At 48.2% G+C, this 57,671-nt stretch carries 45 protein-coding genes, 1 tRNA gene and 1 other RNA gene (2 of these 47 only partly in view); 19 read left to right on the top strand and 28 right to left on the bottom strand.

Annotated elements, in window-relative coordinates; translation table 11 throughout:
- Positions 1-58, bottom strand: partial view of a large-conductance mechanosensitive channel protein MscL gene (mscL, locus tag IEV98_RS09380; RefSeq protein WP_188505585.1) — the 5' portion only. Its footprint begins 353 nt before the window's first position; the window shows 58 of its 411 coding nt (coding positions 1-58); it begins with the start codon at positions 56-58; its stop codon lies off the left edge, out of view.
- 286 nt (positions 59-344) lie between these two features.
- Between mscL and IEV98_RS09375 the strand changes: the two genes are divergently transcribed.
- Positions 345-986: a response regulator transcription factor gene (locus tag IEV98_RS09375; RefSeq protein WP_188505584.1), complete on the top strand. Its 642-nt coding sequence runs from the start codon at positions 345-347 to the stop codon at positions 984-986.
- Between the two features lie 5 nt (positions 987-991).
- On the opposite strand, the gene IEV98_RS09370 is transcribed toward IEV98_RS09375, so the two are convergent.
- From IEV98_RS09370 to mraZ, 18 genes are all read right to left on the bottom strand, one after another.
- Positions 992-2,134 (bottom strand): sugar phosphate isomerase/epimerase family protein, encoded by a 1,143-nt coding sequence (locus tag IEV98_RS09370; RefSeq protein ID WP_229738643.1) that lies wholly within the window; start codon positions 2,132-2,134, stop codon positions 992-994.
- Between the two features lie 53 nt (positions 2,135-2,187).
- Positions 2,188-4,203 (bottom strand): T9SS type B sorting domain-containing protein, encoded by a 2,016-nt coding sequence (locus IEV98_RS09365; RefSeq protein WP_188505583.1) that lies wholly within the window; start codon positions 4,201-4,203, stop codon positions 2,188-2,190.
- Positions 4,204-4,244: 41 nt separating this feature from the next.
- Positions 4,245-5,162, bottom strand: a complete 918-nt coding sequence (locus tag IEV98_RS09360; protein WP_262892481.1) for a PorP/SprF family type IX secretion system membrane protein — start codon at positions 5,160-5,162, stop codon at positions 4,245-4,247.
- 124 nt (positions 5,163-5,286) lie between these two features.
- Positions 5,287-5,472: a BF3379 family histone-like protein gene (locus tag IEV98_RS09355; RefSeq protein ID WP_188505581.1), complete on the bottom strand. Its 186-nt coding sequence runs from the start codon at positions 5,470-5,472 to the stop codon at positions 5,287-5,289.
- A 285-nt stretch (positions 5,473-5,757) separates the two neighbouring features.
- The gene (locus IEV98_RS09350) at positions 5,758-7,002 is read right to left on the bottom strand and encodes an aminotransferase class I/II-fold pyridoxal phosphate-dependent enzyme (protein WP_188505580.1); all 1,245 of its coding nucleotides are present in this window, start codon (positions 7,000-7,002) and stop codon (positions 5,758-5,760) included.
- A gap of 222 nt (positions 7,003-7,224) precedes the next feature.
- Complete coding sequence (gene ftsZ, locus IEV98_RS09345; protein ID WP_188505579.1) at positions 7,225-8,922, bottom strand: cell division protein FtsZ; 1,698 nt, start codon at positions 8,920-8,922, stop codon at positions 7,225-7,227.
- Positions 8,923-9,061: 139 nt separating this feature from the next.
- Positions 9,062-10,405 carry a cell division protein FtsA gene (gene ftsA / locus IEV98_RS09340; protein ID WP_188505578.1) on the bottom strand — a complete coding sequence of 448 codons (1,344 nt, stop codon included), beginning with the start codon at positions 10,403-10,405 and terminating at the stop codon, positions 9,062-9,064.
- Between the two features lie 2 nt (positions 10,406-10,407).
- The gene (locus IEV98_RS09335; RefSeq protein WP_188505577.1) at positions 10,408-11,268 is read right to left on the bottom strand and encodes a cell division protein FtsQ/DivIB; all 861 of its coding nucleotides are present in this window, start codon (positions 11,266-11,268) and stop codon (positions 10,408-10,410) included.
- Positions 11,261-12,616 carry a UDP-N-acetylmuramate--L-alanine ligase gene (gene murC, locus IEV98_RS09330; protein WP_188505576.1) on the bottom strand — a complete coding sequence of 452 codons (1,356 nt, stop codon included), beginning with the start codon at positions 12,614-12,616 and terminating at the stop codon, positions 11,261-11,263. Before murC ends, IEV98_RS09335 begins: the two co-directional genes overlap by 8 nt.
- A gap of 43 nt (positions 12,617-12,659) precedes the next feature.
- Positions 12,660-13,766 carry an undecaprenyldiphospho-muramoylpentapeptide beta-N-acetylglucosaminyltransferase gene (gene murG, locus IEV98_RS09325; RefSeq protein WP_188505575.1) on the bottom strand — a complete coding sequence of 369 codons (1,107 nt, stop codon included), beginning with the start codon at positions 13,764-13,766 and terminating at the stop codon, positions 12,660-12,662.
- A gap of 11 nt (positions 13,767-13,777) precedes the next feature.
- Entirely contained in the window at positions 13,778-14,956 is a 1,179-nt protein-coding gene (locus IEV98_RS09320; RefSeq protein WP_188505574.1) for an FtsW/RodA/SpoVE family cell cycle protein, read from the bottom strand.
- A gap of 69 nt (positions 14,957-15,025) precedes the next feature.
- On the bottom strand, positions 15,026-16,399 hold the full coding sequence (gene murD / locus IEV98_RS09315; RefSeq protein ID WP_188505573.1) for a UDP-N-acetylmuramoyl-L-alanine--D-glutamate ligase: 1,374 nt from the start codon (positions 16,397-16,399) through the stop codon (positions 15,026-15,028).
- A 5-nt stretch (positions 16,400-16,404) separates the two neighbouring features.
- Positions 16,405-17,649 carry a phospho-N-acetylmuramoyl-pentapeptide-transferase gene (gene mraY / locus IEV98_RS09310; protein WP_188505572.1) on the bottom strand — a complete coding sequence of 415 codons (1,245 nt, stop codon included), beginning with the start codon at positions 17,647-17,649 and terminating at the stop codon, positions 16,405-16,407.
- 6 nt (positions 17,650-17,655) lie between these two features.
- Positions 17,656-19,113 (bottom strand): UDP-N-acetylmuramoyl-L-alanyl-D-glutamate--2,6-diaminopimelate ligase, encoded by a 1,458-nt coding sequence (locus IEV98_RS09305; protein WP_188505571.1) that lies wholly within the window; start codon positions 19,111-19,113, stop codon positions 17,656-17,658.
- Positions 19,110-21,203 (bottom strand): PASTA domain-containing penicillin-binding protein, encoded by a 2,094-nt coding sequence (locus IEV98_RS09300; RefSeq protein ID WP_188505570.1) that lies wholly within the window; start codon positions 21,201-21,203, stop codon positions 19,110-19,112. The genes IEV98_RS09305 and IEV98_RS09300 overlap by 4 nt, the downstream gene beginning before the upstream one ends.
- A gap of 27 nt (positions 21,204-21,230) precedes the next feature.
- Positions 21,231-21,638, bottom strand: coding sequence for an FtsL-like putative cell division protein (locus tag IEV98_RS09295; RefSeq protein ID WP_188505569.1), 408 nt, complete (start codon positions 21,636-21,638; stop codon positions 21,231-21,233).
- A gap of 10 nt (positions 21,639-21,648) precedes the next feature.
- On the bottom strand, positions 21,649-22,554 hold the full coding sequence (gene rsmH, locus IEV98_RS09290) for a 16S rRNA (cytosine(1402)-N(4))-methyltransferase RsmH (protein ID WP_188506186.1): 906 nt from the start codon (positions 22,552-22,554) through the stop codon (positions 21,649-21,651).
- Complete coding sequence (gene mraZ / locus IEV98_RS09285; protein WP_188505568.1) at positions 22,547-23,020, bottom strand: division/cell wall cluster transcriptional repressor MraZ; 474 nt, start codon at positions 23,018-23,020, stop codon at positions 22,547-22,549. The genes rsmH and mraZ overlap by 8 nt, the downstream gene beginning before the upstream one ends.
- Positions 23,021-23,358: 338 nt before the next feature.
- Here mraZ and IEV98_RS09280 point away from each other — a divergent pair, with 338 nt between their 5' ends.
- The 4 genes from IEV98_RS09280 (at position 23,359) to IEV98_RS09265 (ending at position 27,804) form a co-directional block, all read left to right on the top strand.
- Complete coding sequence (locus IEV98_RS09280) at positions 23,359-23,700, top strand: hypothetical protein (RefSeq protein ID WP_188505567.1); 342 nt, start codon at positions 23,359-23,361, stop codon at positions 23,698-23,700.
- Positions 23,701-23,859: 159 nt separating this feature from the next.
- On the top strand, positions 23,860-24,543 hold the full coding sequence (locus IEV98_RS09275; protein WP_188505566.1) for a response regulator: 684 nt from the start codon (positions 23,860-23,862) through the stop codon (positions 24,541-24,543).
- An 89-nt stretch (positions 24,544-24,632) separates the two neighbouring features.
- Complete coding sequence (gene aspS / locus IEV98_RS09270) at positions 24,633-26,375, top strand: aspartate--tRNA ligase (RefSeq protein WP_188505565.1); 1,743 nt, start codon at positions 24,633-24,635, stop codon at positions 26,373-26,375.
- A gap of 52 nt (positions 26,376-26,427) precedes the next feature.
- Positions 26,428-27,804, top strand: a complete 1,377-nt coding sequence (locus IEV98_RS09265) for a lactate utilization protein B (protein ID WP_188505564.1) — start codon at positions 26,428-26,430, stop codon at positions 27,802-27,804.
- A gap of 4 nt (positions 27,805-27,808) precedes the next feature.
- Here the strand turns inward: IEV98_RS09265 and mgrA are convergent, their stop codons facing one another.
- Entirely contained in the window at positions 27,809-28,840 is a 1,032-nt protein-coding gene (gene mgrA, locus IEV98_RS09260; protein WP_188505563.1) for an L-glyceraldehyde 3-phosphate reductase, read from the bottom strand.
- A gap of 80 nt (positions 28,841-28,920) precedes the next feature.
- The gene (gene tsaD, locus IEV98_RS09255; protein WP_188505562.1) at positions 28,921-29,922 is read right to left on the bottom strand and encodes a tRNA (adenosine(37)-N6)-threonylcarbamoyltransferase complex transferase subunit TsaD; all 1,002 of its coding nucleotides are present in this window, start codon (positions 29,920-29,922) and stop codon (positions 28,921-28,923) included.
- 194 nt (positions 29,923-30,116) lie between these two features.
- Between tsaD and IEV98_RS09250 the strand changes: the two genes are divergently transcribed.
- The 3 genes from IEV98_RS09250 to IEV98_RS09240 all read left to right on the top strand — a co-directional run bounded on the left by IEV98_RS09250 (position 30,117) and on the right by IEV98_RS09240 (position 36,082).
- The gene (locus IEV98_RS09250) at positions 30,117-34,352 is read left to right on the top strand and encodes a translocation/assembly module TamB domain-containing protein (protein WP_188505561.1); all 4,236 of its coding nucleotides are present in this window, start codon (positions 30,117-30,119) and stop codon (positions 34,350-34,352) included.
- Between the two features lie 126 nt (positions 34,353-34,478).
- The gene (locus tag IEV98_RS09245; RefSeq protein ID WP_188505560.1) at positions 34,479-34,760 is read left to right on the top strand and encodes an SPFH domain-containing protein; all 282 of its coding nucleotides are present in this window, start codon (positions 34,479-34,481) and stop codon (positions 34,758-34,760) included.
- 110 nt (positions 34,761-34,870) lie between these two features.
- Complete coding sequence (locus IEV98_RS09240; protein ID WP_188505559.1) at positions 34,871-36,082, top strand: eCIS core domain-containing protein; 1,212 nt, start codon at positions 34,871-34,873, stop codon at positions 36,080-36,082.
- 95 nt (positions 36,083-36,177) lie between these two features.
- Here the strand turns inward: IEV98_RS09240 and mnmE are convergent, their stop codons facing one another.
- The 5 genes from mnmE to IEV98_RS09215 are packed head-to-tail and all read right to left on the bottom strand — an operon-like array spanning position 36,178 to position 44,837.
- Positions 36,178-37,539, bottom strand: a complete 1,362-nt coding sequence (gene mnmE / locus IEV98_RS09235) for a tRNA uridine-5-carboxymethylaminomethyl(34) synthesis GTPase MnmE (protein WP_188505558.1) — start codon at positions 37,537-37,539, stop codon at positions 36,178-36,180.
- Between the two features lie 21 nt (positions 37,540-37,560).
- A complete protein-coding gene (locus IEV98_RS09230) occupies positions 37,561-38,829 on the bottom strand; it encodes a glucose-1-phosphate adenylyltransferase (RefSeq protein WP_188506185.1) in 1,269 nt (422 codons plus the stop codon).
- 6 nt (positions 38,830-38,835) lie between these two features.
- Positions 38,836-40,284 carry a glycogen synthase gene (locus tag IEV98_RS09225; protein ID WP_188505557.1) on the bottom strand — a complete coding sequence of 483 codons (1,449 nt, stop codon included), beginning with the start codon at positions 40,282-40,284 and terminating at the stop codon, positions 38,836-38,838.
- Between the two features lie 4 nt (positions 40,285-40,288).
- The gene (gene glgB, locus IEV98_RS09220; protein WP_188505556.1) at positions 40,289-42,361 is read right to left on the bottom strand and encodes a 1,4-alpha-glucan branching protein GlgB; all 2,073 of its coding nucleotides are present in this window, start codon (positions 42,359-42,361) and stop codon (positions 40,289-40,291) included.
- 19 nt (positions 42,362-42,380) lie between these two features.
- The gene (locus IEV98_RS09215) at positions 42,381-44,837 is read right to left on the bottom strand and encodes a glycoside hydrolase family 31 protein (protein WP_188505555.1); all 2,457 of its coding nucleotides are present in this window, start codon (positions 44,835-44,837) and stop codon (positions 42,381-42,383) included.
- A 431-nt stretch (positions 44,838-45,268) separates the two neighbouring features.
- Here IEV98_RS09215 and hisG point away from each other — a divergent pair, with 431 nt between their 5' ends.
- From hisG to rpsJ, 9 genes are all read left to right on the top strand, one after another.
- Complete coding sequence (hisG, locus tag IEV98_RS09210) at positions 45,269-46,120, top strand: ATP phosphoribosyltransferase (RefSeq protein ID WP_188505554.1); 852 nt, start codon at positions 45,269-45,271, stop codon at positions 46,118-46,120.
- Between the two features lie 6 nt (positions 46,121-46,126).
- Positions 46,127-47,413: a histidinol dehydrogenase gene (hisD, locus tag IEV98_RS09205; protein ID WP_188505553.1), complete on the top strand. Its 1,287-nt coding sequence runs from the start codon at positions 46,127-46,129 to the stop codon at positions 47,411-47,413.
- Between the two features lie 220 nt (positions 47,414-47,633).
- Positions 47,634-48,515: a hypothetical protein gene (locus tag IEV98_RS09200; protein WP_188505552.1), complete on the top strand. Its 882-nt coding sequence runs from the start codon at positions 47,634-47,636 to the stop codon at positions 48,513-48,515.
- 61 nt (positions 48,516-48,576) lie between these two features.
- Positions 48,577-48,944: a transfer-messenger RNA gene (ssrA, locus tag IEV98_RS09195) on the top strand.
- A 226-nt stretch (positions 48,945-49,170) separates the two neighbouring features.
- Positions 49,171-49,869, top strand: a complete 699-nt coding sequence (locus tag IEV98_RS09190) for a hypothetical protein (protein WP_188505551.1) — start codon at positions 49,171-49,173, stop codon at positions 49,867-49,869.
- 153 nt (positions 49,870-50,022) lie between these two features.
- Entirely contained in the window at positions 50,023-50,436 is a 414-nt protein-coding gene (gene rpsL / locus IEV98_RS09185; protein WP_188505550.1) for a 30S ribosomal protein S12, read from the top strand.
- 19 nt (positions 50,437-50,455) lie between these two features.
- A complete protein-coding gene (gene rpsG, locus IEV98_RS09180; protein ID WP_188505549.1) occupies positions 50,456-50,923 on the top strand; it encodes a 30S ribosomal protein S7 in 468 nt (155 codons plus the stop codon).
- A 135-nt stretch (positions 50,924-51,058) separates the two neighbouring features.
- Positions 51,059-53,173, top strand: a complete 2,115-nt coding sequence (gene fusA / locus IEV98_RS09175) for an elongation factor G (protein WP_188505548.1) — start codon at positions 51,059-51,061, stop codon at positions 53,171-53,173.
- 63 nt (positions 53,174-53,236) lie between these two features.
- The gene (rpsJ, locus tag IEV98_RS09170) at positions 53,237-53,542 is read left to right on the top strand and encodes a 30S ribosomal protein S10 (protein WP_002993539.1); all 306 of its coding nucleotides are present in this window, start codon (positions 53,237-53,239) and stop codon (positions 53,540-53,542) included.
- Between the two features lie 75 nt (positions 53,543-53,617).
- Here the strand turns inward: rpsJ and IEV98_RS09165 are convergent, their stop codons facing one another.
- Complete coding sequence (locus IEV98_RS09165) at positions 53,618-54,262, bottom strand: porin family protein (RefSeq protein ID WP_188505547.1); 645 nt, start codon at positions 54,260-54,262, stop codon at positions 53,618-53,620.
- Positions 54,263-54,506: 244 nt separating this feature from the next.
- On the opposite strand from IEV98_RS09165, the gene IEV98_RS09160 reads away from it, so the two are divergent.
- Positions 54,507-54,577 (top strand) — tRNA-Cys (locus tag IEV98_RS09160).
- Between the two features lie 244 nt (positions 54,578-54,821).
- Here the strand turns inward: IEV98_RS09160 and IEV98_RS09155 are convergent.
- On the bottom strand, positions 54,822-55,556 hold the full coding sequence (locus IEV98_RS09155) for a copper homeostasis protein CutC (RefSeq protein WP_188505546.1): 735 nt from the start codon (positions 55,554-55,556) through the stop codon (positions 54,822-54,824).
- A 333-nt stretch (positions 55,557-55,889) separates the two neighbouring features.
- On the opposite strand from IEV98_RS09155, the gene IEV98_RS09150 reads away from it, so the two are divergent.
- Positions 55,890-57,671 carry the 5' portion of a chloride channel protein gene (locus IEV98_RS09150; RefSeq protein WP_188505545.1) on the top strand. It continues 96 nt past the right edge of the window, so 1,782 of the gene's 1,878 nt are visible here — the first part of the coding sequence; it begins with the start codon at positions 55,890-55,892; the stop codon falls past the right edge of the window.

The raw sequence follows: 57,671 nt of genomic DNA, 5'->3' as shown, positions 1-57,671 counted from the left end.
CGAGGTCTACCACACTTCCCCGCATGGCGAACTCTCTAAATTCTTTCAAAAATCCCATAAACAACAAGGTTAATTTATAAATCAATTATTTCTTCTGTCTAAATTGGACATTTTTAGCATGTAAACAAATTTTTTTTTCAACTTGTGCAGTGGCTAGGCTTGCGGGACGGCAAAAATTAACCGCCCGGCATTTATTTTTACTGCGAACCCATTAAATTTAACCCAAAAGGTTATTGCAATTATATTTTAACCTATATTTGCAATAGTATGCCGGTTTGGCATATATACTTATGAATAACCAAGCGCCACGAGTATGGCGCGTCTATGACAAACAGTTATTGTAAATGACAGAGATATTGATAGCAGATGATCACGGAATCGTTAGGCTGGGCACGTCAATCGTGGTAAAGGAAGCATTACCGCTGGCGAAGGTTACCCAGGCTGAGGATTTTGATGAGATGATCAGGTTGTTATCGGAAAAGCCGTACGACCTCGTACTTCTCGACATCAATATGCCGGGGGGGAACAACATCAAAATGGTTGAAAAGGTATTACTGGTACAACCGAATATCAAAATCCTGGTGTTTTCGTCTTATGATGAAACCTTATATGCACTTCGCTATTTACAGGCTGGTGCGGCGGGTTATCTCAACAAGAACACATCCAAAACCGATCTGAAGGAGGCCATCCTTTCGGTCATCCAGCGGGGTAAATACATGAGTCCCGAGGTGCGGGAATTATACTACAATACGCTCACGATGGGTAAATCTATCCTGAAAGCGGATAACCCGTTGAACAAGCTTTCCAACCGTGAAGTGGATGTAGCGAAATACCTCGTACAGGGCATGGGTATCATGGAAGTATCCAAAGCACTTAATTTGAGTACATCTACGGTAAGCACCTATAAAACCCGTATTTTCGAAAAGCTGCAAGTCGAGAATATTGCAGAATTGATCGAAAAGTTCCGCCTACATTCCGGTGCGTGACCGGTTCATAACCGATCCATCGTCATCACCGGCACATCACGCCCGTCGGGTTGCTTCAAAGGGCGACCACCGCGGTGCGCATAACCCGTAATTTCATCCAAATCCCACAGCATGGGCGACAAAAACCTCACTGCCGCTTGGTAACCTTGTATTGTCGCGACCGCGTTGCCGGTATCCTTTGAATTCTTCGCCTCATTCTCAATTTCATAGGGCCCATCGAACCCCCTTTCGGTCAGCAGGTCGACAAATGCCCGCCAATCCATGCTATCGGAACCTCCAAATCCCGGAAGCATGGCCTCATAATGATGGCGATCCCAATCACTGGCAGGTATGGCCACGCCCGCCTGCCCGGCCAAATCCGCATTTACCAGTTGCATAGGATACATACCGCCCCAATCTATCCGTGCCTTAGTTTGTAGATTACGGGTAGCCTTGACATGGACACGGTGAATGCGAGAGATATCGCTCTGTGCGATCACATCCACCGGGTCAGTGTGTTGCCAGACATCGTGCGAGGGGTCATATATTTCGCCGTGGGCTTTGCTGGGAATGAGTGCATACATAAGTTTGCGCGCAGCGAGCACTCCCGGCAGGTTGTTGTATGTGGATGTAAAGGAGGCAGGTCGCCATCCTTCCATCGGACAGTTCTCATATAGTACCGTCACACCCAAATCTTCTGCATATCGGATAATCGGTGCAAATACCCGCTTGTATTCCTCCAGGTTCTTCTGAAAACCGCCCTCCTGAACACCGAGTTCATGATTGTAACCGACAAAAGTACCTACTTTCACATCGTTACCGTCGCCACCAAGCAGATGTGCGATCCGGATCAATTTCAATAAGTGGTTTTGATTTTTTATCCGCTCCGCTGGTTGTCCGCCAATCATGTTTTCGAAAGCACCCAGCGAAAGCCGCAATTGGGCTGCATTGAAATCGTCCACTATCCGTTTTGCCATGTCCGGTGTAAACTGCTCATAGTCCAAATGTGTGGCGGTGTGGTCCTGTCGCGTTCCATCCCGGCGGAAAACACACAAATCGATACCCTGCGCGCCAATATGCTGTGTTACATCGATGAGCTCCGGTAATGCAAGCCTGTCAAACGCAGAACTCATCACCCATATCGGATTATTTCTTTTATCGGTCATCATAACTATGTGTTTGCAGCGATAATACAAAAAATACCTGGATAATACGCTTTCCGCTATCTTAAAATGGATACCGATCCGGAAAGCGGCTGCATCAATATATCGGATGACAGCGTATAATAGTAGGTCCCGACCGGCAATTGTGTGCCATTGAACTGTCCATCCCATGGCGCCGAATATCCTTTGGCCGAGAACACCAATGTGCCCCATCGATTGAATACCTGTATAAAGTTATTGGGATATTCCTCCAGACCGTCGATCTCCCAGACATCATTGACGCCATCGCCGTTGGGTGTAAAACTATTGGGCACAACGAGGTTTTGAAGCACGGTAACGGTTACGGAGACTGGCTTTTCACATCCCGCTGCATTACTTGCGGTAAGCGTATACGTTGTGGTTTCATCCGGTGATGCGATGGTATACTGGCTGCTGTAACTATCAAGACCTGGTTGATTGCTCCAACTGAATTGGGAGGCATTGGTTTGCGGGCGCAACGTAACGCTTTGGCCCGGCAGCATGACCATGGGCAGCATCTGCTCCAGGTATATCGTATCATATACCGTAATGATCGCCTGTGATGATTCAAAGCATAATGTGCCGGATGGGGGCGAAAAAGTAATCATATGCGAACCTATCCCGGCCATATCGGGATAAAAGTAGCCATTTGAAACCCCGTTTCCGCTGTAGACGCCTTGCATACCGGCATCGCCGTTGTCAATAACCCCTCCGGAAAGCAGTAGGGGTTGGTCATCGGCACAGACGGCTTGTTGGGGTAATGCAAACCTGGTATGAACGGTCTCCACCACCTCAACGGCAAAAGTATGGGTGACGAATCGGTCGCCGCACACATTGATAGCCTGCCGTTGCAACCGGGCAATACCCACCATCCCGTTGGCTTGAAATTCATAATTACCTGATGTGGCTCCCGGTATTTCTCTCGGCACATTGCCATCGCCCTCATCGAGCAGCCATTGGTAAGTGATTGGACCAACGCCTGCCCCGGTGTATTCGAGCGGATTTAAGGATTTGGAACCGTCATCGCAAATCGGCCCCGTTTCTTGAATATCAGGGTTATTCACCTGTGGCGCAATTCGGGCGATGCGTATCGGGGCGGACGAAATCCGGCAAAGCAAACTGTCAAGATTGTCGGCAGTTGCTGCTGCGGTAAGCCGGTACCATTGATTATGGACGGGTGTCGAAATGGCTAGTTCATTCTCCTGTTCACCCCGTATATCCACCCACCCGGATTGCCCGTTTTGGCTGATCTGCCATTGGTATGCCGCACCCGCCGCATAGCTATCATCATCAACGATGCTGCCGCTGAGCAAAATGGGCGCCGTGGCGCCGTCACAAAAAAACAAGGTATCCGCCTGCTTCAACGCCTCATCCATCGCCAAGGTAATCAGCGGACCGCAGGGTCTGAACTGGATGTCGTCGATGGCAAGGTCGTTGCCGCAGCCGCCGGGATTGTCGTTAATGAGCACCAGATCGAACTCCGTCTGATTGCCGGTATCGAATTCAAAACCGTATTCCCGCCATTGAGGTGACGTAGTAGCGTATATATTGCCCGTGGAATAGGGATCGCTTACCAAATTCCCATCCAAATCTTCAATTACGAAACGTACATTCGGAGGTATGGGATTTCCCCCGCATTCTTCTGCACGATTAGCGTTTGCGATCCACGCACTAAAACGGAAACGCGTGTTTTGACACAATCCTGACACCCGGATGCGATAAAATTCGCCCGGATAATCGTCGGCATTGAAAACAACCATCATACCGCCAGTATCACCAGTATGGTCTCGCAGATTATGCCAAGAGGCGAGCGCCAAATTAACGTTGGTGACGAGTGTATACCATCCCTCTCCCTGCGGGCTCTGTCCGGGCAAAACAGGCCTGTAGGTAGTAGTTCCTTCACCAAAATCCGCTTCGTCCTGCCCAAAGGTAATGTTCACAATCGGGTCACCTAACGATCCGCATTGGGCCAGACTATCACCGACTGTCAGCAAAGCTAATGACAGCGCACCTAGCCAGCTAAGGTAATTCGACAATTTGTATCGCACTCGTGTCATTGAACGTATTCTTGGTCTTCATTATCCATGTTGTTATCGGCCTACCATATAATGGTTGGGCATTTCGGCCCCTTTTCGTTATTGAGGTTGATACCGAGTATGATTTCGTGCGAGCCCAATGAATGCCGACGGAGATCGGAATTGATGAAATCATAAGCATATGCTACATTGAGGGTCGGACTAATGAAAAAGCCCGCCATTGCGGCTACACCGTCGCGATGCCGCCAAGTAAAACCTGTCCAAAACGTGTCGGAAACCTGCCCCTTCAGGTTAATGTCGAAAGCCACGGGTGCCGGATGTACGAATTTGAGCATCGCCGATGGCGTAAGATAAAAATCACCGAATCTGAACCGATAACCAGCGGTCGCAAAATAATGCCGTTGCAGCGTCATCGCCAGTTCGCCATCCGCCGGAAAGCCGCGATTACTTTCCAGCAGGTTCTGAGCCGATGCACCCACATATACCGCATCTGCATAAAACCACAACCCGGCGCTTACGGTCGGTGTCACACGTGTAAAATCATTCCTGGCGTAGATGGGATCGTTCGGATCCCTTAGCTGAACCTTGTTCAGATCAAGGCGATGATAATTCATACCAGCCCCCACCCCGAATGCCAGGCGATAGGTGTCATTCAGTGGCAGGTGATAGGCACCGTTCAACTCAGCCGACGACATCAAAATCGGCCCAGTCTGATCCACGAAAACCTTACCACCGATCCCGACCCTGCTTTTTCGTCCATCTCTCCTATTCACAGGGGAATTTAAGGTAGCATATAACGTCTTGGGTGCATCGGTAATACCTGTCCACTGTGAACGTGCCGCAAGCTTTAGGTCAATGTAAGGTTCGATTCCCGCCAGCGCGGGGTTAAGCACAAAGTTATTGGCCATGTACATGGTATAGTGCGGTTGCTGTTGGGCTACCGCCACCGCGGGTAAGCACGCCATATAGAGCAATAACACTTTACCATAATTCGTCACGGCATTAACTAATTGGGACCCCAAGTTAAGTAATTTACCGGCAAAAAAAAAGCCCTGAACTCCTCAGGGCTTCACAGCTGTTTGACTTTTCTGTCAATCAGTATGCCTATTTTGCATTTTTCGATTCTTGTATCTCCAAGCGGATTGCTTGAGCCAAGTTCTTAACGTCTTGCAGACCTTTTCTTACGCGTGTTCCGGCCGCATTGTTACCCTTATTGAAGAATTTGTCCGCATCACCATCTAATCCTTCGATCAAGCTCTTAAGCTCATTAAATTTTTGAATACTTGCCATAATAAATACTCTTTTAGTTTTTAATTTAATTAAGTTAATAATCTACAGTGGGTTAAAAGTAGAATCTTTTTTCGGAAAAAAAAACTTTAAAACACCCAAAACAGGCTATAAACGCGCTTTTTTTTCCACATTTGACTGCGAGCTCAAACAGTCACCACTTACATTCGAAACGTACTCACCTAGTAATCAGTGCTATAATCAGAAACCAACCCGCCTAAATTCCTACACCTTTGATGTGCTGGCGGTTGCTTTTTTTTTGCCCTTTGGATATAAAAATCGCGCTAATTACTCCGATTGTAAAGAAACCGCCTGCTTATATGCGCCCGCCTGCAGCTTTTCACTGATTACGGTGAATGCATCCAGCGTATATTCCACGTCTTCTTCAGTATGTACCGCGGTGGGGATTAGCCGCAATTCAATCAGCCCTTTCGGAATGACGGGATATACCACGATGGAACAGAATATGCCATGTGTTTCCCGAAGATCGCGGGTCAGTGCCGTAGCCTCATTTAAATCACCCTTAAGGAATACGGGAGTTACCATGGTATTGGTCGATCCGATATCAAATCCACGTGCCCTCAACCCATACTGTAGCGTCCTCGCGATGTTCCACAACCGTTCCCGAAGTTCAGGACTATTTCGGAGCAGTTCAAAACGCTTTTTCAATCCCAATACCATGGGCATGGGCAGGGATTTGGCAAACGTCTGCGAACGCATATTATAACGCAAATAGGTAATCATCTCCTTGGTTGAAGCAACAAATGCACCTATCCCAGCCATCGATTTAGCGAATGTTCCAAAGTAAATATCGACATCAGCGATGCAATCTTGCGCCTCGTGCGTACCCGCCCCGGTAGGCCCCATGGTACCGAAGCCATGTGCATCATCGACCAGCATCCTGAAACCATATTGCTTTTTCAATGCCGCAATCTCCCTCAGTTGTCCCTGGATTCCGGACATGCCGAACACCCCCTCGGTAATCAGTAATATCGAACCGCCACTGATACGGGCTAATTTGGCCGCTCTGCTCAGTTGCTTTTTACAACTTTCGATATCATTATGTTGATAAACAAATCGCTTTCCCATATGCAATCGCACGCCGTCTACAATACACGCGTGCGACTCCGCGTCGTAAACCACGACATCGTTGCGATCTACCAAGGCATCGATGATAGACACCATCCCTTGGTAACCGTAATTGAGCAGAAAGGCATCATCTTTGCCTACAAAAGCGGCGAGGTCCTGCTCAATTTCTTCATGATGCACACTATTTCCGGACATCATCCGCGCCCCCATGGGATAAGCCATGCCAAACTCGGCGGCCGCTTGGGCATCCACCGCTCTCACTTCTGGGTGATTGGCGAGGCCCAAATAGTTATTGAGGCTCCAGACTAAATGTTCCTTCCCATTGAATAGCATACGTGGCGCGATTTCACCTTCCAATTTTGGAAAAGAAAAATAGCCGTGCGACCACTCGTAATGCTGACCTATCGGTCCAAGATTTTTTGCGATTTTATCAAATAAGTCCAATATCTTTTCGAAATATTAGTTTGTACAAAAATTGTTGCAAAGATAAACTTTAAATCAAATGCTACCAACACACAGCGGCCGTTACTGCTACCATCGGCACCTATTGTTTACACAAAGTTTACATTTTATAGCTGTTTACTAAACAAAAAACTGCTTGGATCAGGATACCACCGATCCCTTGCCAAACAGTTCTTATTGTTAAATTAGGTAGACGGAAATACACTAATCTACATTATCATGCAAAAATGAATTGTTTGGCCTGATTTCAGTAATGCCTTCCTCCGTGGATAAGGTAAACCTCGACACCTGCGACTCCGATGAATGGGGCACATCATCCAACGCCATTTGCTTCCGCCTGTACGCCGGTTCGGTTTCCAGTTCCTGAAGGCCGTTTGCCGACTTTAGTTTCATGCTCAGCTCCTTAAGGCGAAGTATACGTTCTTTCGTCTTCAATAACTCGGTTTCCACGTACTCCGGCGTCTTGTGTTCATCGGCGCCATATACCGGATCTACGGCTTTCGAGGGCTGCTCTGCGTAGGTATCGCGTCCATGTGCCGAAGCCTGTTCGCTAGGTGCCTCCTCCGGTGCAGCAGGCGGCATTTCAAAATGGAACGCCGACGGCGTGGTCTTTACCTCATACCCATCGCTGGTATCTGCCGGTTCTTCGTTGGGCTGTGCATTGTCAGGAGCCAACGTATGGCGGATGATGCCGTCTTTATCAGGCGTATTATTCCGCAACTGAGGCCGGGATGAGGATGTACTGAACAAATCGGCCTGTTGAGCAGCAGGACGCACGGCATCCCGATTGTCAACGGACCCGACTACCGATTGTGTATCGGGAGCACCTGCAGCTTTTTGCACAAACTGATTGATGGGTTTCACATAAGGTGCCTTGGGCTCCTCGGGTGTAAGCGGGATTTCAATCCGTTCATTTTCTCTTTCTTTTATCCGCTCTTCAGATGTCTGGAATCCCGTAGCAATGATGGTTACGGATAATTCATTCTCAAACGATTCACTGATACAATTGCCCCAAATCAAATCGGCTGACAGTCCGGCTTTATCCTGAATATAATCGGTGACGATTGTCACCTCGTCCATGGTTACTTCTTGCTTTCCGGAAGTGATATTGAGCAAAATAAACCGGGCACCTTCGATCTCATTGTCCTTGAGCAACGGCGAGGCAAGTGCGCCTTCGACGGCACGTAAGGCACGATCTTCGCCTTCGGCCACCGCACTCCCCATGATGGCCACCCCACTGTCATTCATGACCGTGCGCACATCTTTGAAGTCGACGTTTACATAACCCGGTATGGTGATAATCTCGGCGATACCTTTTGCCGCAGTGGTGAGGATGTCATCTGCCTTTGCGAAAGCAGCGGTCATCGTGAGGTTCCCAAAGATGTCGCGCAGCCGGTCGTTTGAGATGACCAAATACGAATCGACGTACTTTTTCAATTCGCTCAATCCATCTTCGGCCTGCGAACGACGCCTTTTGCCTTCAAATGCAAAAGGGGTTGTAATAATGGCAACCGTAAGGATACCCATCTCCTTGGCCGCCTTGGCTAGCACCGGACTAGCACCTGTACCCGTACCGCCGCCCATTCCAGCCGTGATAAACAACATCTTGGTATTGGATCCCAACATGCGTTTGATATCCTCGATACTCTCGATGGCCGAATTTTCACCCACGCTGGGGTCAGCCCCGGCTCCCATCCCTTCGGTAAGACTTGCGCCCAACTGCACTTTATTGGGTATTGAACTCAATTCAAGCGCCTGTGCATCCGTGTTGCAAACGATGAAATCCACACCGCTAATCCCTTGCTTGTACATGTGGTTGACTGCGTTTCCGCCGCCACCACCCACGCCAATTACCTTGATAATTGCCGATTGTTCCTTTAACATTTCAAACTTAAAAGACATATCTCAATCGTATTTTGCTCCAACAGAGCGTGATACAAAACTCGCTCCGACTCTATAACCGTAGCGTAATAATAGCACTTTTTGCACAATAGTTTTCCACAACTGTTGATAATGTGGAAAAAACAGCTGTTGTTGAAAACTATTTCTTTCCCAAATAGGATTCGTCATCGATTTCATTGCCATCCTTAATGATATCCTTGAACCATTTGAAAAGCCCTTTTTCCTTATACCCTTGTTCCGTGAGCTGTTTTACAGAAACCTTCTCTCCCTTTTTCACTTCGATGACCTCCTGTTCTTCCTCTGCCTGGATCCCTTTAATCAGCAGGCCTATACCGGTGGCATACAATGGGCTTTTCAATTCGTCGTAGATACTCTTGGGTAGCACCTCATTTTTAGCCAGGTGTTCGTTGGGAAATCCTACGCGACAATCGATGCCGGTAATGTATTCGACCAATTGGACTAAATGTTTCAACTGCGCGCCTCCCCCAGTGATCACAATACCCCCGATAAGCTTGTTTTCGTAACCGGAAGATTTGATTTCGTAATAGACATGCTCGATGATCTCCTCCATCCTCGCTTGGATGATGTATGCGAGATTTTTGACCGAAATCTCCTTTGCGTCGCGCCCCCTCAAACCGGGCACGCAGATGACCTCGTTTTCCTTGTTTTCATCCGCAAGCGCCGAACCAAAACGAATCTTTAGCAATTCCGCTTGATTGCGCAACACGGAGCATCCTTGCTTGATGTCCTCCGTAACGATATTGCCCCCCAGCGGAATCACGGCCGTATGCCGGATAATGCCCTCGTGGAATATCGCCACATCAGTTGTCCCGCCGCCGATATCCACCAGTACCACCCCGGCATCCTTGTCGGCTTCGTCCAGCACCGCTTCGGAAGAAGCCAATGGTTCGAGGATAAGGTCTTGCACCTCTAAAGATGCATTGTCGATACACTTTTTGATGTTCTTTACCGCGCTCACATGCCCCGAGATAATGTGGAAGTTAGCCTCCATCCGCCGACCGGCCATTCCGATGGGATCCTTTATTCCCGGTTCGTTATCGATTGTAAATTCCTGTGGAAGGACATGAATGATTTCCTCTCCCGGGGGAAGCACCAATTTATACATGTCTTCGATAAGCCGCTCGATATCTATACGGCTGATTTCATTGTCATCCTTGCGTGTCAAAATGCCCCGATGCTGGATGCTTTTGATATGTTGGCCGGCTATGCCCACATTCACCACCTTGATATCCACATTGGATTGGCCTGCGGCTTCTTCCACAGCCTGGGCAATGCTATTTACCGTCTTTTGGATATTAGCCACCACTCCCCTGCTAACACCAGACGATTCCGCTTTACCGACTCCTAAGATCTCGATTTTGGCACCATTACGCCGGCCTACGGTAACGCATATCTTCGTCGTACCAATATCAAGCCCCACAACGATTGGCGAGTCCTTTTCGGTTGTTGCTTTTGTTTTCATAACTATTGTGTATTGATGCTGTTTGTTATACTATTATAAGTTGAATCCGGTATCATGATATCCTCCAGTTTAAAGCGCTCATCCCTTTCGCATACGATTTGCCCGGCAAATTTCAAGTTTACAGTCTTGTAGGCATTAATGCCCGTTCTGGGAACGATCTTGCGATAAAATAGCAGCAGTTTTTCGAATTTACGCTCCAGCGAGTCGGCATTGCCCAATATGATCCGCTGTGTACCCACGCGGGGCACCAATTCGATATCCTGATATTCGTTTACATATAACTGCACCACCTGACTATTCCACACGCTGTCGCCGCTGACAAATTGAGCTGTCTTAAAAATATCGTTCATCAGCTGGCTTTTCGTACTATCGAGCGTACCGTCATAGGGTTCGGATATGTATCCATTCACGACGGGCACACGCGGCACATACTTTAGCGACACTGGCATTTTATGCCCTTGCCGGTCGATGTAGAAATCGACCCCTTCCTTGTTTATGATCCGGACTACTGCTTCCCGCTGTTTGACACGGATAATCAGCTGACCATCCATATCTATGGTAACGATGGCAGAAAACACATAAGGTATTTGACGCAAATCTTGTTCTATCTTATGGATAGGGATACTTTCCAAGGTACGGCCTACGAGCTCTCCATAGCTTTCCGTCAACATAGCGGTGATGTCTTTCTGTTCGATGAATGATTCATCCCCGAGCACAATAACCTCGACCGCTGAGCAAGCTTGTTCGCCACTTTTCTTGCCAATAAAGCCCATCAACAACACCAGTGCAGCAGACAGCGCCAGCCCTGCTACACTATACAGTAGGTTGCGCCAATTGAATCGATATGACAACCGCTTAAACATGTTCCAAAATTGCTTTAAGTGGTTTCACCAATAAATCAATATCACCCGCCCCAACCGTTACGAGCAATTCCGGCCGGGTTTGGCGCACGTACTCCTTTATATTGTCTGCTCCCGCAATATGTTTGTCGCCGATGGTGACCTTATCCAGTAGCATCCGCGAATCGACACCTTTAATTGGCATTTCGCGGGCCGGATAGATTTCCATCAGCAATAGGGTATCTACACTGGACAATGCCTCCGCAAAGCCATCCGCAAAGTCCCGCGTTCGGCTAAACAGATGCGGCTGGAAGATGGCGGTAAGCTTTTTCGTAGGGTAAAGTTGCCTTACAGCAGATAAAAAAGCCTTCAATTCTTCTGGATGATGGGCGTAGTCATCGATAAAAATCGTTTCGTCCGTCTTTATAATATACTCAAAACGGCGTCTTACACCTGCAAACGAGGACAACGCCTTCACGATCTTCGCTGTCGGAATTTCCAATTGCCGGGCAACAGTGATAGCCGCCACAGCATTTTCCACATTGTGTTTTCCCGGAATGCCGAGGTGCACATCAGCTATGCTTCCCTCATCCCAGACGTAATCAAAATAAAACGCTCCATGTTTGACATGGATATTGTCTGCATAGGCATCCGCTGGCCCCGTGGCCGAGTAGCCGATATCCGCATCGAAAGGCAAACCCGTCTTCACGATACGCTTTCCTTCCTCATGCACCTGGTTCAAGAACAACAGGAACGATTCGTGGAGATGATCCTTATCCCCATAGATATCCAAATGGTCTGCATCGGCCGAAGTCACCACAGCGATATCGGGATACAATGTCAGAAAAGACCGATCATATTCATCGGCCTCCACCACCATCACATGGTTGTCCGAGAACAGCACGTTACTGTTATAGTTTGTACTGATTCCGCCCAGGAAAGCGGAACAGCCGTACCCACTATCGGTGAGGATGTGGGCGATCAATGTCGATGTCGTTGTTTTGCCGTGGGTGCCGGCAACTGCTATGGTAAACTTGTTCTGGCTGATCAACCCCAATACTTGCGAACGTTTGAACAGGGCATGGCCCAGCTGCTGAAACTCGTTAAGGATGGCCAGTTCACTGGGCACGGCCGGTGTGTAGATGATCAATGTATGCTCATCTGTCGATTTAAAGGCATCATGGATGATGGTGAAATCATCCGTATAGTTTACTGAAATACCCTCGGCCACCAACCGTCGGGTCAGCTCCGTCTCCGTTTTATCGTATCCACCCACCAGACAACCCAGGTGACGGAAATAGCGTGCCAGGGCACTCATGCCGATGCCGCCGATTCCGATAAGGTATACTTGTCTGATGTTGTTTATGTTCATTTTCTTTATGTTCTGCTGTCGGCCTTCGTGCCTCAGCGCGATTTTATACTTTAGTTCCTGCCAGCCTTAGCACCTCGCGCGCAATCACTTCATCGGCATCCAAGATCGCCAACGCCTTAATATTTCCCATCAGCAACTCCGACCGTCTCCGATCATGCAGCAATTCCAATGTCTCAGCGACCAATCGCGCTGGTGCCTCGGCATCGCTCACCACGGCTGCTGCTGCTTTGTCCACCAGCGCTTGGGCATTTTTCGTCTGATGGTCTTCCGCCACATTTGGGGATGGGACCAATACGACGGGCTTACCTACTGCGCAAAGCTCGGCAATGGTGCCTGCACCCGCTCTTGCAATGATGATATCCGCAGCCGCGTAAGCAAGGTCCATTCGATGGAGAAAGGCGGTCAATTTCACATGGTCCTTATACTTTTCACCGATCGATTCGCGAAGCGCCTGATGGTAATAGGCGCCACACTGCCAAATTAGCTGCACATCTGCAGCAACGAGTTTATCCAAGCCTTCCAGCATGCATTCGTTTAACGTACGGGCACCCAAACTCCCGCCGGTCAACAAGATGGTTTTCTTGTGCGGTGAGATACCGAGCAATTGCGATGCTTCAAACCGCTTGTTTTGAATATCTACCGAATCGCGTCGAATGGGATTTCCGGTGAACATGATCTTTTCCTTGGGGAAAAACCGGTCCATTCCCCCAAAAGCGACGCAGATCCGATCCACCTTTCGTGCCAGCCGCTTGTTGGTGATACCCGCATACGAATTTTGCTCTTGGATAAGGCATGGTATCCCCATCTGGGCAGCGGTATAAAGCAACGGCCCCGACGCATAGCCACCCACCCCTACTGCGACATCCGGCTTGAAATCGCGGACTAACTGTCGGGCCTTACTGATGCTATTATACAGTTTGAAAGGCAACGTGAGATTTTTCCACAGTGATTTCCTGTTAATCCCCTGGATATCGAGGCCGACAATCTCATAACCGGCAGCGGGCACTTTTTCCATTTCCATCTTGCCATTTGCCCCCACGAATAACAGTTCCGCATCCGGTGCGAGCCGCTTCACCGCATTGGCAATCGCTATCGCCGGGAAGATATGTCCTCCCGTACCGCCGCCGCTAATGATGATTCGCTTTCCCATGGTCCCAAAAATTACCCCATCGCTGGGATTTCACCTACCACTACTTTCTTATTTCGCTCTGATGAGCCACCTATTTCCTTTAGCTCGTCGATGTTGCGACTTACACTCAGGATAATACCGAAGGCAACACTGGTAAATAATATAGACGTTCCACCCATACTGACTAGGGGCAAAGGGATACCGGTGACCGGTCCAAGCCCCACCGCCACGGCCATGTTTCCAAGCGCCTGCAAGGTGAGACTGAATCCCAATCCTGCTGCCAGCAGTGCCCCGAAGGCTTTGGGGCTCAGTGTCACAATCCGTATGCATCGAAACATGAGCGCGACATACAAGCACACCAGTACCGCGCCCCCTATCGCGCCGTATTCTTCGACGATGATCGCAAAAATAAAATCCGAATACGGGTGGGGGAGCACATTCCGTTGCGTACTATTACCGGGGCCTTTGCCAAACAGTCCACCAGACGCAATAGCGATCTTGGCGTGATTTGACTGGTATGCCTTCTCCGAATCGCCTTCTTCGCCGCTTAGGTATGTTTCCACGCGCGACATATACGTCTGCCGCCGCGGGCCCAACGAAACGACCAAAACCAGCAGCACGAACACCCCTAAGCAAACGTAAGCGATCTGTTTGATGCTAATACGACCGATGATCAGCAGGAGCACACTCACGCCGAACATCAGTAGGGCGGTAGACAGGTTGGCTGGTGCGATGAGCACAAATATGATGCACACCGATCCCATTATGGGCAGAAATGCCTTTTTTACATCCTTGATGTTCTCCTGTTTACGTGTTAATGTTCGAGCCAGGAAGGTAATCAATGCCAGCTTCGCCAAATCGGATGTCTGAAACGTTTGATTAATAACAGGAATGGTTACCCATCGGCTGGCGTCGTTGATGGTATTCCCGAATATCAACGTGTAAAACAACAACGGAATCGTTATCGCCATCAGGATCTTGGATATTCCCGCATACCAACGATAGTCGAGCAAATGTGAAAAGTACATCAACGCGAAACCTCCGAATATGAGCAGCGTGTGCTTGATAAGGTACACTTCCGTACCTTTTCCTTCCTTATAAGCCAAGGTCCCTACCGAACTGTACACGGCAAGCAATGACCATACCGATAGCACGATGATAATAATCCATAGCCACCTGTCACCTTTCAACTTTGAAAACGCTCGTTCCATTTCTTCTTAGTTTTCAGCTTCCAGCAATCGGCTTTCAGCTTCCTTGTCAATACTTCTTCAGTTACCGACTCATAGATCCATAACGGCATCCTTAAACTGGTCGCCCCGATCTTCGAAATTCTTAAACCAATCAAAGCTCGCGCAGGCCGGCGACAACAACACCGTATCGCCCTTTTGGGCCAGGTGTGAAGCGATCTCTACGGCATCCCGCATACTCGAGCTATTTACAATAATCCGCGCATCTTCCTCCAAAGAGTCGTATATCCGCGAATTGTCCTTTCCGATACAAACGATCGCCCTAACCTTTGTCTGTACCAGATCGCGTAACATTTCATAATCGTTGCCTTTATCCACCCCGCCCATGATCAATACAATCTGAGGAGCGAGGCTTTCCAACGCATACCAAACCGCGTTCACGTTGGTCGCTTTGGAATCATTGATGTAGTTGACTCCCGCAATGCACGCCACAAATTCCAGGCGGTGGGGGATGTTCTTGAACGACCCCATGCTCTCCTTCATGGAGACATTACGAAGCTCTTGGGCTTTGGCAACCAATCCGGAAGCCATGTTGTTGTAGACGTTGTGTTTACCCTGTAGGGAAAGTTCATTGATATCCATCGTAAATGTATCTTGATGTGGTACGTTAATCACTATTTCGTTGTTGTCATTCAAGTAAGCACCCGGTTCTATTTTCTCGGTGATGCTAAATGGCAGTATTGCTCCAGCCACGTGATGTTCACCCAATCCCGCGACGGTATTGGGATCGTCCGCGCAATAGATGAACAGGTCGCCGGGCTGTTGATTCCTGATGATACGGAATTTGGAATCCACATAGTTTTCCAGCTTATGGTCATATCGATCGAGGTGATCGGGCGTGATATTTAATAGCACCGCTACGTCGGCCCGGAAGTATTCCATATCATCCAACATGAAGCTACTCAGCTCCAACACATAGTAATCATACTGCTCTTGGGCTACCTGGAGCGCGAAGCTTCTTCCAATATTGCCTGCCAAGCCTACATTGAGCCCACCTTGGCTCAATATATGCCAGGTCAACATGGTGGTCGTAGACTTTCCGTTGGAACCGGTGATGCATATCAGCTTGGCGTTCGTATATTGCGCAGCGAATTCAATTTCTGCGATTACCGGCGTGTGTTGGCCCTTCAATTTCTGCACAATGGGCACGGTATTGGGTATTCCGGGGCTTTTCACGACGATAGCCGAGTCCAGTATCCTCGATTCGGTATGCATACCTTCCTCGAAAGGAATACCGGCATCTAGCAACTGCTTCTTATACGGTCCGGAAATCGATCCGACATCAGATACCCAAACTTCAAAACCCTTTTTCCGAGCAAGTATGGCCGTACCGATGCCACTCTCGCCGGCGCCAAGCACTGTAAGTTTGCCCTGTTGTGGATAATGATATGTCGGTATCGCTGCCATCTAATTTACCTTACTTTCAATGTCACAATCGTGAGTATAGCCAGTATAATGCCCAATATCCAAAAGCGCGTAACGATCTTTGCTTCGTGGTATCCTTTTTTCTGATAGTGGTGATGGAGTGGTGACATCCTGAAAATCCTGCGTCCTTCACCGTATTTCCGTTTTGTGTACTTAAAATATGAAACTTGCGTGATGACAGACACAAGCTCAACCAGGAAGACACCGCATAGCATTGGAATCAATAGCTCCTTACGGATCATCACGGCAAATGCCGCGATAATGCCACCGATGGTCAGGCTTCCCGTATCACCCATAAATACCTGAGCAGGGTACGAATTATACCATAGGAAACCCGTACACGCCCCTACGAACGCTCCCGCGAAAATAACGAGCTCGCCAGAATTAGGAATATACATGATATTCAGGTAGTCGGAGAAAATCACATTACCAGACACATAGGCAAGAATACCAAGGGTTCCGCCTATGGTTGCCGAGGTTCCTGTGGCAAGTCCATCAATTCCATCAGTGATATTAGCACCATTTGATACGGCTGTCACAATGAACACTACGACAACCAGAAACACCATAAATGTGAGCGAAGAACCGCTGAGACCAAATAGGGTGAGCACCTTGGCATAGTCGAACTCATTGTCCTTATAAAACGGAATGTTTGTCTTCGTCGATTTTACATCTTCCGTATAGTATTTTCGACCCGTATTTTCCTGTACATGCATTTCTACATCGGTACCCGACGCCGGGTTTGCCACGGTTTCACGAACTACAATATCCGGATGAAAATGCATGGTGCAGGCGATGATAATTCCCAAACCCACCTGTCCAACGATTTTGAACCGACCGGCCAGCCCTTCCTTATTTTTACGAAATACTTTGATGTAGTCGTCCAGGAAACCGATCGCACCCATCCATACCGTGGTAATCAGCATGAGGATGACATAAATATTTTCAAGTTTGGCGAATAACAGCGTGGGTATTAGAATTCCGGCAATAATGATCAACCCGCCCATGGTAGGGGTTCCTTGCTTTTTCTTCTCGCCTTCCAACCCCAAATCCCTGATGGTCTCCCCCACCTGCTTGGCCCGTAGTACGCGGATCAAACGGCTTCCATAGCCGGTGGTAATGATCAACGATACAATAACTGCCATAGCCGTACGGAACGAGATGTATTGAAACAAGCCCGAACCGGGGATGTGGATGTCGTCTGCTATCCAATTGAATAAATAGTATAACATAGTTCGCTACTGTTCGTCCAATGTTTTAATGAGCACTTCCCGATCATCGAAATCGTGCCGTTGACCATTAATTTCCTGGTATTTTTCATGTCCTTTGCCCGCTACCAGTATGATGTCTCCCGGTTGTGCCAGATGGCACGCTGCACGTATGGCCTCCCTTCTATCGGCAATGGAGAAGGTATTCCGCTTTTTTTCTTTGGGGATGCCTGCCTCCATATCTTGGATAATACGAATCGGATCTTCTGTCCGCGGATTGTCTGACGTGATGATTACCTTATCGCTGTTTTTAGCAGCAACGGCAGCCATCTGGGGGCGCTTTGTCTTATCGCGGTCGCCTCCGCATCCGAGTACCGTGATAATCTGCTCCTTATTCTTACGAAGGTCGCGAATGGTCTCGAGTACGTTCTGCACCGCATCGGGTGTATGAGCGTAATCCACTACGCCGATGACACCGCGCTTCGAAATTAGCGTATCAAAGCGTCCTTCGGCCCCCGTGATATTGCTTAGGGCAGTCAGTACTTTCATGGTCTCCTGTTCCAGCAATATGGCTGCGCCGTACACGGCCAGGATATTGTAGGCATTGAACCCTCCAACGAGCTTCACCCATACTTCGTGGCCATCGAGAAAAAGCATCATGCCATCGAAGTGATTTTCAATTACCTTCGCCTTGAAATCGGCCATGCTTCTGATGCCATAAGTCTTCTTGTGGGCAAATGTATTCTGAAGCATCACCGAGCCATTTTTATCATCGGCATTGGAGAGCGCAAATGCGAACCTATTGAGGTTATCAAAAAATGCCTTTTTTGCTTGGATATACCCATCAAACGTCTTGTGGAAATCCAAGTGGTCGTGTGTGATGTTGGAGAAAATTCCGCCGGCGAAATTCAGGCCTGCTATCCGTCGCTGTACGATGGCATGGGAACTCACTTCCATGAAACAATAATCGCAACCCACTTCGACCATCTCCAGCAAGAGCTTATTCAACGCGATGGGATCCGGCGTGGTATGGGTGGCCGCCACCGTACGATCGCCCACTTGGTTTTGTACAGTGGAAAGCAATCCAGCTTCGTATCCAAGCTTCCTGAAGAGCTTATAGAGCAGCGTAGCAATGGTTGTTTTACCATTGGTACCCGTTACACCTACAAGTCTTAATTTCTTCGATGGATTTCCAAAAAAGTTGGAAGCTGATATACCTAGCGCAAAGGCCGTATCGTCGACCTGTATATAGGTGATGTCATCATTAGTCGATTCAGGCATTTTTTCGCAAAGCACGGCGGAAACACCCAATGCTAAGGCGGCATCGATATAGTCATGGCCATCGGTTTGGGTGCCCACTACGGCCACAAACATACTGCCTGGCGCGGCCTTGCGCGAATCAAAGCACAGATCTGCCACGGCCACGTTGAGGTTGCCGACAACCTTGCGTACCGGAATACCATGGAGTATGTCCTTAAGCACCATCATTTCAATTCAATCCGTATTGAAGTCCCCATCTTAACCTTTTGCCCAGCTGCCAGTGATTGCGTAATCACCTTACCTTTGCCCGATACCGTTGTCCGGTATCCCGAATTTTCGAGCGCATAAAGCGCATCAACAAGCCCCATTCCTTTCACATCCGGTACCGTACCTTCCCTGATGGCTTCATCTGAAAAAGCGATACCCTTTACGGTATCTATATGCTGCATCGGTTCAGCAGACGCGTACGTAGTCTTGATATCCAGCGCGTCGAAAACCCTCAATGTAGCCGCTTTCGAACCCTTCAGCGAAGGTGGTGGTTCGGTATTTCCGACAAACCGCATCCGCTCAAAATCATCCTGTAGATCGAGGTCGTTGGCATAGACCATATCTGCGAGCTCACGGAATACCGGCCCGGCAATGGAAGCGCCATAATACCCATTGCGAGGGTTCCGGACGACTACAATCATGGAATATTTTGGGTTGTCTGCTGGAAAGTAGCCGGCAAATGACGATTGGTACTTGCGATCGCGATACCCATTTGCCCCATCGGCCATTTGCGCGGTACCTGTTTTGCCTGCCATGGTATACAGTGGATTGCTCATTCGCTTGCCTGTGCCCTCGATCATCACCCCTTCCAACATGGCCTGTAGCTTACCGATCGTGCTTTCCGAGGCAATTCGTTCCTCGATTACACGAGTATCGAAGTGTTCGATGGTGTTGCCCAAATGCCGGATTTCCTTAACAAACAACGGCGCCACCATTGTACCATCGTTTGCCACTGCATTATACAGGGTAAGCATCTGTAGTGGCGTCATCTTCAGTTCGTATCCGTAAGCCATCTGCGGTAAGGAAAGTCCACTCCAGCTCTTGCTATCCGGTGTCTTGATGAGCGGGTTGCCCTCACCGGGTATCTGCAAGCCAAGCGGTTCGTTGAGATGCAGGGCATGCAACCGTTTGGTGAATGCCGCCGGATTATTCTTATAATACGCGTTGATGATTTTGGTGACCGCAACATTTGACGACACTTCAAATGCCTTTTTCACGGTTATTGTACCATAGGCGTGGGTATCTTTGATGGTGTGCCGATGCACCCGATACGTTCCATTCCCCGTTTCCACCATGGTGTTGGTATCTACCTTCCCATCCTCGAGGGCCACTAGATACGAAGCCAGTTTGAACGTAGAGCCCGGTTCCGCGCTTTGGGCAATGGCATAATTGAACTTTTCGCGGTAAACACCTTCGGCATCCCGGGTAAAATTGGCAACGGCCCGTATTTCGCCCGTCGCAACTTCCATCAAGATGACACAACCATTGTCGGCGTTGCTGGCTATCAACTGCTTTTCCAGCGCCCGTTGGGCCATGTCTTGCATGTTTACATCGATGGTTGAAATAATATCCGACCCATCTACCGGTGCTACCTCGATCTCGCGATTTACCGGCATCCATACACCTCCGGCTATCCGCCGCACCAAGCGCTTACCGCTTTTCCCATCGATGTACTCACCATATGCCCCCTCTAAGCCCACATGCACATCTTCTTCAGGAATCTTATATCCGATGGTTCGTGCTGCAAGATTCGTAAAGGGCAGAATGCGCTTATTCTTACGTTCTGCTATCAATCCACCTTTATACTTGCCCAAGTTGAAAATGGGAAATTGCTTGATTTTCTTCAACTCTTGGTGACCAACATCGCGTTTAACCAAGTAATACCTGTTCTTATCTTTACGCGCTTCCTTCAGTAGTCGCGAGTATTGGGCCGACGACTTGTCTTTAAAGAACGCCGAAAGCTTCGAGGCCAATGAATCCACCTTGGAATAGAAAACATCATCCACTTCGATACCCGGGGCCAGCAAGTCCATGCGAAGATCATACTCGGGTACAGATGTCGCCAACAAACTACCATCGTTAGAAAAAATATTGCCGCGGACCGCTTCTACATCCACATAACGGGTAGAAAGACTGTCAGCCATTGCGCGCCAGGCATCCCCTTCCACGTATTGCAAATGGAAAAGTTTGACCAGCACGGCGATGGCCACGAGCACAATCAGCCCGAAAGACAGATATACCCTAAGCAGTATGTCGGTTCTGATGTTCATGCCTATGTTCTTAGTATTATCCCTTACTTATTCTTTTGTTCTTAAAACCACTATTTTTTTGGGTGGTGCCGTTCGTTCTTTCAGCCCCATGCTATCTACCCGTTTGGCGATCTCGCTTTGTGTGGTCAACTTCATCAACTCCGCCGACAGGGATTTATAATCCCAATTCATCTCTTTTACTTCTTTGCCTAAGTGATCGATTTGCCGCACCGTGCGCTCAGCGTAATGCCGGTTTGCGATATAGATGATGGTCAATAAGCCAACAAAAGCGATAAACGGAATATACCCCACAAAGGCCGATGACGAAAAATGCTCCGAAGAGACCAACGACCGAAAAAAATTGTGCGTAGCGTCGGCCTTTTCTTCAACCGTTTCCTGCAATTCGGCCTGCTGCTCCTCACTTAATGGCTGTCGTTTATACTCGTTTCTTGCCATGTTTTTTCACCTATACTTTTTCTGCCACCCGCAGCTTCGCACTCCGGGCCCTACTGTTGCTGGCAACTTCCGCTTCGGTTGCGGTAATCGCCTTGCGGCTGATCACATTGAGCGGCTTAATCTCATTGCCATAGAAATCTTTCTCTATTTCACCTCTAAATTTACCCTTAGCCATGAAGTTCTTTACCAACCGGTCTTCCAACGAATGGTAAGACATCACCACCAATCGCCCACTGGGCTTAAGCACCGCGGCCGCCTGCTGGAGAAATTCCTGCAAAGCTTCCAATTCTCCGTTTACCTCGATACGAAGCGCCTGAAACAACTGCGCATGGTATTTATGTTCCTTCCCGCGCGGCACCGCTTTCCTGACAATGGCCTTCAATTCATCGACCGTATGGATGGACTGCCTAAGACGTGCGGTTACGATGATGTTTGCCAATGTACGCGCATTATGAAGCTCTCCATACATACCAAAGATGCGATGCAACTCCGCTTCTGGGTACGTGTTCAGCACCTGCTTAGCATCCAAATGCCCCGTCTGATCCATGCGCATATCCAGCTCGGCATCGAACCGCGTAGAAAACCCACGCTGGGCATCGTCAAACTGATGCGATGAAACCCCTAAATCCGCCAATATGCCATCAACAGTTGCCACACCATACAGCCTCAAGTTATTTTTCAGGAATCTAAAGTTGTGGTGTATGAGCACGAAACGCTCATCGTCCATCGCGTTTCGCAACGCATCGGGATCTTGGTCGAAAGCATATAGCCGGCCCCTTTCCCCCAGCTGTTTCAATATTTCCTTCGAATGCCCCCCGCCTCCGAATGTGACGTCCACATAAGTACCTTCGGGCTTTATCGCCAACGCATCCATACATTCGCGTAGCATTACGGGTACATGATACACCTTATTCATCGTCCTCATCCGCTAGCCCATCATCGCCCATCACTTCCTCTGCTAATGCTGCAAAATCATCATCCTCATCATCTTCCCACAATTCATTATAAGCCTCTTTAGACCACACTTCAATCTTATTAAATTGGCAAGAAAGCACGATTTCCGTTTCGATCCGCCCATATTCAAGCAAGGATTTGGGCAGCAGCACGCGGCCAGCGGAATCCAGCGCCAATTCGGTTGCACCACGGGTGAAATCACGGATAAACTTTCGGTTCCGTGCTTTATAGGTATTCAATTTGGCCAGCTTGCGTGTAATCCTATCCCATTCATTCCGCGGATAAATAACAAGATGCTTTTCGAAACCACGATTGACAATAAGCCCTGACCGCTCTACATCAGGCATTTGCCTTTTGAGCGCAGCCGGCCACACCATCCTTCCCTTGGTGTCCAACTTACAATCAAATTCGCCTATCAAATGGCCCATATATACACTTTCCGCAATAAATCTGATGTAAAAGTAGGAATTTACTCCACTTTCTCCCACTTTCCCCCACAAAAAAGTTTTCCACATTCACTATTGACCGGATCCGATGACTGAGCTGCCGATCCCGTTGCTGCATACTGGCTTGTGGGGCGAGACTGGAACTTGTAGTGGAACAGCTACAAAATCAAAAAATACGAAAGGATTTGTCCGCTTTCAGCAGCTTTTATAGGCACCTTTGCAAGTATTGAATTATTACCTGTAATGCCAATATGAGTTTAACTGTGATCATAAAAGTGCTGCCTTTCATCTTATTACCGTTGTTATCATGCGATAAAAGCATGGAATTATTTCCTGAGCAGTGCGATTGTGATATTGAGACAATACGGGTATCGCAGCCCAGTTTAGTTACCTATCAGGTATCCACGCATGACCAAGCATCGGTATCGTCGATCACCTACCAAACAAGTGATGGCCCGGTGACCACGCATCACGCATCATTCCCTTTCAGTACAACCGTCCAACTGAAAAAAGGCGAAACCGTCGCACTCACCGCTAAAGGCGACCCGGGAAAAGGCAGCATCGTATTGACCTACGAAATCAAGGACAGTGAGCCGACGCCCAGTACGCTTGGTAGCAGTTTTTCAAAGGTTTGGATATCAAAAGATGGTTCCTGTCAATAACAAACTAAAAAATATCAAAACCAACCAACTGACTACAAGCGTATTACCGCCATGTAGATATATTCCTACAACGAATCCGGTGTCTCCGCGCTACTTTAGCTCCATCATTGCGGATTGTATTGAATTTGAACTAGGAGCCATCATAACGTTGCCACTCGGATGAAAAGGAAAAAAATACTTATTGTAGAAGATCAGCTCATCATTACGATGGATTTGGAGTACATGCTTGAGGAATTGGGCTATGAGGTCTGTGGAATTTGCACGAGCTATGAAGACGCTGTGTCGGCTATCAAAGCCAGCCATCCGGATCTGGTGTTAATCGATATCATCCTTTCCGGCCAAAAAACCGGCATAGACCTTGCCCACGAAATCAACCAGACGTATCGCGTTCCTTTCATTTTCCTCACATCGCATGCTGACCGCAGTACCATAGAAGCTGCCAAATCAACAAAACCTGCCGGATACATCGTCAAACCGTTCAATCGGAATGATGTGTATGCTTCTATCGAAATTGCTTTTAATCACGTAGAAACGCAAGAGGAAAGTCAAAGTATATTTTTACCCGACGGGAAACACAAGACCAAGATCGCGGTAGATGACATGATATATGCCCATGCCGAGGGCAATTACACCACGTTCATCACCACCAGCAAGAAAATCGTACTGCGCAAATGCCTCAAGGAGGTTTCCGAAACCATACTGAATAACAAAAAATTTATCCGGATACATAAATCCTATTTGATCAACAAGGATGCCATCCGGGCCCGTAGTGCGTCCAACATTCTGTTGAACAACGGCGAAAATGTTCCATTGGGCCGAGCGTATGTTGGTTCCTTATGCTAGGGACTAGGCCATTCAGAAAAATTCTCCTGCCACTGCCTGTAAGTTGTTCCAAAAAAACCGCTATTTTTGCCGCTTAACACGACAGAAAAATGCATAGGACACATACGTGCGGTGAGCTTACTATTTCGGATCTGGATAAAACGGTAGTATTGAGTGGGTGGGTTCAGAAATCCCGTGATCTGGGGGGAATGACATTCATCGATGTACGCGACCGGTACGGTGTAACCCAGTTGGTTTTCGATCCTGCTGACGATGAAACATTGCGGCTTCAGGCCCGAGCGCTTGGCCGGGAATACGTCATTAAAGTGACCGGACGGGTTATCGAACGAGAAAGCAAGAATACCAAATTGAGCACCGGGGATATCGAAATCAAGGTCTCGTCGCTCGACGTACTCAATGCAGCGAAGCTACCGCCATTTACCATCGAAGATGATACGGATGGCGGTGATGAACTGCGGATGAAGTACCGTTACCTGGATCTACGACGTAACCCGGTACGCAACAACCTGGTATTGCGGCACCGACTGGCGCAAGAAACCCGCAAATACCTAGATGCCCATCATTTCCTAGAAGTGGAAACCCCGGTATTGATCAAATCGACGCCCGAAGGCGCCCGTGATTTCGTCGTGCCGAGCCGCATGAATTCCGGCGAGTTCTATGCGTTGCCACAATCACCGCAGACTTTCAAGCAACTGCTGATGGTATCGGGATTCGACCGCTATTTCCAAATTGTCAAGTGCTTTCGCGATGAGGATTTACGGGCCGACCGTCAGCCCGAATTCACACAGATAGACTGTGAAATGGCTTTTGTTGAGCAAGAAGACATCATCCTCCTCTTTGAAGGGCTGATCACGCACCTGTTTAAGGTGATAAAGGGTGTTGATTTCGGTGCATTCCCCCGCATGTCTTACGACCAAGCCATGCGCCTGTATGGCTCAGACAAGCCCGACATCCGCTTCGGCATGTCGTTCGTGGAGCTTAATGACGTGCTTAAGGGGGCCGGATTTCCTGTATTTGACAATGCCGAACTGGTGGTAGGCTTCAATGCAAAAGCGTGTGCTCCTTATACGCGAAAACAGTTGGATGCCTTGACGGACTATGTGAGGCGGCCCCAAATCGGGGCTTCGGGACTCGTATACCTTCGCTATAACGAAGACGGGTCACTCAAATCATCGGTCGACAAATTCTATAGTGCCGAACAGCTTAGCCAATGGGCGCAAGCATTTGGCGCCCAGCCGGGCGACTTGCTGTTGGTGATGGCAGGTGATACGGACAAGGTACGTAAACAACTCAATGAACTTAGGCTTGAAGTCGCATCGCAACTGGGTTTGCGGGATAAGAACACCTATGCACCACTGTGGGTGACCGATTTTCCGCTACTGGAATGGGATGATGAGTCGGGCCGCTACCATGCCATGCACCACCCCTTCACTTCGCCGAAAACCGAAGACATTCCCTTGCTGGATGAGCAACCGGCCCGTGTACGCGCTAATGCTTATGATTTGGTGATCAACGGCACGGAAGTCGGTGGTGGTTCGATACGGATACACGATCGCGAATTGCAGTCGTTGATGTTCAAGCACCTTGGATTCACTCCGGAGGAAGCACAAAAGCAATTCGGTTTTCTGCTCGAAGCCTTCACCTATGGGGCTCCCCCCCACGGCGGTATTGCATTCGGTTTCGATCGGCTGGCTGCTATTTTTGCAGGGCTGGAAAGCATTCGGGATGTGATTGCGTTTCCTAAAAACAATGCGGGGAGAGATGTAATGATTGATTCACCATCGCTGATCGCTGATGAGCAATTAGCGGAGCTGGGCATAGCTATACGCTGAACGCCACAACAGTTCGACCATTTTTGCGTTATTATAGCATAACAAGCTGTATATGCCGTCTACACAAGAAGCCACTTTTCTGAAGGACAGCGCCGAAAAGGCGTTTGAACCGCGTCATCGGCAGATCATTAACTATAATATCGATAAGTACGATACAGCCGTTCAAGCGGGGCTACCCCGCTTCCAACATCTTGAAAATGCCAAACGCAAGGCCCACATTATCAAGTGGCGGGTAATGGAAAACCTCGATAAATTGCTGCCTGAATTCGAATCCAATTTCCTACGGAAAGGCGGCAAAGTCATCTGGGCGAACGATGCAGAAGAGGCCCGACAAGAAATCTGGAAGATTATCGAGCACGCAGATGCGAGAACGGTGGTCAAATCCAAATCGATGACGACCGAGGAAATCGAGTTAAACGAGTTTCTCGAAGGAAAGGGCGTAAAGACCGTAGAAACAGACTTGGGTGAGTATATCGTGCAGCTGCTGGGGCAAAAACCTTATCACATCGTGACACCGGCTATGCACCTGAGCCTTGCGGATATCGCCGCGCTTTTCCACCAGCATTTCGGCACCTCTCCGGATGCTACGGCCGAGGAGCTGACCTTGAAGGCCCGCGAGCTCCTACGCGATCAATATACGGCAGCGGATGTTGGCATTACCGGCGGCAATTTCCTTATCGCCGACACCGGGAGCGTTGCAATAACCGAAAATGAAGGCAACGCACGGCTAACAACCACGTTCCCAAAAATACATATTGCCATCGTCGGCATTGAAAAAATCGTTCCCTCGCTTGGTGACCTCGACCTGTTTTGGCCATTGTTGTCTACCCACGGTACAGGGCAGCGCCTTACCGTGTACAATAGCATCATCGGCCCCAAACAAGACCACGAGACTGACGGTCCGGAAGAAATGTACGTGGTATTGCTAGACAATGGCCGTACTGACCTGTTGGCCCAAAAAGATCAGCGTCAGGGCTTGTATTGCATCCGCTGCGGCGCATGCCTCAACGCATGCCCCATCTACAAGAATATCGGCGGACACACCTACAATACCACCTATAGCGGCCCAATCGGATCGCTGATTACGCCTCACTTGCAAGGCATGGAGGAATTCAAGCACCTGAGCTATGCTTCCAGCCTCTGTGGTAAATGCTCGGAAGTATGTCCGGTAAAGATCGATATCCACAAAATGTTACTGCTCAATCGGCGGGATGCGGTAAACAACAAGATTGTCACCCAAACCGAAAAACTGGTATGGAAAGGCTTTACCTTTGCAATTACAAGGCGTCGTGTTATCGATTTTTTTGGCGGTAAACTCAAAAATTTCCTACTGAAAGGCCTTTTCAGGAAAGCCTGGGGTAAACATCGCAACCTACCCCAAATTGCCCAGAAATCATTCAGCCAACAGTGGAAAGAACAACACAAGTAAGTATTTATTCCAGTTCAGCCGATTTCGCCCAAATATTGATCGCCGCTTCCTTGGCATAGTTGTCGATTTCAGCCAGCTCCGCTTCCGAAAAATCCAACTTATTGAGCGCCCCTACGCAATCCGTCACCTGCTCCGGCTTACTGGCACCAATTAATGCTGAAGTAACCCGTCCGCCCCGTAGTACCCACGCTATGGCCATTTGAGCAAGTGTTTGCCCCCGTTGCTGCGCAATCGTATGGAGTGCACGTATATTTGCCATGTTCTTTTCATTCAGAAATTCGGCGCGAAAAGATCCTCTCGTGTTTGCTCGGCTATCGGCGGGAATGCCATCCAAGTATTTATCGGTGAGCATGCCTTGTGCAAGCGGCGAAAAGACAATCGATCCAATGCCAGACTCATCCAATGTGTCGAGCAGACCATCGGTTTCAACCCAACGATTAAGTAACGAATAGCTCGGTTGATGAATCAGGCAAGGTGTCCCTAATTTTTCGAGAATGGCCACCGCTTCCTTTGTGCGCTTGGTATTGTAAGATGAAATACCAACATAAAGTGCCCGTCCGGATCGCACGATATGATCTAATGCCATCATGGTTTCTTCAAGAGGCGTAGCGGGGTCAAATCGGTGAGAATAGAAAATATCCACATAGTCGACACCCATTCTTTTTAAGCTTTGATCGCAACTCGCAATTAGGTACTTGCGGCTACCCCATTCGCCATAAGGCCCAGGCCACATTTCATAACCCGCTTTCGACGAAATCACCAATTCGTCGCGATGACCGGCAAAATCTGCTTTTAGTATGCGGCCGAAAGCCAATTCGGCACTTCCCGGGGGCGGGCCATAATTGTTAGCCAGGTCGAAGTGGGTAATGCCGAGGTCGAACGCCTGTCTGCAAATCAATTGCTTGGTATGGTGCGGCATATCGTCACCAAAATTATTCCAAAGGCCAAGGGATATTGCAGGAAGTCTCAGGCCACTACGGCCGCAGCGGTTGTAAACCATGTTTTTGTAACGATCGGGATTGGGTTTCCAGTTCATCGTGTTGTCATTTATCTGTCGCATTTAACTTTGGCCAATCGGACTCATTTGTTTTCCATTGACACCTTAATATCTCAACGTCATATACCATATCTCGCCATTGGTACCACATCCTGGCCAACGAAATCTTTGGATAGGTATTTGAAATACCCCGCGATAGCAATCATCGCCGCGTTGTCTGTACAATATTCGAAACGTGGAATAAACACGCGCCAGCCCTGTTTCTCGCCCAATGCCATCAGCTCGGCACGTAACCCCGAATTGGCAGATACTCCGCCGGCTATTGCGATCTGTGTGACTTTCGTTTCGCTAGCGGCGCGTTTGAGTTTATTGAGCAGGATGGAAATAATGCGCGATTGGACCGACGCACAGATGTCGTTGATATGCACCTGCAGGAAATCGGGTTGTTCACGCTGCTTTTGTTGCACAAAATATAGAATAGCTGTTTTCAATCCGCTAAAGCTGAAGTTGAGCCCAGGAACTTGCGGTTCGGGAAATGGAAACGCTTCGCCGTTTCCTTCTTGGGCATATCGATCGATCAACGGACCACCTGGATAAGGGAGACCGAGAATTTTCGCCGTTTTATCAAATGCCTCACCTGCGGCATCATCGAGTGTCTGTCCGAGCAGTTCCATCTCGAAGTAGTCTTTCACCAATACCAGCTGTGTATGTCCGCCGGAAACTGTAAGGCATAAAAATGGAAACCGGGGCATTGGCTCGTCGATAAAATGTGCAAGTATGTGGGCGTGCATGTGATTCACTTCAATAAGCGGGATGTGTCTGGCAAGTGCAAATGCTTTCGCAAACGAGGTTCCTACCAATAGTGACCCCAATAGTCCCGGGCCCCGCGTAAAGGCTACCGCATCTATGTCATTTTTATGTACTTTTGCCTCGCGAATCGCTTGCTCGACAGCAGGTATGATATGCTGTTGGTGAGCGCGCGATGCCAACTCGGGCACCACACCCCCGAATTTCTCGTGGATGGTTTGGTTCGCAATAATATTTGAACGGATGCTTCCGTCGATACAGACGGCGGCGGATGTTTCATCACATGAAGACTCGATGCCGAGAACAATGGACATGGATAGTTAATGTTGAGCAGTTAAATTAAGGCAAAAATATCAAAAAAATATTAAAAATATCGCTCTGGGCAGTTGTTGTATTCTTGCTTTTGCTAGCTGGGTTGGTTTATGGACTCCAATTCCGGTCGGTCCAAACTTACTTCGCAAAAAGGGCTGCTACTTACCTTTCCAACGAACTACACACTACAGTATCGTTGAAAGGCCTGTACTTCAAGCCATTTTCATCAGTGGTATTCGATGGACTCTATGTTGCCGATTTATCCGGTGATACGTTATTGTATGCCGATCGATTGGCGGCATCGCTAGATTTGTGGAAAATACGTGAAGGACGGATCATCATAAAGAAACTCGCGCTTTCCGATGGCTCTTTCTTTCTTAAACGCCGGACGAAAGGCAACAACCTTTCCTTTATTATTGACTATTTCCGCCCTGACGTCCCCTCGGACACACCGCTTAAAAAAAAGCGGATGACGCTTGACATGCGTTCGGTAGTGCTTTCCAACCTGTCATTCAGTTACCAACATACGGAAAGCCGGCCTACAGATGGAATTAACTTCCGGGATATCCAATTGAGGGCACTAAGTGGCAGTTTCACGGATATTGATTTCGATAACCATCTTTTCAAATCGTCCATCAAAGACCTCACATTTCGCGAGAAGAGCGGATTTCACCTTCGCGAATTGCAGGCATTGGCTGTGGTGGATACCCATAGCCTGGAACTGCAGGATCTCTATGTAGAGACCGATCGGAGCCGCTTGCGCGACTACCTTCGGCTTGAATACGCTGATTTTTCTGCGTTTGAGCGTTTTATGCAGGATGTTACGCTGGAGCTAAAGCTCAATCGCGCGCAGATCCACTCCACGGATATTGAATTTTTTGCTCCAGCGATGGCCACTTCCCGTTTCGATATTGCTTTGACCGGCTTGTTTACCGGAAAAATCAATAACATTGCCGCAAGGCGCGTAACGTTGCAACTAGGTAACAATACCCAGCTGGCGGGTAATTTTACCATCAGGGGCTTACCTGTCATCGATCAAACCATCTTCGACATGGGAATCAGCCGGCTGGCAACCAATAGTCGTGATATCGAATCGTCGGTTGCCGAACTAGGCAATTCACCCGGACTGCGGTTGCCTGTCCTATTTGAGCGGATGGGCGACCTCGTCTACCAGGGTACACTTCATGGAACGTACTACGATTTCGTGGCCAATGGTACGCTAGAGACCGCACTCGGGACGGCCAATACCGACATCAATCTGAATATCCGCGACGGCGGCCATTATTCGGGTCGGCTTTCCGCCGACGAATTTGATCTTGGCATGTTGCTGCAGCGACCACAGGTCGGTTACAGCGGATTCGATGTGGCTGTTGAGGGCAATGGTTTTGCGATTGATAATATCGACAGTAAAGTATCCGGCAAAGTGGGTTATCTTGACGTCAATCGTTACCGTTATACCGATATTGATGTGGAGGGCAAGTTTGCAGACATGCAATTTGCAGGTAATGTCACTATAGACGACCCCAATTTGCAGTTGGAATTCGATGGCGGCATCAACTTGAATCCGGATTGGCCGGAATACCGATTTGATGCGGTGGTTTCCTATGCACATCTGCATAACCTGCACCTGTATAGCAAATCTCCCGTCGTCTTAAGCGGCGCTACCATCGCCAGCAATTTCAATGGAAGTACGTTAAACAATATGCAGGGCAACATTGGCGTATATGATATCCGTTTTCAAATAGATTCCACCCAACATGCAGTAGATTCTTTGGTATTAGCAGCCTCAGGAAATGAAGAACATCGCGTACTTCAGCTAAGATCAGACCTAGCACAGGCCACCCTCAATGGTGAAGTTGATTTAACCACCTTGGGCAGCTATTTCAAATCGATAGCCATGCAATATGCCCCCTCCATGGGATTGGAGGTAGCGGGAACCGGAAAGCAGGCATTTGATGTTACGCTCGAAATCAAAAATTTCCGTCCCGTTGCGGCCCTGTTATCGCCCAAGCTTATCTTGCACGACGGTGCGTTGTTGAATGCGCGTTTTTCCTCGGCACACCAGACGGCCAATTTCAACTTTATTGTGCCGAAATTGTCGTACGGCCAAATCAATGTGGACCGATTAATCGTAGATGAATCGGCCAACGAAGATGCTTTGCGGCTCTTTATTACAGCCGACCGGGTAAGCGCGGCCGATAGTCTATATATCAACAATGTAAACCTTTCCAATACACTAGCGCGCGACAGCCTGCATTTCAACTTGAAGCTTTCCGATGTTACGGCGAGCAACCAACTGGACTTGAATGGATTGATGAGTTTTGAGAAAGGTGTACCGGCAAAGATACACCTGCTTCCCTCGGCCCTTATACTAAACAACGAACCCTGGCAACTGGATGAGGATGCTTTGTTTTATGTAAGTGACGGCAAGTTTGAAATACAGGGTCTCGAAATTTCGAACAACAAGCAAGTCGCGCAATTGGAGGGCATCATATCGGAAAGCATCGACGACAAAATTTCCCTTACATTTAAAAATTTCAATCTCAGCATATTCAACCCGATTACATTACCGACGGCTATTAAACTCGATGGCGTACTCAATGGGCGGATGGATGTATCGTCGGTTTTAAGAAACCCCTATGCAATCGCAGACATGGAAGCGACAGGCATACGCCTTAATCAGGCAGCCATTGGCAACGCATTGTTGCAAGCCGATTTTGATCGTGTCAGCGAATTGGTCAACGTAAAATTCGAAGTGATAAACCATGGCGTGAAAACCGTAGGCGCGACGGGTACTTACAATGCGAATACCGAGACCGACAAGCTCAATGTGCATGCGGAACTGAATAGAAGTGAGCTTCTCCTTTTACAGCCGTTGCTCGGCAGGCTGGTCTCCGACATTAGCGGAACGGTATCGGCTGATTTGCAGGTTACCGGTTCGCTTTTGACCCCACAGATTAATGGCCACTGCCGTTTGCACGATGCCGGATTTACCGTCAATTACCTCAAAACGCCATACCGAATAAACGACGAAGTCTCCCTGACAAACAGTGCCATCATCCTTAATGACCTGATCATTACCGATCCAAAAAACAACCGGGCAATTGCCCGCGGCAGCGTGGATATGCGTAACCCCTTGATCCCCGACATCGACGTGACCATCGATGCGACCAATTTTCTCGTGTTGAATACGACATTCCGAGATAACCCTTCCTATTACGGCACGGCCTATGGCACCGGTCGGTTTGCCTTCAATGGCCCCACAAATGCCATGATGATCAATATTCAGGCACGCACCGATGAAAATACACGTTTCCACATTCCGCTCAACGCTGTAGGTACAGTAAATGACAATGACTTCATCCGCTTTGTAAGCCACGACACATTGAATATAAAGCGGTCACTGTCGCGTCTTCTCAAGGGGCTGAGCATGAACATGGACCTCCAGATCACACCGGAAGCGGAGACCAGCCTCTACACCGATCTCGGGGAATTGACCGGCCGTGGTGAAGGCTTGCTGTCATTGCGCATTTCCAGTCTTGGCGATTTTGAGATGTTTGGCGACTACACGATCAACACCGGTAAGTTTACCTTTACCGCCCAAGATTTCATCAATAAGATATTTGATATCCACCAAGGCGGAACCATCCGGTGGTCTGGGCAGCCAACCGATGCCACCATTAACCTTATGGCGGTCTATGGGCAACGCACCAGCCTCGGTCCATTGTATAATGCTGCAGGGCGGGAAACGGTGGAACAACGGGTGTTAGCGCATGCGGTGATGAATCTGAACGGCAACCTCATGCGACCAGATATCACATTTGCATTGAACTTCCCTAATGACCCCTATATAAAGGACGAATTGCAAAGCTATCTCAGTGATGCCAATAATGTAAACCAACAGGCACTAAGTCTAATCGTGCGCCGCAGTTTCGTTCCGGGATCAGCCGTAGATTTCAGCCGAGAGTTGAATAATACATTGCTAAGTGCGGGTACAGAGCTAGCCTTCAACCAGCTGAATAACCTGATTACCCAATCATTGAACATCAAATTTGTCGACCTGAATATCCGTTCGCTCAATGATGCCAGTGCATCGTTACGCCTCTTCAATGACCGATTGATTTTTACAGGTGGTGTTACCGATAGGCGTAGCGTCAATGATCTCTATGTATTCAGCGACCGGATCGTCACCGATGCCGAATTGCAATACTTCATCCGCAAAGACGGCCGCTTGGTGTTGCGCGGATCCAATCGGTTGAACAGCCGCAATTTTTTACCGCTCACCATCAACGAAAACTATGTTAGCGCACTGGGCTTGGTTTATCGTCAGGAATTTTATACGTTTCAGGAATTTTTCCGGCGCTTGGTTACCATCCAACGCAAATCGGATGATGATGAAGCCAACCAGAAACACGAAGCAGCGGAAAATTGACCAACCTTGTAGTCACTTTATAGACATTACCTCCCGCACGCGTAGTCACTCCGTATACGCATCCGGCTAGCTATCCAACTGCATTGCCAGTACCTTTGGGAAGTTAGAAACCAATACGTATGCACTATGGGCAACGCAACATCTTTCCTGCCTTTTTTTGAAATCATCGAATGGGTGGAGCACCAACCGAACCTGATGATGTGGAAGATTCCCGATGGGGATAAAGAAATAAAAAACGGTGCCAAACTCGTCGTGCGGGAGAGCCAGGCAGCCATGCTGATGAACGAGGGTCAGGTAGCTGATGCTTTTCCGGCAGGCACGCACACGCTGCGTATGGAAAACATCCCCCTGTTATCAAGGCTGAAAGGCTGGAAATATGGATTTGAAAGCCCATTAAAGCAGATATGACTCGTTGGTAAACCTCGTAAAAATAGAAAAATCGGTGGGATAATATTAAACCTAAAATTTATATATTTGAATGAGTTATAGAGTCTCCCCTATCTAAAACGACTACATCTATGAATACTTACGTCAGCAGAACAGCCAAGCATGCCACAACGGGTCATGCCAATGGAACTATCCAAAAGAAAGGCGCTCCCGATTTGCATAGCCAGTTTGTGGACAACCGACCTGAATCCATCACTCAGCGGAAATACAGGGAAGCTGCAAGTGGCAGCTCGCAAGCACAGCAAATTGCGCAGTTTCAGGCAATATCTGATCGTCATTCCAATCAGCAACCCCACCCAATCCAACAAAGGGAAAATAAAACCGGGCTGCCCGATGATCTCAAAAATGGAATTGAAAACCTATCAGGTCTTGCCATGGACGATGTGAAGGTACATTTCAATTCCCATAAACCAGCACAGCTCCAAGCATTCGCATACGCCCAAGGCACGGATATCCATGTTGCCCCCGGACAGGAAAAACACCTGCCACACGAAGCATGGCACGTCGTACAGCAAAAACAAGGTCGGGTAAGACCCACCATGCAGATGAAAGGCGGCATAAAGGTAAACGATGACGGAAAGTTAGAGAAAGAGGCGGATGAGATGGGAGCTCAGGCATTGCATCATTTGCCCATACAGGCCAAAGCAGCCCAGTGTAACAGCATCCGCCCAATACATGCGGGTGCAGCGGTTGCTCAATTGGCGACGAACCTGAGGTTTGACAATAAGGTTACCGGAAAGAGCGAGATTACCGCCACCCAACACAACCGGTCCGGTGTTCACCTAACCGCACTGAATTGGGTATTTGATCATGGTGCATGGAAGCAAGTGCCCGGAAACAGTGTCTGCAATCATAGTAGAGATTATAACAATATCGCCCAAACGATTTTGGACGCAATCCATGATGAAGAGCTAACCGACGCTGCCGATACGGTCAATGACATATATGAATCACTTCAAGGGAACGGAATGGGCATTGGAACACCAACATCATCGCATAAAAATCGGATGGACGATGTCATTGCCAACCCGGGCAACGTTGTCAATGTTGACAATATAATAGACACCTTCAACTATTATATTTACAAAATTTGCGACTATCCTAGGAACTTATTCTTTTGGCCGAATCGGACAGGCGGAACAGCAGATGAGCCTGTAGGCGCTCATAAGCCTGGGGGAGACTGGAAAGCGAACAATAAGATCATCAGTGATAATAGGCGCCTCAATCGTGAAAAGAAACGGCTAGCGGATGCTCGCGATGATATTAACACAGCGCTTCCATGAGTAGCATTTTTTTACCTATTCCTTATAGCATTTCAACCAACAACAAGTAATCCATCAATGGATGGACATTGCTGACCATGTAGTACCTGAGCATGCTACTTCCCGATGCAAAACTTACTGAAGATATTGTCCAGCAAGTCATCCGTGGAGACACTGCCGGTGATTTCGCCTAAGTGATGTAGCGCCTGCCGGATATCCAATGCCAGAAAATCGGACGTAATCGGATTATCGATTCCATCAAGTACCTTCCTGAGCGATTCATTGGTCTTTTGGAGGGCTTCTACATGCCGGACATTAGTGACCAGCACATCATCGCCATTGAGGTTGTGGAGGTTTACCTTACGAAGTAGTTCCTCTTTCAACTCCTCCACACCTACGTTACTTTTGGCGGAGATAAACAAAGGCTCGATGATAGCCAACGTATCGCGATGCGCTTGGGTGAGCAAATCATTCTTATTGACCACCACCACATACGGGATGCCTGATTGGGCTACCTCTTTTATCTGTGCCCGGACTTCATCTATATCATCCTGTTGCGGGTCGGCCAGGTAGATAATCAAGCGGGCTTGACGCATCTTTTCACGGGTACGTGCTACTCCCTTCGCTTCGATGATATCTTGGGTATCACGGATCCCTGCCGTATCGATAAACCTGAAGGTGATGCCATTGATATTGATTTCATCCTCGATGGTATCACGGGTAGTGCCGGCAATATCTGAAACGATAGCCCGCTCTTCATTGAGCAGCGTGTTGAGCAGCGTAGATTTGCCAACGTTCGGCTTGCCGGCAATGACGACAGGCACGCCATTTTTCAGCACATTGCCTTGCTCGAACGACGAAACTAATTTACCGATTACAGCCCTGATTTCGACGACCAGGGATTTTAGCTGCTCCCGGTTGGCAAATTCAACGTCCTCTTCCGAAAAATCCAATTCGAGTTCGATGAGCGAGGCGAAGTGAATGAGCTGCTCACGTAGTTCCGTTAATATGCTGGAAAAGCCCCCACGCATCTGCTGCATAGCCACCAGATGGGAGGCAGCAGAATTGGACGCGATGAGATCGGCCACCGCTTCCGCCTGTGAGAGATCCATCTTACCATTAAGAAATGCACGTAATGTAAACTCGCCCGGTTGAGCTGCACGTGCTCCGCCCCGAATTAACAAATGGATCACCCGCTCAATGATGTATCGCGAATTATGTGTGGATAGCTCGACGACGTTTTCGCCCGTATAGGAATTCGGGCCAACGAACACGGATACCAACACCTCATCCAACACGTCATCGCCATCACGGATGGTTCCGAAATGGATGGTATGGGACTGCTGATGGGATAAATCCTTCCCATTGAAAACTTTGTTGACAATCGCTATCGCGTCTGTACCCGATACCCTGATGACCGCGATAGCGCCATTTCCGGTCGCGGTAGCCAACGCTACAATTGCATCATGATGAGCCATGCGGGCAAAGATACGGATTAGCTATCCAATCACCGTACCACTGGGCACCACTGCTCGTTTTTTGATCACCACAATACCATCACGGATCATATGCGTATCAAAATCACCATCTTCCAGGTGTGTACCACCTGTAATGCGGACGTTACTGCCGATGCAACAGCTCTTATCGAGAATGGCGTTTTCGATGTAGCAATTTTCCCCTACCCCTGCCAATGGGACGCCTTGTTCATTTGCCGCTTTTATTTCGTCCAACGTCTGGTAGAAGTCAGTACCCATCATGTAGGTCGTTTTGATCACTGTGCCGGCTCCTACACGTGAGCGCACACCGATAACCGATCGTTCTATCCGCTCGGCGGCGACGATGCATCCATCTGCAAGGACAACCTTATCCAATGTGGTCCCCGATACTTTGGATGGTGGTAGCATACGGCCACGCGTGAATATGGTGTACCGATCAAAGAGATTGAACTTAGGGATATCGTCTGTGAGGCCGATATTGGCTTCAAAAAAAGAATCTATAGTACCGATATCGGTCCAGTATCCCCGATATTCGTAGCTATGCACATGATGCTTACCGATGGAATCGGGGATCAGCTCTTTGCCAAAATCCATGCCCTGATGTTCCGCAAGCATACTCGATAACACACCCTTGTTAAACACATAAATACCCATGGATGCCAGGTATACCTTTCCTTCTGCCTTCATTTCGTCACTTACTTCCGATTCCCAGCCTGCCAGGAGGTCTGTGGTTGGTTTTTCTGTGAAGGCCGTGATATTGCCTGCCTCATCGGACTTGAGTATGCCGAATGATGTTGCGTCTTTGGCATTCACCGGAATGGTGGCGATGGATATCTCCGCGTCCGATTCGATATGGTGCTCAATCATTTCCTGAAAGTCAATTTGGTAAAGTTGGTCGCCGGAAAGAATAAGCAGATGGTCGTAGTCATGGTTTGCCAGATAGCGCTGCATATGCCGTACAGCATCCGCTGTACCTTGGTACCACTTTTCGCCCTCGTTTGTTTGTTCGGCAGCCAGTATATCCACGAATCCCTTGCTGAATACGCTGAAATTGTATGTGTTTTTGATGTGTGAATTTAAGGACGCTGAATTATACTGCGTTAAGACATAAATCCGGTTATACCCCGAATTGAGGCAGTTGGAAATCGGAATGTCTACAAGCCGGTATTTACCGGCTATGGGAACCGCTGGCTTGGAGCGTTGGAGTGTCAATGGATAAAGGCGTGTGCCCTTTCCTCCTCCCAATACGACGGAAATTACATTGTGTTTGATCATAATTTATTCGGTTATATTTTGATAAAGCGCTATATATTTATCGGCAGACTTATCCCACGAAAAATCGATTTTCATTAATTGCTTGCGCAATTGCTGCATCCGTTGTTTATTTCTGTACAGCTCCAACGCGCGGTATATCGCAAATACTGCATCGGCCGCACTGGCATGGACAAAGGTAATACCGTACCCATCAGGCTCACTGATATCATGCACCGTATCTTTGAGCCCTCCCGTACTCCGCACAATGGGAAGCGTACCGTATTGCATGGAGTACAGCTGGTTGAGCCCGCAGGGCTCTACCCTGGATGGCATGATTAAGAAATCTGCCGCGGCGTATATTCGATGTGCCAGCTCTTCCTGATAACCGATATAGATCCCTAGTTTCCCCGGATATTTTTCTGCCAGGTAGGTCATAGTAGTCTGCACCTGTAGGTCGCCAGATCCTAAAACCATTACTGATAATTGAACAGTATTGTCAGCAAAAATGTTTTCTATTATTTCCGGTAGCAGGTCGGCGCCTTTTTCACCCGCAAAGCGGCCGATGTATGCCAGGAGGGGTTTAGAAGCATCCAAACCATAGGTGTCGCTCAGGTATGCCTTATTTCTCATTTTGCCAGCTTGTACATCGCTTGCACGGTAATTTTGGATGAGCATGGTATCCTGCTCTGGATTCCAGACTGCCGTATCAATCCCATTGACTATGCCTATACTCTTGGCTCGCTCCATATTGAAGAGCTGTTCCAAACCATTGGCCTGTGTCATCAATTCCTGGAGATAACCCTCCGACACCGTCGTAAACACGGTGGCACACTTGATCAGTGCGGCCAATGGATTGATGGTTTTATCCCAATCCAATAATCCCCATTTCCAGGTATCGAAAGCCGGCAGCAGAATAGCCTTGTTCCAATCCATCCATCCTTGGTATTGCCCATTATGCACTGTAGCCACCGTGGGTACGTCTTTCAATGCAGCAAACCGCTCACTGTGATACATCAGAAAAGGGATAAGCCCAGTATGGTGGTCGTGGCAATGCACAACATCCGGTATGATACCGGCTTGCGTAATCCAATGCAAAAAGCCATGCTGGAATGCCATGAATTGTTCGCTTTCATCGGAATAGCCATACGGATCCTCGCGATCCAACAGCCCGGGTATGTGGATAAGGTACAGTCCGAAGCCCAGTACATTGCTTTTTTCCTTGAGCACCTTCATCTCCAATGGCCTTGACCCTTGGAGGAACGATCCCGTGTAAATTACATCAAAATCATGCGCCTTCACGAAAGGCTTGTTATACCACGGCATCACTACCCAAGCACGTAATCCGGCTTGTTGCAAATATTTGGGCAATGCACCAACGACATCTCCGAGGCCACCCACCTTGGCAACGGGATAACATTCTGCACTTAAATGGATGATGTGCTGGGCGCTATCGTTTACGTTCTTCTTGGCCATCACCTTAGTTGTTGTTAATGGGATTCTTTTTGGTTGTACGCCGTTTGCTCGGCAATGCTGTCACGTTTGCTGGTTTTACAGGCTTCTTTTTCTCTTGGCTAGCTTCGCTTACATTCTTCAGTGGCTTTTTCTCACTTTGCAACACCTTATTCCGAATGGGTTGCTTTTCTGGATTGCGCTTAAGGACTAGCCCTGCCAACGGTGGCAGCGTAAACTTGGCCGACCATTCCCTATTCATCCAACGGATCGGTTCGGCCTGCACCGAAGGTTGTTGGGCGTCGCTGCCACAATAAACATGATCATCCGAATTCAACAAAACTGTCCACTCACCTTGTGCGGGTAATCCACATCGGTAGGAATAACGCACCACAGGTGTCAGGTTTAGGATGATAAACAGGTCGTCTTCCCGCCTAATGCCCTTCCTTACATAGGCTAGTACCGAATTGGGCGCATCGCCTTCTTCAATCCATTCAAATCCCTCGGCGCTAAAACTATATTCATAAAGCGCGGGTTCATTTCGGTATAAATAGTTGAGCGATTTGATGAGTTCGAAAACACCGCGATGCGGTTCGTATTGCATCAGGTGCCAATCCAATGATTGGTTGTGGTTCCATTCGGACGTCTGACCGAATTCGCAACCCATAAACAGCAGCTTGGTACCCGGATGGGTATACATATACAGGTATAACGTTCGTAGGTTGGCGAATCGCTGCCATTCATCGCCCGGCATTTTCTGTACCATTGATCCTTTTCCGTGCACCACCTCATCGTGAGAGATCGGCAACATAAAATTTTCGTGGAACGCGTATAGCATGCTAAATGTCACCTGCCCATGATGGTGCTGGCGGAATAACGGATCCCGGCCGAAATAGGCCAATGTATCGTGCATCCATCCCATCATCCATTTCATACCGAAGCCTAGCCCCCCACCATAAACGGGTCGGCTCACTCCGGGCCAGGAAGTGGATTCTTCGGCGATCGTCTGCACGTCGGGGAAATATCCATATACCGCCTCGTTCAATTCCTTCAAGAAGCCTACGGCCTGCAGGTTCTCCCGGCCACCATATTCGTTGGGAATCCACTCCCCTTCGTTGCGCGAATAATCGAGATACAACATGGAAGCGACGGCATCGACCCGCAGCCCATCGACATGGTACCGTTCCAACCAGAATATCGCGTTGCTGATCAGAAATGATCGCACTTCATTACGCCCGTAATTGAAAATATACGAGCTCCAGTCGGGGTGGTAGCCTAAACGTGGATCCTCATGTTCGTATAAGTGTGTACCATCAAACCGATGAAGTCCGTGTGCATCTCCCGGAAAGTGGGATGGCACCCAATCGAGCACCACACCGATACCGTTGCGGTGCAACTGCTCAATGAAATACATTAAATCCTGGGGAGACCCATAGCGCGATGAGGCGGCAAAATAACCCGTTAGCTGATAGCCCCATGATGGGTAGTAGGGATGCTCCATTATAGGAAGCAGTTCTACATGTGTAAAGCCGGCTTCTATGATGTAAGGTATCAGCTTATCGGCTATATCACGATAGTTAAGCAGCTTTTCCGGATTATCAGGGTCGCGTATCCACGACCCCAGATGCATTTCGTAGACCGCTATAGGCTTGTTGAGCCCGTTATGTTCATGCCTTACTTGCATCCAATCTTCATCGTCCCATTCGTACCAAGTGGTAGATACGACGGAAGCGGTTTTAGGAGGCTGTTCGCATTGTAGTGCAAAGGGATCCCCTTTCTCCGACATTTCACCCTGGTAAGACCGGATATGGTACTTATATAATTCGCCTACCCCAATACCGGGGACAAACCCTTCCCAGATACCCGATCCATCCCATCGAACAAGCAAGGTATGCGAGTAGGGATTCCAGCCATTAAAATTACCAATAACCGAAACCGAATCCGCATTGGGCGCCCAGACAGCGAAATATGTACCAGCATTACCATTATGCAAAAGCGCATGTGAACCAAACTTTTCATAAAGCTTGTGATGCTTACCAGCGCGGAAGAGGCTTACATCAAAATCCGTGAATAACGAGTATATTTCTACTGAACGTTGCATAACGATGGATTTAAACTGGCTAAGTAATAGCAATACTCCTGAAATCCTTGGACACTTTTACGATATACCGCGCCCGGCCATCCTGTTCGAAGGCCACCGGTTTGTCGTCTACAATTACCCGCTTCACCTGGAAGGGTAGGCCAATGAGATGAAGGTCGTACGTATCGTATTTTTCGGAATACAACCCATCCACATATTGCGTGATGTCCATCCCACTAGGCGTGCCCTTTACCGCGAACTTTTTCTCTAAATAAATATGTTGTTCATAGGCAAACGTATCACCGTGGTCTTCATAGCTATATGAATTTACTTTCTGGTTTGTATGATAAACCAACAACTTCAGCGATTCGATCTGCTTTTCATGGACGTATTGCATTACCGGATATTCCGGTAAAACCGTACCCGCTTTGATGAACATCGGCATCTTATCCATCGGTGTCTCCATGTTGTGTTCCTTTCCGCCTTCGAAGTAGGTATCATCCCAATAGTAGTACCAATCGCCAACTGGCAAGTATACCATTTTGTGATCTTGACCGGGGTTTAGCACCGGCGACACCAATATCTTATCACCGAAACAAAACTCTTCTTCCCGTTGGATATTACTTTCCAGGTGTTGCTCCATCATCGTCACCGGCCGGAGGATGGGAAACCCATATTTGGTGTGCTCCCAAAACACTGAATAGATATAAGGCAGCAATTTATACCGCAACTCGATGAATTTGCGGTTGAGCGCTTCATGTTCGGGACCGAAGCTCCAAGGTTCGCGTTCGGCCGTATCACCTGCCGAATGCGCTCTCATGAAAGGCGAAAAAACGCCAAATTGCATCCACCGCGTGAAAAGTTCGGCGTCCGGCTCCCCACTGAATCCACCGATATCTGTACCACAGAATGGCATACCCGATACGGACAGTCGTTGGAGCTGCAATGCACCAATACGCAAGTGCTCCCAGGTGGCCACGTTATCACCGGTCCAAACCGATGCATAGCGTTGCGTGCCGGCGTAGGCAGCGCGGGTGATCGTAAAGGGCCGCTTTTTCGGGGATAACTTTTTAAGTCCGTCATAAGTGGCGCGTACCATCTGCATACCATACACATTGTGCGCCTTACGATGTGAGCCTCGATGGCCATCGAAATTGTGTCGTACATCATTTGGGAATGTGCCGCGGCCGAACACCGCCGGTTCGTTCATATCGTTCCACACGCCTGCTACGCCCGCTTCTAGCAATTCCTTGTATAAGCCACCCCACCATTCCCGCACTTGTTTGTTGGTAAAATCGGGGAATTGACAACGGCCCGGCCACACGTATCCTTCCATGAAATAGTCGTCGCCACGGCGGCAGAAGTAATGGTTTTTCTTCCCTTCTTTGAATACCCAATAATTTTCATCCACTTTGATGCCTGGATCGATCATCACCACCGTACGGAATCCATCGTCAGCCAATTCCTTGATCATTTTTTTCGGATCGGGAAAATAATGTTTATTCCATGTAAAGCAGCGGTATCCATCCATATAATCGATGTCGAGATAAATCGCATCGCAGGGGATATTTCGCTCCCTGAAATTTTTAGCAAGATCCCGCACCTTGCTTTCAGGATAATAGCTCCACCGGCATTGGTGGAAGCCCAGCGCCCATAGTGGTGGTAAGTAATGCGTGCCGGTAATGCTGTGGTAACGCTTCACCACATCCATCATGTGCGGACCATGGATATAATAATATTGTAGCTCGCCACCTTCTGACCAAAAGCTCGTTTGGTCTTGGGCCTCTGCGGCAAAGTCAAAATATGTTTTGAATGTATTGTCGAAAAATATGCCATATGCATTGCCATCGTGCAAGCCGATGTAAAATGGGACGCTCTTATAAAGCGGATCTTGGTTGAACTGGAACGAATAAGTGTCCGAATTCCAATTGGTAAAGCGCCTTCCACGTAGATTGAGGTGCGTGGGCTTGTCACCCAATCCATAGAACGCCTCGCTGGATAAGGCCAATTTCGTACTGTATACGTAGTAACCACCGAAATCGGGATTCTCTTCCCAATGCATGGGTGAGTGATCCTTGTTGTACACCTTGCCTTCACGATCCTCAAAGGATATCAAAAAATCCGCTTTGTTAATCACACAAGTAACGGTATTCGTCATCACCCGATAGGTATGCTCGTTTTCTTCAAAGTTATACAGGGCCACATGTTGATCCGTTTGTGGCACTGCGTAAGAAAAATCTTCCAGGAACTGCCCGCTCGGAGCCAGTCGTACACGTATAATTTCGTCGCTGACCACCTTAATCTCCACGCCTGCACTGCCATCGGTAAAATAATAATTGTTATTTTCCTGATGAAACCCGATGGCCGGGCCGAGGTAATTCTTGACAATTTCCGGCAAATCCAAGACGGGGTTATTCACGTGGTGAATCCCTTCTTCCAATAGCTGGGCCGTGTTGCCTGTATCTGTTTCCTGTTGTTTAGTTAAATCCTTCGCCATAAATTATCGCCTCATATTTTTAGCCAATGTACATTTTTTAAGAAATTAAAACAATTTATCACGTCATAAATTAACCAAATCCAACCAACATATTAGTTATCAATCCCTTGACTAGAACTAGCTTTTAGATCGTTTGGATAAAAATTTGCATAGGCGGTATTTACCTTATATATTTGCGCGCTAACTTCATGGATTATTAATGAAAAACATGCAGATTGCTTTCATCCATCCGTTCATACACCTCCATCATCGCCATTGCGGCGATGTATAATCTGTGTGTTTCTACGTGAAGCAATTTGTAACCCTGATGTTTTTAGTCATAAATTAATAATTTAAAATTCGTTGAAAGCTGCTCGAGCTACCGCTCAAAAAGAAAATGAAAACCCGCTCCTGCAAGCTACAACGTCGCTCAAAGACAATTGATCCAATAAATGAAAAATCTGAAAATAGCCATCCAAAAATCCGGCAGGCTCAACGAGAAATCCGTACAGTTGTTGAAGAACTGCGGTCTGAACTTTGAAAACTATAAAAGCTCGTTGATCACCACTGTTTCCAATTTTCCGCTGGAAATCCTTTTTCTCCGTGATGACGATATCCCGGAGTATGTACAAGATGGCATCGCCGACCTCGGTATTGTAGGCGAAAATGTGATTGTGGAAACCGAGGCCAACGTTCGCTACCTCCAACGGCTCGGATTTGGAAAATGCAGCCTCAAAATCGCAGTACCCAGTCACAGTGACGCTAAAGAACCAGCCGACCTAAATGGGAAGGCCATTGCCACTTCCTATCCGACCATTCTCAAAAAATTCCTCGATGAGCAAAGCATAACCGCTGATATCCGCATCATCTCCGGGTCGGTTGAGATTTCGCCGGCATTGGAACTCAGTGATGCCATTTTTGATATTGTATCCACGGGCGGCACTTTGCGTAGCAATGGGCTGGTACCTTTTGCCGATGTGATGACCTCCGAGGCCATTCTGATCGGCAAAAATGGCATCGAAAACAATCCGGTGGTATGTGAACTGATCCAGCGTATCCAATCCGTGCTACGTGCTGCCGAAACCAAATATGTGGTATTGAACGTGGAACGCAGTAGCCTTGCAGACATCATCACATTGCTTCCTGGTGTCAAAAGCCCTACCATCGTGCCCCTGGCCGAGGAAAATTGGGTAGCCGTACATACGGTGATCGCTGAACAGGATTTTTGGGACAAGATCAACAAGCTGAAGGCTGCTGGCGCACAAGGCATTGTAGTTATGCCGGTCGAAAAAATCATCATTTAAGGCATCATGTTGACGACTTACCCATACCAGGCACTCACGGCGTCGGATTTTGAAAGGCTCCTGGCTCGGAATACCGATCCATCTAACGCGATACAACAGTCAGTCATTGCGATTATTGACGAAGTTAAAGCCAACGGCGACACTGCCCTCAGGGACTATACAGAAAAGTTCGATGGCGTACGGTTAGAAAACCTCACGCTTACCGCTGATGAAATCGGTGCTTTGGCATCATCCATCGGCCGGGACCAACAGCGTGCACTGGAAATTGCATTTGCGAATATCCACCGTTTCCACGAAACCCAATTGCGCAAGGAGCGATCCGTTGAGACCATGCCCGGCGTGAAATGCTGGCGTGAGCCGCGGCCGATTGAAAAGGTGGGACTATATATTCCGGGCGGATCTGCCGTATTGCCGAGCACGCTCTTGATGCTGGGTGTACCAGCGCGTATCGCAGGCTGCAAGGAAATCGTCGTGTGTTCCCCTCCCCAGGCAAACGGCAGCATCAACGGATATGTTGCCTATTGTTTGCATTTGCTCCGGATCAACACCGTGTATTTAGTAGGTGGTGCCCAAGCTGTGGCCGCCATGGCCTATGGCACCGCCAGTGTACCAAGGGTCGATAAAATATTCGGTCCGGGCAACCAATATGTTACCAAGGCCAAAAGCCTGGTTCAAAGCCTTTCCCATGTGAGTATTGATATGCCCGCCGGTCCTTCCGAAGTGCTCATTATCGCTGATGGCACGGCCAACCCACAATATATTGCCGCCGACCTGCTGGCCCAAGCCGAACATGGCGCTGACAGCCAAGCCGTGTTGGTTTGTACCGACCAACGCATAATTGACGAAGTACAATTGGCTCTCGATACCCAGATTACCGCGTTGCCCCGCAAGGATGTTGCGGCCAAAGCCATTGCCAAGTCGTACGCGATACAATGCAATACCCTAGACGAGGCCATTGCGTTTAGCAATCGCTATGCTCCGGAGCATTTGATTATCCAGACCGATGACTGGGAACCTTTGTTACGAAAGATCAGCAATGCGGGGTCGGTGTTTGTAGGCCATCTCACTCCTGAAAGCGTTGGCGACTATGCTTCGGGCACGAATCACACACTACCCACGAGCGGATTTGCGCGTTCCTATTCGGGCGTGTCCGTGGATTCTTTCCTCAAAAAGATTACGTTCCAGCACATTACACCGGAAGGTTTACGGAATATCGGTCCAACCGTGGAAATATTGGCTGAACTTGAAGGGCTGCAGGCACATAAAAATGCGGTATCTGTGCGGCTAAGATAAGCCCCCCTTGTCGGCAAGCCACTACAAAAGCAAAAGTCGACCGTATTTTTTCGGAAACTCTGGCTATGTTGTAACTAACTGAAAAACAGCAGCCATTCAAGCCGTCTAAAACTAACAGGAATATGCTGTAGGCATTATTCTACAAGCCGTTACACCCAGAACTTTCATTTTCGTACCGTTAGAAATTAAAAACGACGTTAGAAAATTAAACGCAACGAACATGAAAAATTTAATCATTGCATCCGCTTTGGCATCCTTGCTTGCGGTTGCCGGAGCTACTCAAGCAAAAAACATTCGCCCATCCAAACACACTGTAGAACAGGCCGAACTGGAAAACAAATTGATTTTGGTGGTGAGCCATGCACCCCAGGGTGGCAACTTTTCGGCACTTTTTGGCGACAAATACCTGTCGCAATTCCTCAACCGGCATTTCGTTATCGAAAAGCACGCCAGCAAATCCGATGGGGACAGCTACCTCATCTACGATCAGCAACGCGAGTTGGTACACCGGGTAGCCGGCCAAAAGTATCCGTATGAAGTGGCCGTAAAAATAAAACGCGCCTTGGATACCCGCACGCAATATTACACGCTATTAGCCCGTTTTGACAACGGTGACCGATCAGCAGATCTGCTTACCAACCTGATCATCGGAGCCACCGATGCCGACGACGACACGAATGCCCCGCGGTTTATGCAAGCCTATCTGGGAACGCTTTCAGCACAACCTACCGAAGCAGATCTGCGGTTCATAGCGCGGCACACCACCCGAAGCAGCGACCCCGGCTTCACTTTCCTTCTCGAACGCGAGTCCGGTAGCACGAAGCTGGCTGGCATTATCTTTCAAGAAACATTTGTTAATCACCTTAATGATCAGGTTGTGGACGTTGTTTCACTCACTAGCCAAGCGAAGTCCCAATACGCCACTCCTGCACTTGCGTCCTACATCGACCGCATGCCCATCGAATTGCTGGAAATGCGTGAGGACTGGGACGCGCTTAACAAGCTAGTACCCGTATACCTCAGCACCAACAGTACGCGATTAAGCCCCGCTCAGGTTGCTTACTACAACGGGCTGTTAAACACTCATACTGCCATCAAATAATCGGGAACAGCATTTCACTATCTGCCAGCAATTCCGTACCTTTGTACCCTATTACATATTTGGGGTCGACCGGAATTGACAGGATGGCGGTGATTATGTAAGCATGCAGCGCGTTGTAAGTATTGCGCTTTAATCCGAACTTTCAACTTTCTAAATGGCGAAAATAATTACGCCTTAGCTGCCTAATTTAGAATTAGCTCAGCTTTTGTCCCGCTTGCGCTTGGTTCCGTAGCGTAGCATCAGGGGCATCGAATTATGGAACTGGCCAGCTTGGCGTTGTGACTAGCTGGCGAGATAAAGCAACTAAGGAAAAAGGTATAGGCAAGCGTCCAGCCTTCCCTTTCCCAACAATCAAATGGAAGCTAAGCATGTAGAAAGCGTATATTGCACCATGGCTGGACGAGAGTTCGAATCTCTCCGACTCCACAAAACAAATAAAAAAGCCCCGACAAGTCGGGGCTTTTTATTTATGCATTGCAAAGCGGACTTGCAGGGACGCTGCAAACAAAAAAAGCAATTGAGCATCAGCGAACGGTATTCATTTAGCTGAGTCGAAAGTAGTCTTTTTTATTTTTTACAAAACAATCACCAAACCCAACCGTTTTTCTTACAAGGGAAACAGTAATTAATTATTGGTTAAAAAGGCAAAAAAATTATGAAGCATTTGCTTTTCAGCGGGATGGCTTTTTTGCTATCCATATGTGGATCCTGTATAAAAAATGATCAATCCCCCCAAGTCATTACCGTCATTTCCAATTTTTCGGAAAGCAAAGACGGTTGGCAAGCGGGGTTTTCTGAATACAGCGGCGATAATGTCGATATCTACGAATTGGAGGAAGGAATTGCACCGCTGCCACCACCATTGGATGAAGACGAGTCCGCTTATCGAATTTCGGGTATGAACCGCAGCGACGACCTTTTCATGTACCTCACCAAACGGGTACAGGGGCTTAAACCCGGGGTTCGGTACCACGGCCGGTTTACCGTGCATCTCGCCTCCGATGCCCGGAGCGGCGGTGTGGGTGCCGGGGGGGCTCCGGGCGAATCTGTAGGCATCGGTGTCGGGCTTACGGTTGAACAGCCCCAATCATCACCGGATGAAAACAACTTTTACCGTATGAACATTGGCAAAATCCAACAATGCTGCACGGATGGCGAAGACATGGTGGTGATTGGTGACGTTGCAAATGGCACAGACGAATACGTCTATACCAACATTACGCGAACAGGGGAGTTTTCTGCTGAGACCGACCATCGGGGAGTTTTATGGCTCCTAGTGGGTACAGATTCGGGTTATGAAGGCAAAACCACACTATATTACTCCGGCATCGAAGTTGTGCTTGAGGAGCTCTAAGCAACGTTCCGAAAACAACCGTTGTTTCGTTTCCTCCCATGGAACACGGGGCATCCTTATTTTCACAAACCCCTTGATAATCAAAAATAAACTTATTACCTTTGCCGTCCTTAAAATAAGTTTAGGATAAAAGCAAAAATTAAAAAACGGTAAATGCCTACTATTCAACAATTAGTTAGAAAAGGTAGAGTAGCTCTGGAAGACAAGAGTAAGTCTCCAGCGTTGGACAGCTGTCCACAGCGAAGAGGCGTATGCACACGTGTGTATACCACTACCCCTAAAAAACCAAACTCAGCAATGCGTAAAGTGGCGCGTGTACGCCTTACCAATGGCAAAGAAGTAAACGCATACATCCCCGGCGAGGGTCACAACTTGCAAGAGCACTCGATTGTATTGATCCGTGGTGGACGGGTAAAGGACTTGCCAGGTGTTCGCTATCACATCATCCGTGGCGCGTTGGATACTTCAGGCGTTGCAGGACGGAACCAACGTCGTTCAAAATACGGAACCAAGCGTCCGAAACCGGGACAGGCGGCAGCTCCAGCAAAAGGTAAGGGCAAGAAATAATTAAACGGAGGACAATAGGATGAGAAAGTCAAAACCAAAGAAACGGATCATTTTACCTGACCCAAAGTTTAATGAAGTACAGGTAACTCGTTTTGTAAACAACATGATGATCGATGGCAAGAAGTCGCTTGCCTATACCATATTTTATAAGTCGATGGATTTGGTTGAAAAGAAAACCAATGAAAATGGCCTAGAGACGTGGAAAAAAGCGTTGAATAATGTCATGCCAGCTGTGGAGGTAAAATCTCGCCGCGTAGGCGGAGCCAACTTTCAGGTCCCTACGGAAGTACGACCGGAACGCAAGGTTGCCCTGGGCATGAAATGGTTGATCAGCTATGCCCGTAGACGTGGTGAAAAAACCATGTATGAAAAGCTAGCCGCTGAAATCATTTCAGCATCCAAAGGTGAAGGCGCTGCCGTGAAGAAAAAAGAAGACACCCACCGGATGGCTGAAGCCAACAAGGCGTTCTCGCACTTCAGGTTTTAGGATTTTTAATAAAGTAGCACAGATGAATATACACCGATTTGGAAGGAAACAACAACATCCGACAAAATCGGTGTATTTTTTATTGTGCGATTTTGAAAACATATGTCCGCGTCGAGCGGATTATCTCAAAGCATTATGTCAAGGGATTTAAAATATACAAGAAACATCGGAATTGCAGCGCACATCGACGCCGGCAAGACCACCACTACCGAACGGATATTGTTCTACTCGGGCATGAGCCACAAGCTAGGTGAAGTCCATGATGGTGCTGCCACCACGGATTGGATGGCCCAGGAACAAGAGCGCGGGATTACGATTACATCGGCCGCTGTGACCGTAAATTGGAATTACAGGGGCCAAAAATACCACATGAACATCATCGATACACCCGGGCACGTTGACTTCACCGTTGAAGTAAACCGTTCATTACGGGTGTTGGATGGTCTGGTCTTTTTATTCTCAGCAGTTGATGGCGTCGAGCCACAGTCCGAAACGAACTGGCGACTGGCCAACAACTACAACGTTGCTCGAATAGGTTTCGTGAATAAAATGGACCGATCCGGTGCAGATTTCCTTAAAGTTGTAAAGCAGGTCAAGGAAATGCTGGGTTCAGAGGCCGTGCCACTCCAATTACCAATCGGTTCTGAGGATAATTTCAAAGGCGTAGTCGATTTGATCAACAACCGCGGTATTGTTTGGAATGAAGAAGACAAAGGGATGACCTTTACCGAGGTACCCATCCCTGACGACATGCTCGATGAAGTGGCTGAATGGCGTGAGAAATTGCTTGAATCAGTGGCTGGGTATGATGAATCATTAATGGAGAAGTTCTTTGATGATCCCAATTCCATTACAGAGCGTGAGGTCTTGGATGCCCTGCGTAAAGCGGTATTGGATAATTCCATTGTACCCATGGTATGTGGATCTTCCTTTAAAAATAAGGGCGTGCAGACCATGCTTGATTTCGTCATGGAATTGTTGCCATCACCAGTAGATCAAGAAGGCATCAAGGGTACCGATCCGCGTACGGAAGCCGAAGTATTGCGTAAACCAGACGTGAAGGAGCCCTTTTCTGCCTTGGCCTTCAAGATCGCAACAGATCCGTTTGTAGGCCGCTTATGCTTTATCCGGGTATATTCAGGTAACCTGGAAGCCGGCTCTTATGTATACAACACCCGCGCAGACAGCAAAGAACGTATTTCACGTATCTTCCAAATGCACGCCAACAAACAAAATCCGATTCCGAATATCAGTGCGGGTGATATCGGCGCGGTTGTGGGCTTTAAAGACATTAAGACGGGCGATACCCTGTGCGATGAAAAGCATCCGATTGTATTGGAATCCATGAATTTCCCGGAGCCTGTTATTGGATTGGCTATTGAACCTAAAACCCAGGCAGATGTCGACAAATTAGGTGTCGGACTGGGTAAATTGGCCGAAGAAGATCCTACATTCCGCGTTAAAACGGATGAAGAGACCGGGCAAACCGTTATTTCCGGAATGGGTGAACTTCACTTGGACATCCTGATTGACCGCTTGAAACGCGAATTTAAAGTAGAGGTAAACCAGGGAGCACCTCAGGTAGCGTACAAAGAAGCAATTACCGGAACCGTTCAACATCGTGAGGTTTACAAGAAGCAAACCGGTGGCCGCGGTAAATTTGCGGATATCCAGTTTGTCATATCACCGGTAGATGAAGACTACGACATCAGCAAATCACCGTTGCAATTTATCAATGAAATCGTGGGTGGTGCTATCCCAAAGGAATACATTCCTTCGGTGCAAAAAGGATTCGAAGTTTCTATGGCAAACGGGGTATTGGCCGGATTCCCGCTTACCGCGTTGAAAGTACGCCTTATTGATGGGTCTTTCCATGCGGTCGACTCCGACTCTTTGTCGTTTGAAATCGCTGCCCGCACCGCATACCGCGAATCGTTGCCAAAATGTAGACCCGTTCTTTTGGAGCCCATCATGAAAATCGAGGTGCTTACTCCCGAAGAAAACATGGGTGATGTAATGGGCGATCTTAACCGCCGCCGCGGCCAATTGCAAGGCATGGATACACGCGCAGGTGCGCAGGTGATCAAAGCGCTGGTACCCCTTTCGGAGATGTTTGGGTATGTGACTCAATTACGTACGATCACATCAGGACGTGCGACTTCCACTATGGAATTTGATCACTATGCAGAAGCGCCGAAAAACGTACAAGAGGAAGTGATTGCCAAAGCCAAAGGCAAAGTAAACGCATAAATTTAACTCCCGCTGCCTGTTGTTAATAGCTCTAACAGGCAGCTTTACTTTTAATTGAATAACATGAGCCAACGAATCAGAATCAAATTGAAATCGTACGATTACAACTTAGTAGATAAATCTGCCGAGAAAATCGTTAAAACTGTAAAACCTACAGGCGCTGTGGTAAGCGGACCTATCCCCTTGCCTACCGAGAAGAAGATTTACACCGTTTTGCGTTCACCACACGTGAACAAAAAGGCGCGTGAGCAATTCCAACTCTGTGCTTACAAAAGGCTGTTGGACATTTACAGCTCCAATTCAAAAACAGTGGATGCATTGATGAAACTCGAACTGCCAAGCGGCGTGGAAGTGGAAATCAAAGTGTGATGGTTTCGTTTAAAACACAAAGTGCTCGCCGAATTCGGCGAGCACTTTGTGTTTTAAAACGGTTACCCTACCTACTTATAGCGCAAATCCCAGTCCTATCGTCCATACACGGTTGGTTTGCTTTACATCACCACCTCCGTCAGGCATCAGGTTGGTCAATCCCAATCCATAGCCACCGTGAATCATTAGTCCACTGTTAAGCTGATATCCCGCAATAAAGTTCAACCCGAAGTCGAGGCCTTTTTGGTCCTCGTCATTGCCAAACTTAAAATCGCCTAAATCTGTCGAACTATCCTCACCGGAGAGCTTATTCTTTCCAGATAAGCCAAAACCCAAGTATGGACCTGCGCCTACAAATATGTGACCGACCTGTCCAGTCGGTGCTTTAGCGACAATATTTACCGGCACCTCCAGCCACATTGTATTCTGTGTAACCCGATAATCCTCCCCAAAGAACGAACCCTCAGCAAACTTAGCGCCCTTCCCCTGCAAAGATAATCCTGGCTGCACATATAAATAGTCTGTAAAGATAGGTGCATCCAGAAACGCGGTTACATGAAAATTGGTGGAAGCATCTGTTTCCATCGTGGTGCTGCCACCCGAAAAATTATACTTTGGGAAATTCACACCTGCTTTAATACCAAACCCCATCGGTTGCCCTTGAGCAAAAGCGCCTATCGAAACGCCTAACATTGCTATTGCTAATACTAACTTTTTCATATGTTTTCTACTTTTAATGTCTAAAACCTTTTTTAAACAGTGACGTAAATTGCAAGATATGCGCCACAATCTCAACAAACTGACTAACCAGTTAGTTATCAACAAATAACACAACAACATGATCCAGTTTCAAGTGTATGGATTATTATACACTTGGATCAAAAAACAGAGGTAACACAATTATATGCGTAGTCCTTTCCGATTATCAATAATTTATCTTAGCTTTGCAGTCCTTTAGAAAGAGGGTCGGGTGGCCGAGTGGCTAGGCAGAGGTCTGCAAAACCTTTTACAGCGGTTCGAATCCGCTTCCGACCTCGTTTATACGATAGTAAAAAAAAATAAAGAAAATGGGAGTTACACGCTTAAAACGGAAAGACAGAAGAAATAAAGTGGTAGCAAAAAACCAAGTGCAGTTTTTGAAACTTGGCCGCAACCTCGAAACAGGTAGCCGATCGAAGATGCCAGCCGGCAGTCAAATCGTTAAAAATAACGACGTGTTGGATAAACTGGTTTCTGAATCGAAAAAATAGGACCGGCTTGGCGGGCACATGCCCGTCAATCAAAGGTTTTGCAAGATATCCGCCAATTGGCGGATTTTTTCTTTGGAGGACACCCATCCCCCTTCGCCCATTCCCACTATCGCATCATTTACATAAGTCATTCCGCTTGCAATGGCTACCTTTGCGGATGAGTGGAATGCCGTTGCGCCTGTCGCCATCGCCACATCCGCAATATTGTGCTCATTGATACCCGAACCCGGCATAACTTCGATCCGGCCTCCAGCCTGGTCTACCAATGTTTTAATCAGCCTGCCGCCCTCCCAAGCCGTATTTTTCATACCAGAAGTAAGCAACCGGGCGCAGCCGCTCGCAATAATCGTTTCCAACGCTTCAAATGGCTCGCGGCATACATCGAATGCCCGATGAAACGTTACATGCAGGGGGTGTGCCAGTGCTACAAGTTCCGCCGTACGTACTGCATCCACGCTTCCATTGGCTTGCAGCAGCCCGATCACCACCCCATCACATTTCGCCTCTTTACAAAAGAGAATATCTGCCTTCATTTCCTCGAACTCAAGGTCGGTATACAGGAAATCGCCCGCCCGTGGGCGGATCAGCACATGCATACCGATGCTTAATCCGGCACGCGCGAGCCAAATCTGCCCCAATGAAGGAGTCGTTCCGCCCATTTCAAGATTTTGGCAAAATTCCACCCGGTCGGCCCCACCCTCCTGAGCCGCCAAAGCCGAGGCTATCGAATTCGCGCATACCTCAAGTTGATAAGATTTTTTCATGGGCATATGGTTCTTATAGCGATATGGTTTCTTGATTCAAATATAAACAAACTACCTCTTTATCGCAATATCATAGAGAAGCTGATCCATATCCACACCAACCGAGGTGAAAAAACGCTCGCAATCACGCCATAGAAGTATAATGTTTTTATTTATTTATAATCTTTCTAAATAATTTCTATCTTTGGAGCATAAAGGAGACTATTGGTATTAAGGTCTATATATGGTTTGTTTATATAGTTGTTTAGTTTAGTTAGTAAAACCCCGCTGATGTGAATCACCGGGGTTTTTCATTTCAGATAACTGCAATAAATTATACTTTTGTAGCCAACTATGGCTTCCAAACACCAAGCCGGCATCCCCATTTCGATGTCGCTAAAGGACACCCTCAAATCCGAGGGAATTGTTTCATCGGGAACACCAAATAAAATCCGCATTGTCATCATTGCCGCCTATGCGGTATGTATTGCCGCGGCTATCAGTCTTATCGCGAAATTGCTGGTATTGTTTATCAATATCATTACCAACCTGTCTTTCTACGGCGTGCTTTCCGTTGAAGAAGCCGGCCCGTGGGCCAATAGCCTCGGGGTGTGGGTTATCATTATCCCTGCAATCGGCGGGTTGATTGTCGGCGTTATGGCACTATATGGATCAAAGGCTATCCGGGGGCACGGCATCCCGGAGGCGATGGAACAAGTGTTGACCAACCAAAGTAAAATCAGGCCGTCCATTACCTACCTCAAACCGATATCTTCCGCCATCGCCATCGGTACTGGCGGACCTTTCGGAGCGGAAGGCCCCATCATTGCCACCGGCGGCGCTTTGGGATCCACTTTGGGACAGCTACTGAACATCTCACATTCCGAACGTAAAATCCTACTGGCTGCCGGTGCAACAGCTGGCATGACTGCCATATTTGGCAGTCCGGTAGCGGCCATTTTCCTGGCCATCGAATTGCTCCTATTTGAATTCACCCCAAAATCACTCATTGCCGTATCACTTGCGTGCATCACCGGCGCGGCGGGCCACCACTTCCTGTTCAGCACTTCCCCCGTCTTTCTACTTGATCACGTTATCCCCACCGCTTCTAACTCAGCTATCTTAAGCTACAGCGTAATCGGTCTCGCCATCGGCTTTCTTTCCATTGGTATCACCAAGGCGGTCTATTGGGTGGAAGACGCGTTCGAGCACCTTCCCTTTCACTGGATGTGGTGGCCGGCTATCGGGGGCCTTGGCGTGGGCATCGTGGGCTACTTTGCTCCGCGTACCCTTGGTGTCGGTTACGAAAACATCACCGATTTGCTCAACAATAACCTTCCATTGACGCTAGTGTTGTCGTTATGTCTCCTTAAGTTCCTTTCTTGGGTAATAGCGCTCGGTAGCGGCACATCGGGAGGCACACTTGCTCCACTGCTTACCATCGGCGCCGCCACCGGTTTGCTGGGTGGCAAGTTGCTGCTCCTCCTCTTTCCCGAATGTGGCGTCAACCTTACCCTGGCCGCACTGGTGGGCATGTCAGCCATGTTTTCGGGTGCGTCACGTGCGGTGCTCACCTCCATCGTCTTTGCGTTGGAAACCACCGGTCAATTCAATGCCATGCTGCCCTTGCTCGGTTCTTGCGTGGGCGCATACCTCGTTTCCTACCTCTTCATGGATACGACCATCATGACCGAAAAGATCACCCGGCGGGGTATTCATACGCCAGACTCTTATCAGCCCGACCAACTCCATCAATTGAACGTAGGACAAGCTATCGAGCAGACCAGTACCGTCATCGAAGGCCATAATACCGTTGAGGAACTACGCAATTGGTCGAAAGCAGAGGGGCTGACAGACAATTACTACATCGTTGTCGACTCGGATTACCAATATATCGGCATTGTAAGCGCTTCCAGTCTGTTCGCCCATCACCAGGATCCGGGAAAGGTTGTCAAATCCCTGATCAAGCGACAGCCCGCTTACCTAAAGGCAACCAACAGCCTAAAGGAAGCCATCAGCAAGATGGCCTCGGAAAATGTCGACGTCCTTCCGGTACTATCGGCTACCGGCAATACGGTAGTCGGCCTCTTGCACTACAAGAACATCCTAGCCGCCTACCACGCCGCCGATATTCAA

Origin of the sequence: Parapedobacter pyrenivorans (assembly GCF_014636865.1) — a bacterium.
Classification (GTDB): domain Bacteria; phylum Bacteroidota; class Bacteroidia; order Sphingobacteriales; family Sphingobacteriaceae; genus Parapedobacter; species Parapedobacter pyrenivorans.
The sequence above is the reverse complement of the archived record's forward strand: the minus strand, read 5'-3'. Positions and strand labels throughout refer to the sequence as shown.

What these genes read in the sequence shown, in the direction of transcription:
- IEV98_RS09375 (WP_188505584.1), top strand. Translation starts at nt 345, where the DNA reads ATGACAGAGATATTGATAGCAGATGATCACGGAATCGTTAGGCTGGGC.
- IEV98_RS09370 (WP_229738643.1), bottom strand. Translation starts at nt 2,134, where the DNA reads ATGATGACCGATAAAAGAAATAATCCGATATGGGTGATGAGTTCTGCG.
- IEV98_RS09365 (WP_188505583.1), bottom strand. Translation starts at nt 4,203, where the DNA reads ATGACACGAGTGCGATACAAATTGTCGAATTACCTTAGCTGGCTAGGT.
- IEV98_RS09355 (WP_188505581.1), bottom strand. Translation starts at nt 5,472, where the DNA reads ATGGCAAGTATTCAAAAATTTAATGAGCTTAAGAGCTTGATCGAAGGA.
- ftsZ (WP_188505579.1), bottom strand. Translation starts at nt 8,922, where the DNA reads ATGTCTTTTAAGTTTGAAATGTTAAAGGAACAATCGGCAATTATCAAG.
- ftsA (WP_188505578.1), bottom strand. Translation starts at nt 10,405, where the DNA reads ATGAAAACAAAAGCAACAACCGAAAAGGACTCGCCAATCGTTGTGGGG.
- IEV98_RS09335 (WP_188505577.1), bottom strand. Translation starts at nt 11,268, where the DNA reads ATGTTTAAGCGGTTGTCATATCGATTCAATTGGCGCAACCTACTGTAT.
- murC (WP_188505576.1), bottom strand. Translation starts at nt 12,616, where the DNA reads ATGAACATAAACAACATCAGACAAGTATACCTTATCGGAATCGGCGGC.
- murG (WP_188505575.1), bottom strand. Translation starts at nt 13,766, where the DNA reads ATGGGAAAGCGAATCATCATTAGCGGCGGCGGTACGGGAGGACATATC.
- IEV98_RS09320 (WP_188505574.1), bottom strand. Translation starts at nt 14,956, where the DNA reads ATGGAACGAGCGTTTTCAAAGTTGAAAGGTGACAGGTGGCTATGGATT.
- murD (WP_188505573.1), bottom strand. Translation starts at nt 16,399, where the DNA reads ATGGCAGCGATACCGACATATCATTATCCACAACAGGGCAAACTTACA.
- mraY (WP_188505572.1), bottom strand. Translation starts at nt 17,649, where the DNA reads ATGTTATACTATTTATTCAATTGGATAGCAGACGACATCCACATCCCC.
- IEV98_RS09305 (WP_188505571.1), bottom strand. Translation starts at nt 19,113, where the DNA reads ATGATGGTGCTTAAGGACATACTCCATGGTATTCCGGTACGCAAGGTT.
- IEV98_RS09300 (WP_188505570.1), bottom strand. Translation starts at nt 21,203, where the DNA reads ATGAACATCAGAACCGACATACTGCTTAGGGTATATCTGTCTTTCGGG.
- IEV98_RS09295 (WP_188505569.1), bottom strand. Translation starts at nt 21,638, where the DNA reads ATGGCAAGAAACGAGTATAAACGACAGCCATTAAGTGAGGAGCAGCAG.
- rsmH (WP_188506186.1), bottom strand. Translation starts at nt 22,554, where the DNA reads ATGAATAAGGTGTATCATGTACCCGTAATGCTACGCGAATGTATGGAT.
- mraZ (WP_188505568.1), bottom strand. Translation starts at nt 23,020, where the DNA reads ATGGGCCATTTGATAGGCGAATTTGATTGTAAGTTGGACACCAAGGGA.
- IEV98_RS09280 (WP_188505567.1), top strand. Translation starts at nt 23,359, where the DNA reads ATGGAATTATTTCCTGAGCAGTGCGATTGTGATATTGAGACAATACGG.
- IEV98_RS09275 (WP_188505566.1), top strand. Translation starts at nt 23,860, where the DNA reads ATGAAAAGGAAAAAAATACTTATTGTAGAAGATCAGCTCATCATTACG.
- aspS (WP_188505565.1), top strand. Translation starts at nt 24,633, where the DNA reads ATGCATAGGACACATACGTGCGGTGAGCTTACTATTTCGGATCTGGAT.
- IEV98_RS09265 (WP_188505564.1), top strand. Translation starts at nt 26,428, where the DNA reads ATGCCGTCTACACAAGAAGCCACTTTTCTGAAGGACAGCGCCGAAAAG.
- mgrA (WP_188505563.1), bottom strand. Translation starts at nt 28,840, where the DNA reads ATGAACTGGAAACCCAATCCCGATCGTTACAAAAACATGGTTTACAAC.
- tsaD (WP_188505562.1), bottom strand. Translation starts at nt 29,922, where the DNA reads ATGTCCATTGTTCTCGGCATCGAGTCTTCATGTGATGAAACATCCGCC.
- IEV98_RS09245 (WP_188505560.1), top strand. Translation starts at nt 34,479, where the DNA reads ATGGGCAACGCAACATCTTTCCTGCCTTTTTTTGAAATCATCGAATGG.
- IEV98_RS09240 (WP_188505559.1), top strand. Translation starts at nt 34,871, where the DNA reads ATGAATACTTACGTCAGCAGAACAGCCAAGCATGCCACAACGGGTCAT.
- mnmE (WP_188505558.1), bottom strand. Translation starts at nt 37,539, where the DNA reads ATGGCTCATCATGATGCAATTGTAGCGTTGGCTACCGCGACCGGAAAT.
- IEV98_RS09225 (WP_188505557.1), bottom strand. Translation starts at nt 40,284, where the DNA reads ATGGCCAAGAAGAACGTAAACGATAGCGCCCAGCACATCATCCATTTA.
- glgB (WP_188505556.1), bottom strand. Translation starts at nt 42,361, where the DNA reads ATGCAACGTTCAGTAGAAATATACTCGTTATTCACGGATTTTGATGTA.
- IEV98_RS09215 (WP_188505555.1), bottom strand. Translation starts at nt 44,837, where the DNA reads ATGGCGAAGGATTTAACTAAACAACAGGAAACAGATACAGGCAACACG.
- hisG (WP_188505554.1), top strand. Translation starts at nt 45,269, where the DNA reads ATGAAAAATCTGAAAATAGCCATCCAAAAATCCGGCAGGCTCAACGAG.
- hisD (WP_188505553.1), top strand. Translation starts at nt 46,127, where the DNA reads ATGTTGACGACTTACCCATACCAGGCACTCACGGCGTCGGATTTTGAA.
- IEV98_RS09200 (WP_188505552.1), top strand. Translation starts at nt 47,634, where the DNA reads ATGAAAAATTTAATCATTGCATCCGCTTTGGCATCCTTGCTTGCGGTT.
- IEV98_RS09190 (WP_188505551.1), top strand. Translation starts at nt 49,171, where the DNA reads ATGAAGCATTTGCTTTTCAGCGGGATGGCTTTTTTGCTATCCATATGT.
- rpsL (WP_188505550.1), top strand. Translation starts at nt 50,023, where the DNA reads ATGCCTACTATTCAACAATTAGTTAGAAAAGGTAGAGTAGCTCTGGAA.
- rpsG (WP_188505549.1), top strand. Translation starts at nt 50,456, where the DNA reads ATGAGAAAGTCAAAACCAAAGAAACGGATCATTTTACCTGACCCAAAG.
- fusA (WP_188505548.1), top strand. Translation starts at nt 51,059, where the DNA reads ATGTCAAGGGATTTAAAATATACAAGAAACATCGGAATTGCAGCGCAC.
- rpsJ (WP_002993539.1), top strand. Translation starts at nt 53,237, where the DNA reads ATGAGCCAACGAATCAGAATCAAATTGAAATCGTACGATTACAACTTA.
- IEV98_RS09165 (WP_188505547.1), bottom strand. Translation starts at nt 54,262, where the DNA reads ATGAAAAAGTTAGTATTAGCAATAGCAATGTTAGGCGTTTCGATAGGC.
- IEV98_RS09155 (WP_188505546.1), bottom strand. Translation starts at nt 55,556, where the DNA reads ATGAAAAAATCTTATCAACTTGAGGTATGCGCGAATTCGATAGCCTCG.